The organism is Buttiauxella warmboldiae (assembly GCF_003818135.1).
Taxonomy (GTDB): Bacteria; Pseudomonadota; Gammaproteobacteria; order Enterobacterales; family Enterobacteriaceae; genus Buttiauxella; species Buttiauxella warmboldiae.
On sequence record NZ_RPOH01000036.1, the window covers coordinates 1 to 57,671 of the forward strand.

Here is a 57,671-nt window from a genome sequence, read left to right on the forward strand (position 1 = left end):
CCCATGACTTTTGCAAAACGAACATGGACCATCAATAAAAAACAAGGAAAATCAATTTATTGATTTTCGGCTGATAACAACAAAGAAGGAAAAACCACGCTTTTTCCTTCTTTGTCAGCAATATCAGGGCAGCTTTACGCTGCCCTGCGAGGTTATAGCGGGTCTACCTTGAGACAGGAAACCGCATGCTTGAAGCTACCCTCCAGCACCGGGCGGGTTTTCGCACATTCTGGCCCGGCAATCGGGCAACGCGTGCGGAATACGCAGCCTGACGGCGGGTTGATCGGCGATGGCAACTCCCCTTCAAGAAGTTGTATGGTTTTATTTCTTTCCAGATCCGGGTCAGGGATCGGCACCGCTGACATCAATGCTTTCGTGTAAGGATGCAGCGGATTGTGATACACCTCGTCATAGGTGCCCAACTCCACCGCATGGCCCAGATACATCACCAGCACACGGTCAGAAATGTGTTTTACCACCGCCAAATCGTGCGCGATGAAGATCAGGGAAAGCCCCATTTCACGTTGCAGTTTTTGCAGCAGGTTAACCACCTGAGCCTGAATGGACACGTCCAGCGCCGATACCGGTTCGTCACAGATAATCAGTTTTGGTTCAAGAATTAGCGCGCGGGCAATCCCGATACGCTGACACTGGCCGCCTGAGAATTCGTGCGGGTAGCGGTTGATAAGGTTTGGCAGCAAGCCCACTTTCATCATCATCGCTTTTACACGATCACGAACTTCCTGGCGCGGCATTTTCGGGTGATAAGTACGCAGCGGCTCGGCGATAATATCACCGATATTCATACGCGGGTTTAGTGACGCCAGCGGGTCCTGAAAAATCATCTGGATGTCGCTACGCACATCACGCCACTCGTCCTGATTCATCCCCAGCAAATCTTTACCCAGCCAGGCAACGCGGCCTTCGGTCGCTTTAACCAGGCCGATAATGGCCCGGGCAAAAGTTGATTTTCCGCAGCCGGATTCCCCAACTACCCCCAGCGTTTCGCCTTCGTATAAACGCAGCGTTACGCCATCAACCGCTTTCAGGGTTTTCGACGGTTGCCAGAACCACTGTTTGCCATCTTTGATATCAAAATGCACTTTGAGATCGGCGATTTCTAAGAGCACTTTTTTCTCTTCGGTTACTGCGTTCATACTAATTCCTCCACTGGCTTAAAGCAGGCGCGCAAGCGACCTTCACCAAAACGCTCCAGCGGTGGCGCAGTATTACAGATTTCCATTGCGTGTGGACAACGTGGCTGGAACGGGCAGCCTTTCGGCAAACGCAGCAGGTTTGGCGGGTTACCAGGGATGGTCAATAAAGACTCACCTTCAGCGTCCAGACGCGGTACCGCATTCAGCAGGCCGATAGAATATGGGTGCACTGGGTTATAGAACACATCCCGCGCCTGGCCGTATTCCATAGTACGACCGGCATACATCACCAGCACTTTGTCGCAGATCCCGGCAACCACGCCGAGATCGTGGGTGATCATGATAATCGCGGTGTTAAATTCACGTTTCAGCTCGTTTAACAGCGTCATGATTTGCGCCTGCACGGTCACATCCAGCGCGGTTGTGGGTTCATCAGCAATCAGCAGTTTTGGCCGACACAGCAGCGCCATCGCAATCATCACGCGCTGGCGCATCCCGCCGGAAAACTCATGCGGGAACATCCGCATGCGCTTACGCGCTTCCGGCATTTTCACCGCGTCGAGCATGCGAACGGACTCTTCAAATGCTTCTGCCTTACCCAATTTTTTGTGCAGCATCAGCACTTCCATCAGTTGCTCGCCGACGCGCATGTACGGATTCAGCGAGGTCATTGGGTCCTGGAAGATCATCGAAATCTGTTCTGCGCGCAGGCGGTTAAGCTGGCTTTCTGGCAGATTCAGAATCTCTTTGCCATTAAATTTCGCTGAGCCGCCAATGCGACCATTCGCCGCCAGCAAACCCATCAAAGCAAAAGCCGTTTGCGATTTACCGGAACCAGACTCGCCCACAATGCCCAGAGTTTCACCGGCACGCAGGCTGAAATTCAGATCGTTTACCGCAGTAACGTCACCGTCTGGCGTTGCGAAGGTGACGCGCAAATCTTTTACGTCTAACAACGCAGAAGTCGCGTTCAGTGGAGTCACCACCGCAGGATTTTCAATTGTGCTCATCGCGGCACTCCTTAACGATCTTTCGGGTCGAGGGCATCACGCAGGCCATCGCCGATAAAATTAAAACAGAACAGAGTAATAACCAGGAAGCCTGCCGGGAACATCAGCAGCCACGGTGAAACCTCCATGGAGTTTGCCCCATCGCTCAGCAATGCGCCCCAGCTGCTCAACGGCTCTTGCGTACCCAGACCGAGGAAGCTCAGGAAGGATTCGAACAGGATCATGCTCGGCACCAGCAGCGAGGCGTAAACCACCACCACGCCCAGCACGTTTGGCACGATGTGATGCACCACGATATTGGCGGTAGAAACCCCACCGACCTGGGCTGCTTCAATAAACTCTTTACGTTTCAGGCTCAGCGTCTGACCGCGCACGATACGCGCCATATCCAGCCAGGAAACCATGCCGATGGCGACAAAGATCAGCAGGATGTTTTGCCCAAAGAAGGTCACCAGCAAAATCACGAAGAACATAAACGGGAAGGAGTTCAGGATTTCCAGTAAACGCATCATCACGGAGTCGGTTTTACCGCCCAGATAACCCGCCATCGAACCGTATAACGTCCCGACGATCACGGCGACCAGCGCCGCCGCCACGCCCACCATCAGCGAGATACGCCCACCGATTGCGACGCGCACCAGCAGATCGCGTCCTGAGGAGTCAGTACCAAAATAGTGACCAGAGGTCATATCCGGTGCGGCCGACATCATTCCCCAGTCGGTATCAAAATAACTAAACTGCGACAGCATCGGCGCAAAAGTCACGAACAGTGCGATAAATGCCAGCACAATCAGACTCGCAACCGCTGCACGGTTATGCATAAAGCGGCGGCGAGCATCCTGCCAAAGGCTACGGCCTTCTACTTCTAGTTTTTCACTGAAGTTTTCCAGCGCCTCGCTGTTTTTATTACTCAACATCATGGCGTACTCCAGTATCAGTAACGGATTTTCGGATCGATAACGGCGTACAGCACATCAACAATCGCGTTAAACAGAATCGTCAGCGCGCCGACCAGAATGGTCAGGCTCAGCACCAAAGAGTAATCGCGGTTCAGCGCGCCATTAACGAACAGCTGGCCAATACCTGGTAATCCGTAAATGGTTTCAATAACCATTGAACCCGTAATGATACCGACGAAAGCCGGGCCTAAATAAGACAGAACCGGTAACAGTGCAGGTTTCAAGGCGTGGCGCAAAATAATGCGGCGCATTGGCAACCCTTTGGCGCGCGCGGTACGGATAAAGTTGGAGTGCAGGACTTCAATCATCGAGCCGCGAGTAATACGCGCAATACTGGCAATATAGGCCAATGACAAAGCCACCATCGGCAAAATCATGTACTGCGGCGCGCCACCGTTCCACCCGCCTCCGGGCAGCCATTTAAGCGTGATGGCAAATATCAGCACCAGTAACGGGGCGACGACGAAACTGGGGATCACTACCCCGGTCATGGCGACCCCCATGACGGCGTAATCCCATTTGGTATTCTGATTCAGGGCAGCGATAACCCCTGCGAATACGCCTAAGACCACCGCGAAAATAAATGCGGCCGCGCCTAATTTGGCCGAAACAGGGAAGCTGGAAGCCACCAGGTCGTTAACGGAATAATCTTTATATTTAAATGAAGGGCCAAAATCACCGTGCGCCAGCTGTTTCAGATAGCTGAAATACTGGGTGGCGATCGGATCGTTTAAATGATATTTGGCTTCGATGTTTGCCATCACTTCTGGCGGCAAAGCGCGCTCCCCGGTGAAAGGACTGCCCGGCGCAAGACGCATCATAAAGAAGGAGATAGTTATTAGAATAAAGAGTGTCGGAATCGCTTCCAGACAACGACGTAGAATAAATTTCAACATTGCCCGTACCTTCTGGCGTGTGCCTTTAAGTAGTGATGAATAAGACACGCTGGGGCAGATTTGTTAACCAACAAACCTGCCCCACGAATTGCCATTAATGTTTGATGATGTACATATCTTTGGTGTGGATATTATCCATCGGATCTTTACCGGTGTAGCCACCCACCCAAGGTTTCACCAAACGGGCATTCACATAGTAATAAACGGGCACGATCGCCGAGTCTTTATCCAGCTGCTGCTCCGCTTTGTCATACAGCGCAGTACGTTGCGCTTCGTTAGTCACCTTCAGCGTGTCGGCAATAATCTTGTCAAACGCTTCGCTCTTATAGTGCGCGGTGTTGTTCGAGCTGTCAGACAACATGGTGTTCAGGAAAGAAGTCGGTTCGTTGTAATCTGCACACCAGCCGGCACGCGCGACGTCGAAGGTTCCCTGATGGCGAGTATCGAGGAAGGTTTTCCACTCCTGGTTTTCCAGCTTCACCGTCACGCCGAGGTTTTTCTGCCAGATAGAAGAAACGGCGATAGCCAGCTTCTTATGCAGATCGGAGGTGTTGTACAGCAGGTTGAAGGTCAGCGGCTTATCTTTGCTAAAGCCCGCTTCGGCCAGCAATTTTTTCGCTTCTTCATTACGTTTTTCTTGTGTCCAGCCAAACCATTCTGGCTGGGTCAGTTTTGCACCGTCAGTGTAAGGAGGGGTATAGCCATAAGCAGGCAGGTCGCCCTGGTTTTTCACTTTATTGACGATGATGTCACGATCCAGCCCCAGTTTCAGCGCGGTACGGACGCGAGGATCGTTGAAAGGTGGTTTTTGGTTATTGATTTCGTAGTAGTAAGTACACAGATAGGGATCGACGTGAACTTCCTGCGGAATTTCTTTTTTCAGTTTCTGGAACAGTTCAATCGGCATGTTGTTGTAGGTCATGTCGATTTCGCCGCTGCGGTAGCGGTTCACATCCGTCACTTCAGAAGAGATGGGCAGATAGGTGACTTCATTAATAACCGTTTTGCCGTTATTCCAGTAGTTCGTATTACGCTCCAGAACGATACGTTCGTTAACTACCCAGGTTTTTAATTTGAATGCGCCGTTAGAGACGATATTGGCTGGCTGAGTCCATTTATCCGCGAATTTTTCAATCACGGCTTTGGGGACTGGAGACATGGAAGAGTGAACCAGCAGCTTATAGAAATAAGGAACCGGTTCGGTTAACGTCACTTCCAGAGTATGGTCGTCAATCGCTTTTACCCCCAGTTCTTCAGGCTTCTTCTTACCATTAATGATGTCATCGATATTAGCGATGTGGCCGTATTGCAAATAGCTTTCATAAGGCGAGGCGGTATTAGGATCGGCCAGACGCTGCCAGCTGTAGACGAAATCTTGTGCGGTAACCGGATCGCCGTTGGACCATTTGGCATCTTTACGCAGATGGAAGGTCCAGACTTTAAAGTCTTTGTTTTCCCATTTTTCGGCAACGCCTGCGGCCGGATGACCGGCTAAATCAGTCACCAACAGACCTTCAAACAGATCGCGGTTAATGTTGGACTCAGGAACGCCTTCGATTTTATGCGGGTCCAGGGACTGAACTTCAGAACCGTTGTTACGCACCAGGGTTTGCTTTTCCGCGAGCTGAACACCTGCCGGAACTTCGGCCGCCGTGGCCATATTTCCTGCGATTAGCGCGGTCAAAATGCTTGCTGCGATCAGACTTTTTTTTGTGATGTTGGACATTGTGTTGATACTCCACTCATTATAATTACCGACCCGAAAGCCAGCCTCTTCCCCTCCTGGGGGCCCTTAACAGCGCAAGAGCGTTATGCGCTGCCAGGTTGTTTTTTGCGTTATTTACTATCACCGACTTTATGAAGGGGCGCTCTTATTGGCGCCTGCCGCGTCGATGGTTAATCAACCTGCCCTGTTTTCAGGTTGATATTAATTAGTCGTCTGTAAATGAAACATTTTTCAGTTAATTGTGTTGTCCGGAAAGTATCAAAACCCCGTTACTCCCGCCAATACAATTTGCAAATTTGTTAACCATTTCTCTTTTATCAAACTATCAGCTGGCTGGGAGCGCGACAGCAACAGTATGGGTAATTGAGGTAACCTTTTAAAAATAAAAGTAATAATAATTTTTTTCGTGGTGGTTTGCGCTGCGGTTAACGCACACAGCCTTCATTTCACATAAAATTAACAATTGACTGTTTTTTAGCACATTCATCTACTCTAGCGCTTGATTAACTAATAACATCTCAATAAAGGCGCGGCAAGTACCATTGTGTAGTGTGAAAGAAATAACGATGCAAGGGGGAATTTCATCGACAAAGAAAGAAAATGCATCCTGCTAATGCCCGGTTTGCAAAGCATTTTCTTATGCGTGATTTAAAAAAACCATGTGGGAACCTGTTTAACAGGTTAGCTTTGGTGGGAAGTTAACAACAAAAAAGCAGAATCGTTATTCTGCTTTTTCACCGTTCATATTCAGCACAATTAACTTAACAGCCCGGGGAAAATACTTTTCATGCCGGTGACGATAAACTCAATCCCTAAAGCCATCAACAGCAGGCCCATGATACGGGTAATGACGTTAATCCCCGTCTGCCCCAGCAGGCGCACTAGCCACGGCGCCAGGCGGAAAACCAGCCAGCAGCAGAACGCAAACAGCGCGATTGCCACCGTAAAACCGATTAAATAATTCCAGCTATGATAACGCGTGCCCCAGACGATAGTAGAGCTAATGGCGCCGGGGCCCGCCATTAATGGTAGCGCCAGCGGCACAACGCCCACGCTTTCACGGATTGCGCTTTCCGATTTTTCTTGTTTGTTCTGTTTATCTTCCCCCAGTTTACCGCTGATCATCGACATGGCGATGGTGACCACCAGAATACCGCCGGCAATCCGGAAGGAGTCGATTGAGATACCGAAGAGTTGAAGAATGCCGTCACCGAGGAATAAAGAAGTCCATAAAATGATCGCCACTGACAGATTTGCGGTAAGGTTGGTTTTATTGCGCGCGACCGCAGTTTGGTAGCTGGTCATGCTGATAAAGACAGGAATGATCCCCACCGGGTTTACCAGGGCGAACAGGCCAATAAAAAACTTAAAATAGGTCGGCAAATCGAACAAGGATTGAGCCACTCAAATCTCCGCAAATAAACGTAGCAAAGGCCGCCGTAATGTAATGGAAAACTGATGCTGGCGCCATGCCCTTTCGTAGCACAGATAACTACTTTTATAAGCAATTGCGATACCAATCGATATTGTTACTCGCTTGTTGAAAGTATGGTAATTTGTTTCATCTTTGCTGTGACTAAAACTTTAAAGAGTTAATGCTTGCCTGAATCCATCATGCTGAATGGTGTCAGCCTTAAAATTATGTGATACAAATCACGAAAAACCTACTCAGAAGTGAGTACTCTTGCCTGCATCTGAAGGACGAAGTGCAGACCATGAACCGGTTTTTAGATAAGGCTTTTTTAGTAAATCAGTAAGATGCTTTGGGAAGTTTTTGGCTAGTCGCGGCCCGTCTGTTACGCAAGCTGTTGCCCGCTGACTATACTTTCGTCTCGCGCAGCTCATTTACTAAAAAAGTTTAACATTATCAGGAGAGCATTATGGCTGTAACTAATGTCGCTGAACTTAACGCACTTGTAGAGCGCGTCAAGAAAGCCCAGCGTGAATATGCCAACTTTACTCAAGAGCAAGTTGATAAAATCTTCCGTGCCGCCGCTCTGGCAGCTGCCGATGCTCGAATCCCTCTCGCGAAACTGGCCGTTGCCGAATCAGGCATGGGTATTGTTGAAGATAAAGTGATCAAAAACCACTTTGCTTCAGAATATATCTACAACGCCTATAAAGATGAAAAGACCTGCGGTGTTCTGGACGAAGACCAGACCTTCGGGACTATCACTATCGCTGAGCCAATCGGTATCATCTGCGGTATCGTGCCAACGACTAACCCAACTTCCACGGCTATCTTTAAGTCTCTGATCAGCCTGAAGACGCGTAACGCGATTATCTTCTCTCCACACCCGCGTGCTAAAGATGCGACTAACAAAGCCGCAGACATCGTTCTGCAAGCTGCAATCGCTGCTGGCGCACCAAAAGATCTGATCGGTTGGATTGACCAGCCTTCTGTCGAACTGTCTAACGCGCTGATGCACCACCCGGATATCAACATGATTCTGGCGACTGGTGGTCCAGGCATGGTTAAAGCTGCATACAGCTCCGGTAAACCAGCAATCGGCGTAGGCGCAGGTAACACTCCAGTTGTTGTTGACGAAACTGCCGACATCAAACGCGTTGTGGCTTCGATCCTGATGTCTAAAACCTTCGATAACGGCGTAATCTGTGCTTCCGAGCAGTCAGTCATCGTTGTTGACTCTGCATACGATGCAGTGCGTGCACGTTTTGCATCCCACGGCGGCTACATGCTGCAGGGCAAAGAGCTGGAAGCTGTTCAGAACATCATCCTGAAAAACGGCGCGCTGAATGCGGCAATCGTGGGTCAGCCAGCGACCAAAATTGCTGAACTGGCAGGCTTCACCGTTCCGGCTGACACCAAGATTCTGATTGGTGAAGTGAGCGTTGTTGACGAATCTGAGCCATTTGCGCACGAAAAACTGTCCCCTACTCTGGCGATGTACCGCGCGACGAGCTTTGAGGATGCGGTGCTGAAAGCGGAAAAACTGGTTGAGATGGGCGGCATCGGCCACACTTCTTGCCTGTATACCGACCAGGACAACCAGCCAGAGCGCGTTAAGCACTTCGGCGACAAAATGAAAACCGCACGTATTCTGATCAACACCCCGGCTTCTCAGGGTGGTATCGGTGACCTGTACAACTTTAAACTCGCGCCTTCCCTGACTCTGGGTTGTGGTTCATGGGGTGGTAACTCCATCTCTGAGAACGTGGGTCCTAAGCACCTGATCAACAAGAAAACCGTTGCTAAGCGAGCTGAGAACATGTTGTGGCATAAACTTCCGAAATCTATCTACTTCCGCCGTGGCTCACTGCCAATCGCGCTGGACGAAGTGATTACTGATGGTCACAAACGTGCGATGATCGTGACTGACCGCTTCCTGTTCAACAACGGCTATGCAGACCAGATCACTTCGGTGCTGAAAGCGGCGGGCGTTGAGACTGAAGTCTTCTTCGAAGTCGAAGCCGACCCAACGCTGTCCGTGGTACGTAAAGGCGCAGAGCTGGCTAACTCCTTCAAACCAGACGTGATCATCGCGCTGGGCGGCGGCTCCCCGATGGATGCGGCTAAAATCATGTGGGTGATGTACGAGCACCCGGAAACCCACTTCGAAGAGCTGGCGCTGCGCTTTATGGACATCCGTAAGCGTATCTACAAGTTCCCGAAAATGGGTGTAAAAGCGAAAATGATCGCGGTAACCACTACTTCCGGTACCGGTTCAGAAGTGACGCCGTTTGCGGTGGTAACTGATGATGCAACAGGTCAGAAATACCCGCTGGCTGACTACGCTCTGACTCCGGATATGGCGATTGTTGATGCCAACCTGGTGATGGATATGCCTAAGTCCCTGTGTGCATTTGGTGGTCTGGATGCCGTGACTCACGCGCTGGAAGCTTACGTATCCGTGCTGGCAAGCGAGTTCTCTGACGGTCAGGCTCTGCAGGCGCTGAAACTGCTGAAAGAAAACCTGCCGGCCTCTTACAACGAAGGCGCTAAAAACCCAGTGGCTCGTGAGCGTGTACACAACGCTGCGACCATCGCGGGTATCGCGTTTGCCAACGCCTTCCTGGGCGTGTGCCACTCAATGGCTCACAAACTGGGTTCACAGTTCCACATTCCTCACGGTCTGGCGAACGCCCTGTTGATTTCCAACGTTATCCGCTACAACGCCAATGACAACCCAACCAAGCAGACTGCTTTCAGCCAGTATGACCGTCCACAGGCGCGTCGTCGTTATGCTGAAATCGCAGACCATCTGGGTCTGAGCGCACCGGGCGACCGTACTGCTGCGAAGATTGAGAAACTGCTGGCATGGCTGGATTCTATCAAGGCTGAACTGGGTATTCCTAAGTCCATCCGCGAAGCTGGCGTGCAGGAAGCTGACTTCCTGGCTCACGTTGATAAGCTGTCTGAAGATGCATTCGATGACCAGTGTACCGGTGCTAACCCGCGTTACCCGCTGATCTCCGAACTGAAGCAAATTCTGATGGATACCTACTACGGTCGTGAGTTCTCTGAAGGTAGCGAAGCAGTAGCTAAAGAAGCGGCCCCAGCCGTTAAAGCTGACAAGAAAGCGAAGAAAACCGCTTAATTATCAAGCCTGATAAAAAACCCGCTCCGGCGGGTTTTTTTGTCTCTGTCATTGTGAAAAAGCGATATGAAGCCTGTGGCGACGAGAAGAGGGAAAACCAGACCTTCCCTCTTCCGATGATTTTTATGCGCCCTGAATGCCCTGCAGAGAGCCTTTTTGTAACGCTTCCTTGTAATGCTTACGGCAAACTGACACATAGCGCTCGTTACCGCCAATCACCACCTGCTCTCCCTGATTATACGGGCGACCCTCATGGTCGAGACGCAATACCATGCTCGCTTTGCGGCCGCAGAAACAGATGGTTTTTAATTCCACCAGCTTATCGGACCATGCCAGTAAATATTGGCTACCGCCGAACAACTCGCCCTGAAAATCGGTCCGCAAGCCGTAGCATAATACCGGAATATCTAATTCATCCACCACGTCTGATAACGCCAGCACCTGCTCACGGGTCAGAAACTGGCATTCGTCCACCAGAACACAATGTACGGCATTACGCTGATGCTCATCGCGTATTTCACTGAATAATGGCGTGGCGTCATTGTAGAGCCTGGCAGGCGACGACAACCCAATACGTGAACTCACCTTTCCGGAGCCAAATCGATTGTCAATTTCTGCGGTATACACCAGCGTGCGCATTCCGCGCTCCTGATAGTTGTACGAAGATTGCAGCAATGCAGTAGATTTACCCGCGTTCATTGCGGAATAGTAAAAGTAGAGTTGTGCCATTGGTCAGCTAGCCTGAGTAAAAATGTAAATATTATTAACACCGATTATACCATAAGCCGTTACGGAGTTAGCGTTACCTTATGGCTTCAGGAAGAATTATCGGATGGTTGCTTTGTTATATAAATCAGCCGACAAATCGGCGGTAAATCTCAGCGCTTTGCAGCCCATCAGGCTGCCCTTAACCTGCAGAGTTTTCAGCGTTTTCAAAGCTATTTAGCGCCAGCTTTTGAATTGCTATTAATAATAATCTATTAAGAATATCCACGGCGACAGGCAATAACGCCAGAGGTTGATATTTCACCATTGCTGCGCTTATCTCTCAATTTACTCCTACAACACCCTGAAACTCTCAGGGGTGTTGTAGGAAAAGTGAGATTTCGGCGTTTTTTTCATCCTGGCGGGCCGCCAAAATTTAAGTTAATACGCATTTATAAATCGACAAAATATTATGGAATTTTGACTTCCTTACATTCATCCCTATTGCAGAACTTAATTTAAGCCTCTATTATTAGCCCAACAAGCCAACCATCAATATAAGATTGAGATTACTACAATGAGCGAAGCACTTAAAATTCTGAACAATATCCGTACTCTTCGTGCACAGGCCAGAGAATGTACCCTGGAAACGCTGGAAGAAATGCTGGAAAAATTAGAAGTGGTTGTTAACGAACGCCGTGAAGAAGATAATGCTGCTGCGGCAGAAATTGAAGAGCGCACGCGTAAACTGCAACAATACCGTGAAATGCTGATTGCTGACGGTATCGATCCTAACGAATTACTCAATAGCATGGCCGCGGTTAAAACTGCAGGCAAAGCAAAACGCGCTGCGCGCCCGGCTAAATATCAGTACATCGATGAAAACGGCGAAAGCAAAACCTGGACTGGCCAGGGCCGTACTCCAGCCGTGATCAAAAAAGCAATGGAAGAGCAAGGTAAAAAACTGGAAGACTTCCTGATTGCCTGATTGTTGCTTTGAGTGCTGCTTATTAAATCCCGCTGCGGCGGGATTTTTGTTTGGCGTGCATGATTAACCTGAAAGTCATCCCCAAAATAGCAGCCACAAAAAAGGAAGCCAGGCTTCCTTTTAGATTGCTGACAAAGAAGGAAAAAGCGTGGTGTTTCCTTCTTTATGGCGAATAGATATCAGCTGACTTTATAGAACGCTTTATACCAGTCGACAAAGCGCTGCACGCCATCGCGCACGGAAGTCTGCGGCCTGAAGCCAATCACCTCGTACAGCGCCTGCGTATCCGCACTGGTTTCCAGCACGTCGCCCGGCTGCATTGGCAGCATATTCTTGTGCGCAACTTTACCCAAAGAGGTTTCCAGCGCCGTAATATAATCCATCAGCGTAACCGGACTGCTATTGCCAATATTATATACCCGGTAAGGTGCAGAACTGGTCGCAGGCGAACCTTGTTCTACTGTCCACCCGGCATCGTCCTGTGGAATGACATCCTGCAAGCGGACAATCGCTTCGGCAATATCATCGATATAAGTAAAATCACGACGCATTTGGCCGTGGTTGTAAACATCAATACTCTTCCCTGCGACAATTGACCGGGTAAATTTAAATAATGCCATATCCGGGCGCCCCCATGGACCATAAACGGTGAAGAAACGCAGGCCCGTGGTCGGTAATTTATATAAATGCGAGTAGGTGTGCGACATCAACTCGTTGGCTTTTTTAGTGGCCGCATATAAGGAAATCGGATGGTCGACACTGTCTTCAGTGGCGAAGGGCAGTTTACGGTTCAGGCCGTATACCGAACTGGATGAGGCATATAACAGATGCCCGACTTTATTATGGCGGCACCCTTCCAGAACATTTAAATGCCCGACCAGATTTGAGTCGGCATAAGCATGGGGGTTATCGATGGAATAACGTACACCCGCTTGCGCTGCCAGATGAATTACGCGATCGAACTGCTCAGCGGCAAATAATGCAGCCATCCCATGACGATCGGCAAGGTCGATTTTATCGAAGCGAAATGAAGCATAGGGAGTCAGGAGCGCGAGACGAGCCTGCTTGAGATTGACATCATAATAGTCGTTCAGGTTATCGATACCGATAACCTGGTGACCGGCTGCCAGCAGACGTTCGCTAACGTGGAATCCAATAAAGCCTGCTGCGCCGGTAACCAGAAATTTCATACTAACCTCATTTATTACGCAATATTAATGGACGCTCCGCGGCCAATGGCATAATAAACAAAACCGCGTTTGCTGAGTCTCTCCGGATCATACAGGTTACGGCCATCAAAGATAACTGGTTGCTTGAGTGATTTCTTGATAGCGTCGAAATCCGGGGCCCGGAAACTCTGCCACTCCGTACAAATAACCAGTGCGTCTGCGTCTTGCAAGGCCGCTTCTTTCGTCCCCATCAGCTTCAGGTCGGAACGATGTCCGTAAATGCGCTGGGTTTCGTCCATGGCTTCCGGGTCGTACGCCTGCACCTGAGCGCCACGTTCCCACAGCGCTTCCATCAGCACACGGCTGGAGGCCTCACGCATATCGTCAGTATTAGGTTTGAAAGACAGCCCCCACAGCGCGAAGGTTTTACCTTGCAGATCTTCACCAAAGTGACGAGAAATAAACTCAGGTAGTTTTAGCTTCTGGTCGTGGTTCACCTCTTCTACCGCCTGCAGAATACGCGGCGTGTAGCCAATCTGCTGGGCGGTGCGAATCAGCGCCTGCACGTCTTTCGGGAAGCAGGAACCGCCATAGCCGCAGCCGGGATAGATAAAGCTGTAGCCAATGCGCGAGTCTGAACCAATACCCATACGCACTTTTTCAATATCCGCTCCCAGCCGCTCAGCCAGGTTAGAAATCTCATTCATAAAGCTGATTTTGGTCGCCAGCATGCAGTTCGCGGCATACTTGGTCAGCTCGGCGCTGCGGATATCCATCAGGATCATGCGGTCGTGGTTGCGGTTGAACGGTTCATACAGTTCACGCAGTAAATCAACCACGTCTTCATTATCAGTACCGACCACGATGCGTTCCGGGCGCATACAGTCGGAAACCGCGGCGCCTTCTTTCAGAAACTCCGGGTTAGATACCACGTCAAAAGAAACCTCAACGCCGCGAGCCTTCAGCGTGTCTTCCATTACGCTACGCACTTTATCGGCGGTGCCAACCGGAACCGTTGATTTATCGAGCACCACTTTATGAGAAGTCATGTGCTGCGCGATGGTTCGTGCCACCGCGGTAACATATTTCAGGTCAGCGGAACCATCTTCATCCGGTGGCGTCCCCACGGCAATAAATTGCATTTCACCATGATGGACGCCCATTTCAGCATCGGTGCTGAAATGCAGGCGGCCCTCTTCATAATTTTTCTTCACCAGCGGCGTTAAGCCCGGCTCAAAAATAGGGATCACGCCGTTTTTCAGATTCTCGACTTTCTGCGCATCGACATCGATGCACATCACATCGTGTCCGACTTCCGCAAGCACGGCCGCCTGGACAAGCCCCACATAGCCGATACCAAATACAGTAACTTTCATCTGTCTATCCTGCGTTGAAATGCATTACTTTTTCGCGCCAACCGTCTCTTCAAGCCATGCTTTAAACTCTGCACCCAGAGTGTTGTGACGAATACCGTATTCCACAAACGCCTGCATATAGCCGAGTTTGTTACCGCAGTCGTGGCTCACGCCTTTCATGTGATAGGCTTCCACCGTCTGTTTTTCCATCAGCATCGCGATGGAATCGGTCAGCTGAATTTCATCGCCCGCGCCCGGAGGCGTTTTCGACAGCAGCGGCCAGATATCTGCGGTCAGGACATAACGGCCGACAACCGCCAGGTTGGAAGGGGCGACGTTGGCTTTCGGCTTCTCAACGATGCCAACCATCGGCACGCTGTCGCCCGCGTTCAGCTCAACGCCTTTGCAGTCAACCACACCGTAAGCCGTCACGTCTTCTACCGGTTCAACCATAATCTGGCTGTGGCCTGTGGCGTCAAAACGCTTGATCATTTCGGCCAGGTTGTCCTGAGACAAATCAGACTCGAACTCATCGAGAATAACGTCCGGCAGAATAACCGCCACTGGCTCGTCACCCACCACCGGATGGGCGCACAGCACCGCATGGCCCAGGCCTTTTGCCAGCCCCTGACGGACCTGCATGATGGTGACATGCGGAGGGCAGATAGCCTGAACTTCTTCCAGCAGCTGGCGCTTAACGCGTTTTTCCAGCATCGCTTCCAGTTCAAAACTGGTATCGAAATGGTTTTCGATGGAGTTTTTCGAAGAGTGCGTTACCAGCACAATTTCAGTAATGCCTGCGGCAATACATTCATTAACCACATACTGGATTAACGGCTTATCAACCAAAGGCAGCATCTCTTTTGGAATAGCCTTGGTAGCCGGTAACATACGCGTGCCCAATCCCGCGACGGGGATTACTGCTTTTCTTACTTTAGAATTAATGGCAGCCATTGAAAAATCTCCTGGACTGTTCAAGTTTTCACTTGCAAGTCAATTAAAAAACGCCTCGAGTATATCAGCTTAAAAATGGAATCTACGGCTGTTTACCCGTTGCGCTGGTAATTTAAGATAAATACGAATGCGTTAGTTGCGATATTACCACTCGGCAACACAGGGGAGAAAACCTAAATGTTTTCAAGCATCCAGATGCTCATTCCGCAGTCAACATCAGGCGTAATCGCCCGCCAGTACCCCACACCTGGCACTGCCAGGAGTCACAGCGCTGGCTAATTTGATTGAGATAGGTATTGCCCAGCGTGCCTAATGGCACCCCATTGCTGACCTGAATTTGATGCTCGCCGGTATTTAAGGTGGCATTGAGCCCTGCCGACACCAGAATGAGATTTTTAAGCTCGCTATGATAATAGCCCACCATCAGCGGAAATTGGCCGCTGAGATTAGCCTGGCGTAATAGCTGATTGACCTGCCTGAGCAAATTTCCCAGCTCAGGCAAACGCTGGTGCTGCCGGGAAAGCTGTTCCTGCAGCAGGCCATTAAATAGCGCGCGTAATAATAAGGCGGCCAATACGCCATTATCTCCGGCACGGGTAACGTCAAGGCAATAAAACGCCAGATCATTTTCCGATAGCGGTGCAATATCCAGCACCAGCCCTGGCTGATTGAGCGTAATTAACTGACGGTAATTAATGCGACAGTGCGACATCACCTGTTGCACCGGAGGCTGCAGCTCCTGCAGTAATTTTGCCGCGGCCTGTGGGTCGCTGGCTAACGCATCCCAGTCCTGAAACAAACGCTCTTCTTCTTCCACCCGCGAATTAAACATATTGGGATAGAGGCAGGCAAAAACGGTTTCACGCAGGCGGTTAAGGTCTTTAATCGGTTTAAGCAGCACATCCTGCACGCCAAAGCGCAGCGCTTTGGCAATATCTGACATATTTTCGGTAGCGGAAATAACCAGAATTGGCGTCTGAATACCTTCATTGCGCAGCTGTTCCACCAGCATCAGCCCGTTCATACGCGGCATCGCCAGGTCGCAAATCAACAGGTCGGGAGCAAAATCGTCCATTTTTTCCAGCGCATCGATGCCATCTGCCGCAACGGCAATCCTCGCCCCTAAAGAAGAGAGATAATTATCCAGTAAGGCGCGGAAAACGGGCTCGTCCTCAACGATGAGGATCTGTTTTCCAACGAGTGGCTGTGTCATGTGCGCTCTCCTGACTGGCAATAGATCAATAGTGGCATGGTATGACAATCACCGCCTGTCAGAATTGCCTTAAGATGCGTGTTTTTACCGTACTCATTCATGGGTACGCACCAGCGGCAGCAGTTCATCCATCTTTTTTTCGACCGCCAGACTGCCCGCGCTTATCGCCTCAGCGGCCCGGTGGAAATCAAGCGTGGAAATTTGCGGGCAAAAAGGCTGCAGCAGAATATCCGGGGGGTCACCCGCCATCCGGTTGCGTTTTAAACGGTTTTCCAGCACCTGGATAGAGGTGGTCATGATTTCCATGGCCGTGGGGGTGGTATTGGCGCGTCGAAGGGTGATTTTACCGAGCTGCTCGCGTAAACGGCCACGCCAGCTATCAGGCTGCACCTGATGTTCCGCCAAAGGCGAGGTCATATTGACGGAGAGTAAATCTTGCTGCATCAGATGGGCGTCATGCTGCAGATCGACGGCGATAACAATATCGGCACCCAGCGCGCGCGTCAGCGAAACCGGCACCGGGTTCACCACCGCACCATCAACCAGCCAGTAGCCGTTATAGCCAACGGGGGACAATAACCCAGGCATACTGCAAGAAGCGCGTACCGCCTGGTGCAGATCGCCATCGGTAAACCACAGCTCGCGCCCGGTGCTTAAATTGGTCGCAACCGAGCCGAAACGCAGCGCGCAGTCTTCAATGTTCTCTTCGGTAATAATTTTACGAACGTTATTGAAAACTCTTTCACCCCGTAACAGGCCGCCACGCCGCCAGGAGAGATCCATCAGGCGCAGAACGTCCCAATAGCCGAATGAACGCACCCAGCGTTCCATCATCGGCAGGCGATTGCTGGCATACGCCGCGCCCACCAGCGCCCCCACCGAGCAACCCGCTACGATATCAATCTGAATACCGGCCCGCTTTAACGCATTAATGACACCAATATGCGCCCATCCTTTTGCTGCACCCGACCCTAACGCCAGACCGATCTTTACCTGTCTCATTGCGCCTCGGTCTTTCTTCCCCGGTTTATCACCTCGTGACGAAGTCGCCACCGCTCAGTTAACATAGCTACCCCGCGTATTAACGCCGATATTTTTTGGAACCAAGGAGATGCTGTGTCGCAACTTTGCCCTTGCGGTAGCGGTCTGGAGTATAGCTTATGTTGCCAGCCATACCTACGCGCAGACGCCCATGCGCCAACCCCGTCACAGCTTATGCGCTCGCGTTACAGCGCCTACGTGATGCAAGACGCAGATTATCTTGTCGCAACCTGGCATCCGCAAACGCGCAGCCCGTCGCTGAAAGCGGATATTTTGGCCAGTTTTGGCTCCACATGCTGGTCAGGCCTGACGGTGTATGAAGCCGCTGCCGGAAACCATGAAAACGAAGGTTTCGTCAGTTTCGTCGCGCGCTTTGCGGAACAAGGCGCGGAAAGTGCCATCGTGGAGCGTTCTCGTTTTTTAAAGGAAAACGGTCAGTGGTACTATGTGGACGGAACGCGCCCACAGTTTGGTCGTAATGACCCCTGTCCCTGCGCTTCCGGCAAAAAATATAAAAAGTGTTGTGGGCGATAGCGCTCCGTGGCACAACTCAGTCAGCAAACTCACGCACAACAGGACTCACCAAGTGACGCAAGCATTACAGCGAAAAGTACTACGCACTATCTGCCCCGATGCCAAAGGGCTTATCGCCAAAATCACCAACATCTGTTACAAGCACGAACTTAACATCGTGCAGAACAACGAGTTTGTCGACCATCGCACCGGACGCTTTTTTATGCGCACCGAGCTTGAAGGTATCTTCAACGACACCACGCTGCTGGCGGATTTAGACGGCGCGCTGCCGCAAGGCTCGGTTCGTGAACTGATCCCCGCGGGCCGTCGTCGCGTGGTGATTCTGGTCACCAAGGAAGCGCACTGCCTGGGCGATCTATTAATGAAGGCCAACTACGGCGGTCTGGACGTCGAAATCGCCGCGGTAATCGGTAACCATGAAACCCTGCGCACGCTGGTTGAACGGTTTGATATTCCGTTTGAGCTGGTCAGCCATGAAGGGCTGACGCGTGAAGATCATGACAAACAGATGGCTGACGCAATTGCAGCGCATAAGCCTGACTACGTGGTGCTGGCTAAATATATGCGCGTGCTGACCCCTGAGTTCGTTTCACGCTTCCCAAACCAGATTATCAACATCCACCACTCGTTCCTGCCGGCGTTTATCGGCGCGCGCCCTTATCATCAGGCGTACGAACGCGGCGTGAAGATCGTTGGTGCCACCGCGCACTATGTGAATGACAATCTGGATGAAGGCCCAATCATCATGCAGGATGTTATTCATGTCGATCACACCTATAGCGCAGAAGATATGATGCGTGCCGGACGTGACGTTGAGAAGAACGTGCTGAGCCGCGCCCTCTACCAGGTGCTGGCGCAACGGGTGTTTGTTTACGGCAACCGCACTATCATTTTGTAGCCGCTAACCAATGAGTTGTTTAGCTTTACAACGTTACGGGTAAAAAAACGGCAAACGATTCATTTTCTTACAGTGAACGCTTTACAGTGGCGCTTCATTTGATATGATGCGCCCCGCTTCCTGATGAAGGAAGCAACAGGGCCAGTAATAGCACTACCCCGTGGTGGGGTTCCCGAGCGGCCAAAGGGAGCAGACTGTAAATCTGCCGTCATCGACTTCGAAGGTTCGAATCCTTCCCCCACCACCATTAATTAACTCGCTCTCTTCATCAAACGAGCACATTTCTTCCAGACTCCTCACGGGGAAGGACGAGAAGCTTCGATTAAGGTTCGAGTCGAACGTAGTGAGACAACGTTGCTTCAGCAACGGTCATCCTTCCCACTCCGTTCTTGAAGCCAACTCCAGATTGGTTTTCAAGCCGACAAGTACCACACCCCTGGCGGGGTTCCCGAGCGGCCAAAGGGAGCAGACTGTAAATCTGCCGTCATCGACTTCGAAGGTTCGAATCCTTCCCCCGCCACCATCTTCCAGTTATGCCTAAAACTTCCAATTTCGCACAGTATTCCAGATCCCCGTTGGGGAAGGACGAGAAGCTTCGATTAAGGTTCGACTCACGGCAGTGAGAACGCGCAATGCGCGGTTATCCTTCCCCCGCCACCATCTTCCAGTTATGCCTAAAACTTCCAATTTCGCACAGTATTCCAGATCCCCGTTGGGGAGATGCAGGGATGAGGGAGCAAAAAACAGACAAAAAAATACCCGGTCGAAACCAGGTATTTTCAAATCATGCAGGCAACGCTTAACGACGAGCGCGAACTATCTGATACTTACGCGTCAGATACTCCACCGGTGCGCTCCATACGTGCACCAGACGGGTGAACGGGAACAGCAGGAACAGCGTCATACCCAGCGCCAGGTGCACGCGGAAGATAAACGCCACGCCATCCAGATGCTCAGAGGCACCGCCGTGGAACGTCACCACCGCCTGCGCCCAGCCCACCAGCTTCATCATCTCGCTGCCGTCCATATGCTGGGCGGAGAACGGAATGGTCAGCAGACCCAGCGCACACTGGATCATCAGCAAGCTGAGGATCAGGATGTCAGCCGCGCTTGATGTCGCACGAATGCGTGGGTTAAACAGGCGGCGTTTAAGCAGCAGCAAACCGCCCACCAGCGTCATAACTCCACTGGCACCGCCGGCAATCATCGCCATCTTCTGCTTCACATCAATGGGCAGGAACGACTCGTACATCCAGTGCGGCGTTAGCATGCCGAGGAAGTGCCCGGCAAAAATACCTAAAATTCCGATATGGAACAGGTTGGAGGCCAGATTCATCCCTTTGCGGTCGAGCATCTGGCTGGAACCCGCTTTCCAGGTGTACTGACCGTAGTCGTAACGCAGCCAGCTACCCAGCAGGAACACCGTCCCGCAAATGTACGGATATATGTCGTAGAAGAACACATTGAGAAAATGCATGATTACTGTCCTCCGATATTCAGATACTGCGGAGCGACAGCCCCGGCAAAACGACGCTGATGGTTGCCAATTTCAGACTCCCCGCACCCGGCGTCTGCAACAAATTTCACCTGCTCTTCTTCCCAGACCGCATCCAGCGCCTGCGGAGTGTCATCACGTGCTTCACCGGCAATTTGCTGGCTAACGCTTTCCACCGCCACATCGCTTTGCGACAGACCCAGCAGCACGTCAAACAGCGCCGCATAATCACTTTCACGCTGCTTCAGGCGGGCGGCCAGCAGCGCCAGAATCGGCGCCACATCCTGCAAGCCGCCACGCGCTTCGGCCTCAGCACGCTGCGAGAGATATTCCAGATACAGCGGCAGATGGTCCGGCAGCTCGCGGCTGTCGATTTCCATTCCGGCCTGCTGATACTGGTTCATCAGGTTGACCATCGCCTGCCCGCGGTCACGGGATTCGCCGTGAACGTGTTCAAACAGCAATAATGACGTCGCGCGTCCCCGGTCAAACAGCTCGCTGTAGCTCGCCTGCGCATCCAGCAGGTCACGGCTGCACAATGCAGTAATGAAACCGTTAAGCTGAGCCGCCTGCTGCAAATTCAGCGCGCAGCCTTCAGCCAGCGCCTCGCGAAGTTCCTGCTGATGCTGCCACAGGGCAGCATCCGGGTACTCGAGCAAACGGGAAATCACCAGAAGTTCAATCATGATTTTGGCTCCGTTTTGCTGGACACATCAATCGCGTCAATGCGTTTGCTGTTGAACAGATTGAATTTGGAATCCGAACCGTGGCAACCGTCGCCGAAGCTAAAACCGCAGCCTTTGCTTTCAGGGAATGCATCTGCAGCCAGTTCACGGTGACTGCTGGGGATCACGAAGCGATCTTCGTAGTTCGCAATGGCCAGATAGCGATACATTTCCTGCGCCTGCGCTTCGGTCAAGCCCACTTCTTCCAGCGCGCTGATATCGTGAACGCCTTCCACGGTTTCCGCACGTTTGTAGTGGCGCATCGCCATCATGCGTTTCAGAGCGCGCAGTACCGGGGCGGTATCACCCGCCGTCAGCAGGTTCGCCAGATATTCCACCGGAATACGCAGGCTTTCCACATCAGGCAGAATACCGGTGTGCGGCAGTTCGCCCGCATCAGCCGCAGACTGAATTGGCGATAACGGCGGTACGTACCACACCATCGGCAGCGTGCGGTATTCCGGATGCAGCGGCAGCGCCAGCTTCCAGTCCATCGCCATTTTATAAACCGGCGACTGCTGCGCGGCGTCAATCACGCTCTGTGGAATGCCATCTTTCAGCGCTTGCTCAATCACCGCCGGGTCATTCGGGTTGAGGAAAATGCTCAACTGACGCTCGTAGAGATCTTTTTCGTTCTCGGTGCTGGCTGCGGATTCAATCGCATCCGCGTCATACAACAACACGCCGAGGTAACGAATACGACCTACGCAAGTCTCGGAACAGACAGTTGGCTGGCCTGCTTCGATACGCGGGTAACAGAAAATGCACTTCTCTGATTTGCCGCTCTTCCAGTTGAAGTAGATTTTCTTGTACGGGCAGCCGGTGATGCACATCCGCCAGCCGCGGCATTTATCCTGATCGATAAGCACGATACCGTCTTCTTCGCGCTTGTAGATAGCACCGCTCGGGCAGGTCGCCGCACACGCCGGGTTCAGGCAGTGTTCGCACAGCCGCGGCAGATAAGCCATAAAGGTGTTTTCGAACTGGCCATACATCGCTTTCTGCATGTTCTGGAAGTTCTGATCTTTGGCGCGCTTATCAAATTCGCCGCCGAGGATCTCTTCCCAGTTCGGGCCCGCTTCGATTTTGTTCATCCGCTGCCCGGTAATCAGCGAGCGCGGGCGCGCAATCGGCTGATGTTTCCCTTCCGGCGCGTTGTGCAGATGCTGGTAGTCATAATCAAACGGCTCGTAGTAATCGTCGATGCCCGGCAGATGCGGGTTAGCGAAGATTTTACCCAGCAACATCGCACGGTTGCCCATGCGCGGCTGCAGTTTGCCGTTGATTTTACGGATCCAGCCGCCCTTCCATTTCTCCTGGTTTTCCCAGTCGTTCGGGTAGCCAATCCCCGGTTTGGTTTCGACGTTATTGAACCACGCGTACTCCATCCCTTCGCGGCTGGTCCAGACGTTTTTACAGGTCACAGAACAGGTGTGACAGCCGATGCATTTATCAAGATTCAGCACCATGCCGACTTGTGAACGAATTTTCATTTTACGCTCTCCTGTTTCTGGTCGTTGCCTTCACCGTCTAACCAGTTAATGTCTTTCATCTTGCGCACCACCACGAACTCATCACGGTTAGAACCCACGGTGCCGTAGTAGTTAAAGCCATAGGCCAGCTGCGCATAGCCACCAATCATGTGCGTCGGTTTCGGGCTAATTCGGGTGACCGAGTTATGGATCCCGCCGCGTTGCCCGGTAATTTCAGAACCCGGCAGATTCACGATGCGTTCCTGAGCGTGATACATCATCGTCATGCCTTCCGGCACACGCTGGCTCACTACCGCACGCGCCGTCAGCGCGCCGTTTTTGTTGAACACTTCAATCCAGTCGTTATCTTCAATGCCCAGATCTTTGGCGTCGATTTCACTCATCCAGACAATCGGCCCGCCGCGTGACAGCGTCAGCATCAGCAGGTTGTCGCTGTAGGTGGAGTGAATGCCCCATTTCTGGTGCGGCGTCAGGAAGTTCAACGCTTTCTCTGGGTTACCGTTGGATTTTTTACCCATCACGCCTTTCACCGAGCGGGTATCAATCGGTGGACGGTACACCAGCAGGCTTTCGCCAAAATCGCGCATCCACTGGTGATCCTGATACAGCTGCTGGCGGCCAGACAGCGTGCGCCATGGGATCAGCTCGTGAACGTTGGTGTAACCGGCGCTGTAAGAAACGTGTTCATCTTCAAGGCCAGACCAGGTCGGGCTGGAGATGATTTTGCGTGGTTGCGCCTGGATATCGCGGAAGCGAATCTTTTCGTCTTCTTTATTCAGCGCCAGGTGCGTGTGGTCACGACCAGTAAATTCGCTGAGTGCCGCCCAGGCTTTTACTGCCACCTGGCCGTTGGTTTCCGGTGCCAGCGTCAGGATCATTTCTGCGGCATCGATCGCCGTGTTGATCATCGGCTGGCCTTTCGCCGGGCCTTCGGTTTTGGTGTAGTTAAGCTTGCGCAGCAGATCCATCTCAGACTGCGTGTTCCACGCAATTCCTTTGCCGCCGTTGCCGATGGTTTCCAGCAATGGACCGATAGAGGTAAAACGCTCGTAGGTTGCCGGATAATCACGCTCAACCGTCACCAGATGCGGTGCGGTTTTACCCGGGATCAGGTCGCATTCGCCTTTTTTCCAGTCCATTACGCCAAACGGCTGCGCCAGTTCTGCGGCCGAGTCGTGCTGAATCGGCAGCGTCACCACATCGGTTTCTTTGCCTAAATGGCCGACACATACCTCGGAGAATTTCTTCGCGATGGCCTTATAGATTTCCCAGTCGCTTTTCGAATCCCATGCGGGGTCAACGGCTGCAGAAAGCGGGTGAATAAACGGATGCATATCCGAGGTATTCATGTCGTCTTTCTCATACCAGGTTGCGGTTGGCAGCACGATATCGGAGTACAAACAGGTGCTCGACAGGCGGAAGTCCAGCGTCACCACTAAATCCAGTTTGCCATCCAGACCGTTGTCCACCCACTCGACTTCTTCCGGCATCACGCCGCCTTCTTTGCCCAAATCTTTACCCTGAATACCGTTCTCGGTACCCAGCAGGTATTTGAGCATGTACTCATGGCCCTTGCCGGAGGAACCCAGCAGGTTTGAGCGCCAGACGAACAGGTTGCGCGGATGGTTGTTGCCCGCATCCGGCTGTTCTGCCGCAAAGCGAATGTCGCCGTTTTTCAACTGCTGCGCGGTGAAGTCAGCCGGGCTCATGCCTGCCGCTTTTGCCTGCTTCGCAATGTGCAGCGGGTTGGTGTTGAGCTGTGGAGCCGACGGCAGCCAGCCCATGCGTTCAGCACGCACGTTGAAGTCAATCAGGTGGCCGCTGTAACGGGATTTATCCGCCAGCGGCGACAGCAGCTCTTCAGCAGTTAACGACTCATAGCGCCACTGGCTGGAGTGGTTATAGAAGAACGAGGTGCTGTTCATGTGGCGCGGCGGGCGCTGCCAGTCAAGGGCGAAGGCAAGCGGAGTCCAGCCGGTTTGCGGGCGCAGTTTTTCCTGGCCCACATAGTGTGCCCAGCCGCCGCCGCTTTGGCCGACGCAACCGCAGAAGATCAGCATGTTGATCAGGCCACGGTAGTTCATGTCCATGTGGAACCAATGGTTCATACCGGCACCGACGATGATCATCGAGCGGCCATGGGTTTTGTCAGCGTTGTCGGCAAATTCGCGGGCAATGCGGATGATGTTCTGGCGGGAAACGCCGGTGATTTGCTCGGCCCACGCCGGGGTATAAGCTTTCACATCGTCATAGCTGGAAGCGCAGTTTTCGTCGCCCAGGCCGCGATCCAGACCGTAGTTCGCCAGCGTCAGGTCATAAACGGTAGTGACCAACGCGGTAGAACCATCCGCCAGCTGAATACGCTTAACCGGCAGTTTATGCATCAGCACGTTATCAAGCTTAACGTTGTTGAAGTGCTCGGTGCTTTCGCCGCCGAAGTATGGGAAACCAACGTCTGCTACTTCGTCATGGCTGCCGAGCAGGCTCAGGCGCAGTTCAGCCTCTTCACCGCTGGTGCCGTCACGCTGTTCGAGATTCCACTTGCCTTTCTCGCCCCAGCGATAACCGATGGAGCCGTTCGGTGCCAGCAGCTCACCGTTCTGGCCGTCGATAGCCACCGTTTTCCACTGCGGGTTATTTTCCTGCCCCAGGCCATCCACCAGGTCAGATGCGCGCAGCATGCGGCCCGCGGCATAGAAACCGTCACGCTCTTCAAGCATCACCAGCATTGGCATGTCGGTGTAGCGGCGCACGTAATCGGTGAAGTATTGGCTTGGGTTATCAAGGTGGAACTCACGCAGCATGACGTGGCCCATCGCCAACGCCATCGCCGCATCGGTACCCTGTTTCGGTGCCAGCCACTGGTCGCACAGTTTGGCGATTTCCGCGTAGTCCGGCGTTACCGCTACGGTTTTGGTGCCTTTGTAGCGCACTTCGGTAAAGAAGTGGGCGTCCGGAGTACGGGTCTGTGGAACGTTCGAGCCCCAGGCCATAATGTAGCTGGAGTTATACCAGTCGGCAGATTCCGGAACGTCCGTCTGTTCGCCCCAGGTCATTGGCGACGCAGGCGGCAAATCGCAATACCAGTCGTAGAAGCTCAGGCAGGTACCGCCAATCAGCGACAGATAACGGGCGCCGGAAGCGTAAGAAACCATCGACATTGCCGGGATTGGCGAGAAGCCGGCGATACGGTCAGGGCCGAAATTTTTTGCGGTAAAGACGTTAGCCGCCGCGATCAGTTCGTTCACTTCCTGCCAGCTTGAGCGCACAAAGCCACCGCGGCCGCGGGCTTGTTTATAGCTCTTTGCTTTTTCCGGGTCATTGACGATCGAGGCCCAGGCGTTTACCGGATCTTCATGGAGCGTTTTTGCTTCACGCCAGAGTTTGATCAGGCGCTTGCGCATCAAAGGATATTTCAGGCGGTTGGCGCTATAGAGATACCAGGAGTAGCTCGCACCTCGCGGGCAGCCGCGCGGTTCATGGTTTGGCATATCAGGACGGGTGCGCGGATAGTCGGTTTGCTGGGTTTCCCAGGTGACCAGACCGCTTTTAACATAGATCTTCCAGCTACAGGAGCCCGTGCAGTTTACACCGTGTGTGGAACGGACCACTTTATCGTGCTGCCACCGCTGGCGATAACCTTCTTCCCAATCACGATTGGTATCGAGCAGTTGGCCATGTCCATCGGCAAAAGTTTCGCCCTTCTGTTTGAAGTAGCGAAACCGGTCAAGAAATTTGCTCATCGGGGTTCTCCTGATGTGGAGCCTGGAGGCTCTATCTTATGAATACAACATTGCTAACGAGCAGCACGGTAACCCGCTCAAAAGCGGGGAGAATTGATAACGATCAACTCCATTTGCGGACATTTTGCGCCGCAGCGGTTGATATACCACCAAAGTAGCAATCAAGGATATCCAGTTAATTCATTGAAAATAAAGCAATTAACATCATTTATCTGGTAGCAAGGGAGTAGTGATATCAGCGCCAGGGTATTAAGGGGTACATCCGCTGGATATCAGGTTGGTCTGGCAAAAAAAAGCGCGACCGAAGTCGCGCAAGGGATAACCAAAAGGTCAAAACGGTTATTTGGCTGATTTACGGCCATAGACGGCCCAGGTAATCACCACACAAACAATATAAAACACGAGGAAGACTTTCATCGCGCCCGCCGGCGAGCCGGTTAACGTCAGAGAGGTGCCGAACGCTTTCGGGATAAAGAAGCCGCCAATTGCGCCAATGGCCGAAATAAAGCCCAGCGCCGCTGCGGTATCGGTTGCCGCTTCGCGCAATGCGCGCTCCTCGCTGCCGCCCTGCGCTTTCACGCGGTCCATCGTCAGTTTGCGGAAGATAACGGAGATCATCTGGAAGGTCGAACCACTTCCCAGACCGGCCGTCAGGAACAGCATCAGAAACACGCCGAAGAAGGCAATAAAGTTACCGCCCACGCCGTTATGAGGCAGCGTGGTAAACAGCAGCGCGCTGAAAATGGCCATAAAGATAAAGTTCAACAGGGAGACCCGGGTGCCGCCGAAACGGTCCGAAATCGCCCCACCCGCAGAGCGTGCCAATGCGCCAAACAGCGGGCCGAAGAAGGCGAAATGCAGAATATCAACCTGCGGGAACTGGGTTTTGGCCAGCATCGCGAAACCGGCAGAAAAACCGATAAACGAGCCGAAGGTTGCCAGGTACAGCACACCCATAATCCACAGGTGAGCGCGTTTCAGCACCGGCAACTGCTCTTTCAGGGAGGCTTTTGAGGTCGCAAGATCGTTCATGCCAAACCAGGCCGCAAGGGTAAAGATGGCCAGCAACGGCACCCACACCCACGCGGCGTTTTCGAGGAACAGCATGGTGCCGTCCGCTTGCTCAACGCCTGTGCCGCCAAATACCGCAAACATGGAGAGTGAAATCACCAGCGGTGCAATCAGCTGCATCACGCTCACTCCAAGGTTCCCCAGGCCGCCGTTAATCCCCAGCGCCCCGCCCTGTTTTGCTTTCGGGAAGAAGAAGCTGATGTTCGCCATACTGGAGGCAAAGTTTGCCCCGGCAAAACCGCAAAGCAACGCAATGGTAATAAATACGCTAAATGGCGTAGTCGGGTTCTGCACCGCAAGGCCTAGCCATACGCAGGGGATAATTAATATCCCGGTGCTGAAAGCCGTCCAGCGGCGGCCACCGAATACCGGCACCATAAAGGAGTAAGGTACGCGCAGCAGCGCGCCGGAAACGGACGGCAGCGCGGTCAGCATAAAGAGCTGGTCGGTGGTGAAGTTAAAACCCACTTTATTCAGATTCACCGCCACGGCGCTGAACAACATCCATACACAGAATGCTAATAACAGGCAGGGAACGGAAATCCATAAGTTGCGGCTGGCAACTCCGTGGCCCTTAGTTTGCCAGAATGCCGGTTCTTCTGGCCGCCATTCGGTGATAAGCGATGCCGTTTTCTGGCTACAATCGGGTGAGCGCGACATAAACACCTCAAAAAGAGTGAGAGTAATTGCCGCCACCTTAGGGGCTTGTCGGGAATAAAAATTGATGTGAATCAAGGGACAACCCATCTGAACGCTGAGCAAAAATTGACCGTCATTCTTTATAGGTAAAGATAAAAAAGCTAAATAGTGTGGTTTTTCACAAACCTGACCACAACTGCCAGCGGCCTAACCCGGCAGCATGTCCCTTATGGCAATTAATGGGTAATACTTAATGGGTATGGGTATACTCCGGGTGATGTCTGAGAATAACCGTAACTAGCTTTCCCACACCCGGAGTCTACCTGTCGATGCTAAAACGCCTGCTTTCCCCCCTCACTCTGTTCAACCAACTGGCGCTGATTGTGCTGTTGTTGGCGGTGCTGGGCGTCGCAGGAATGAGCCTTGCGGGCTGGCTGGCACAGGGTATTCAGGGCAATGCCCATGCGATTAATAAAGCCGGGTCGATGCGAATGCAGAGCTATCGCCTGCTTGCCGCTATCCCGCTCACGGCAAAGGACCAGGCGCTGTTCACTGAAATGGAACAGACCACCTGGAGTGCCGATCTACAGGAAGCCGCGCGGCAGGATGGTCAGCAGGCAAAACTCGCCGCGCTGCAACGTTACTGGCGCGAAGCGTTAGAACCGGCGCTGCGTAAGGCGCAGAACGCCGAACAGGTGAAGCCCCACGTCGCTGATTTTGTCGCGCATATCGACCAGCTAGTCACCATTTTTGATCACACTACCGAAATGCGCCTGCACCGTATTATCCAACTGCAGTTGGGGATGGCGGCGTTAATCGGCCTGCTGATTATTTTTACCGTTATCTGGTTACGCAAAAGGCTGCTGCGGCCATGGCAGAAATTACTGGCGATGGCGCAGGCTATCGGCCAGCGCGACTTCACCCACCGCGTCACCCTGCGTGGCAGTGATGAAATGGCGACGCTCGGTAGCGCGCTGAACGGTATGTCGGCAGAGCTGGCTGAAAGCTACGCCAGCCTTGAGCAACGGGTGCGAGAGAAAACCGCCGGGCTGGAGCAAAAAAACCAGATCCTGTCGTTTCTCTATCAGGCCAACCGTCGCCTGCACTCCCAGGCTCCGCTGTGCCAGCGCCTGTCGCCGGTACTGAGCGAATTACAACGCCTGACGCCGCTGCGCAATATTGAACTGCGGGTCTATGAATATGAAGACGAAGAGAATTACGCAGAGTATACCTACCAGCCCGACAGCAGTTGCGAAGCCAGCGGCTGTCATCTTTGCCCACGTGAGCCGCTGTTCCAGCCCGGTGAAACCACCGCACAAAAATGGCGCTTAATTGACAATCAGGTTCAGTATGGGCTGGTGCTGGCCCAGCTACCTTTCGGAAAAAACCTGACGCACGACCAGCAGCAGCTGATCCTAACCTTAATGGAACAGCTGACCGCCACGCTTGCGCTGGAGCGCCAGCATGAGCGCCAGCAGCAGCTGGTCGTGATGGAGGAACGTTCGGCGATTGCCCGTGAGCTACACGACTCTATCGCCCAGTCGCTCTCCTGTCTGAAAATGCAGGTCAGCTGTATGCAAATGCAGGGGGCTTCCCTGCCCGCTGAAATGCAGACGTTACTCGGGCAGATGCGCAACGAGCTGAATACCTCATGGCGACAGCTGCGGGAGTTACTGACGACCTTCCGCCTGCAATTAACCGAACCGGGTTTGCGCCCGGCGCTGGAAGCCAGCTGCCGTGAATTTAGTGAAAAGCTGGGTTTCGCGGTGAATCTTGATTATCAGGTGCCGCCGCGCCTCGTGCCCTCCCATCAGGCGATTCATCTGGTGCAAATCACCCGCGAAGCGCTTAATAACAGCCTGAAACATGCCAACGCCAGCGCCTGTGGCGTCAGCGTTATCTATCACGACAAGCAAATGACCTTAACCATCTGGGATAACGGTCAGGGTATTGCCGACCACGGCGAGCGCCGTAACCACTATGGGCTGATCATTATGCGCGACCGTGCACAAAGCCTGAAAGGCGACTGCCAGGTGCGTGCACGCCCGGGCGGCGGTACTCAGGTCATCGTAAATTTTATCCCCGAAATAGCCACAGGAGCCAATCATGAGTAACCCGGAAGCCTCGACCATACTGCTTATCGACGATCATCCCATGCTGCGTACTGGCGTGAAACAACTCATCAGTATGGCGCCGGAACTGGCGGTTGTTGGTGAAGCGGGTAATGGCGAGCAAGGGGTGTTGCTGGCTGAGGATCTCGATCCGGACCTGATTCTGCTGGATTTAAATATGCCGGGCATGAACGGGCTGGAAACCCTGGACTGCCTGCGTGAAAAACCGCTATCCGGGCGGATCGTGGTGTTCAGCGTTTCCAACCATGAAGAGGATGTCGTCACCGCGCTCAAAAGAGGCGCCGATGGCTATCTTCTGAAAGATATGGAGCCGGAAGAGTTGCTCAAAGCGCTACAGCAAGCCGCTACCGGGGAAATGGTTCTCAGCGAGGCGTTAACGCCGGTGCTGGCGGCAAGCCTGCGCGCTAACCGCGCGACCTCTGACCGCGACGTCAATCTGTTAACGCCGCGCGAGCGCGATATTCTCAAACTGATTGCTCAGGGTTTGCCAAACAAGATGATCGCCCGTCGTCTGGATATCACCGAAAGCACCGTGAAGGTGCACGTTAAGCATCTGCTGAAGAAGATGAAGCTCAAATCCCGCGTCGAAGCCGCCGTGTGGGTGCATCAGGACCGGATATTTTAAGGTAACTCGGGGATCAGCTGGTAGCGCGGATCGGCAAGTGGGCTCACCACGATCGGCTCCGCCAGCTGCAGGGTAATCCAGTTTGAGGTCACCTTTTGGCCTTTATCATCCTCAATCACCACTGACAAACGGTACTCGTTTGGCCCTTCAGAACGCCAGGCTGGCATAATCATACTCCAGCCGCTGGTGTCGCGATTATCCGCAGGCGGCGTCAGGCTAAGCGCTTGCGTATCGCCCTGCCAGCTGACGTTTTTAATGCCATGGCTGGCGCGAATTTGCAGCTTAAGCGCCACGGTTTCGCCCGGCTGTAACTCCCAGGGCGGCGTGGCCAGAAAGACGGATAGCGTTCTGCGCTGGCGATACTCCAGCACCGGCAGTGAATCGCGCTCTACGTTGTCATAACGGCTGCCGCGCAGTGAGCTGGTGGTCGCCACTTCAGCCGCGGAGAGCTGTTTTTCCACCGGCACACCAAAACGGTAATTCACCTTCAGGCCGAGATTATCCTGCGCAACGCCGCTCTCACCCTGCTTATGTTGCGCGGTCAGCGTCAGCAGCGGAATGGGGGTATAGCTTAACCCCATGGTCACCGCCACGGGGTTGCGGTAGCCGGTGCCGCTATCAAACAGATCGACTCGTTGGCCGAAATATTGCTCAAGGCTGAGGCTGGTATTGATATGGCGATAAAACGGCAGCCAGGCCTGAGCGGTAACATCATAACCGCGCGCCAGACGCTGCTCGAGCGTTTCACCGCCGGTGCGTTGCCACCCGGTTAACGGCTGATAGTAGTTTGCGGAAAGGCGCAGATACTCGCCCCAGGCTTCGGCCCCAAAACCGGCGCGTTGCAGATTGCTGGCGAGCTGGTTGTCATAAAAGGCGTTATAGCCCAGCAGCCAGCTGCCTGCCCCCCATCGCTGCCCGGCGCCAAGATTGCCAATCGTCCCCGCGTCCTGCCGGGTAAAGCCAACCTGGCTCCAGGTCAGATAACGGTGGTTATCCTGCCATGGGGTAAACAGAGAGGCGCTGCTGCCGCTCCAGTCACCGTGCTCATCCACCAGCAGGTTAATCCGGGCGTTCCCCCACGGCGACAACAGCGATTCAGCTTCGCTGGTGACTTTGTCGGCCAGCGCATCCCGCAGACGTGTAAAAGCAAACAGGCGCGCCTGCTCGCCGGTATCCAGCTCGTCATCGATCATGCTGGCTTCAGCGAATTTTTTAGCCATGGCGGCGATTTCACGCGCGGCGGCATCGGTTTCCGGAGCCAGCCCCATATCGGGCAATTGCACCGCTGCGCGCGCAAATGGATCTTCAGCTTGCTCGATAAAGGTCTGCCGGGTAGCGGCAGCCCCTCCAGCGCTGAAGAGTGCGTAAGCCAGGGTGAAAAATGAAACAACTTTTCTAAACATCGGGAAATAATAGCATCATGCCAGCGCAGATCCTTGTTAAAACTGCTCACACCGCTTAGCTGAGGCTTATTTGAGCAAGGTTTTCAGCTCCGGGATGCAGGAGCCGCAGCAGGTTCCGCAGCGTAGTTTTTCGCCCAACATCGCCACCGACCGGCACCCGCTGGCGATCGCCGCCAGGATAGTTTTCTCCCCGACGCCAAAACAGCTGCACACCGTCGCGCCAGCCTCCTCCTGTGCCGTCGGAGCTTTGCCCGCCAGCAGGAGATAGCGCTCCGCAGATGAGGTCGGCGCTTGCTGAAATGCAGCCAGCACCGCAACGCTATTAATTTCAGGCCAGCTTTTGGCTGCGTAACACGCCAGCTGTAATTCCCCCTTATGCCATGCGAGAAAATGGTTAAATTCGCCGTCCCCGCAGGCCGTTTGCAATTGCCAGCCACGCCCGCTAACTAGCGTTTCTACCCATGCCTGAACGTTGCTGTCAGCGGCACACAGGAAATGCTGAACGCCGGATGAACTCTGCCGCCACCACTGTATTTCCGGGGCAAAATCAATTTCCGCGCGGGCAAATATTTCCCCTTGCCACGCAGGCTGCCAGCGCTGGATACGCACCGCAGTTTGCTTGCTTTCCGGCTGCCCCGAATGCGGGTCGCACACCCCGGCCACCAGGGCGTTAATCAGCCCACGGCGGGCAAACTGCTGGCTCCAGTGCATCGGCACAAAGACGCTGCCCGGCCGCTGGTTATCACTCACCAGCACACGCGCTACCATCCCTCCCTGCCGCGAAGCCACTCTGACCAGCCCTTTATTGGTGACACCGTAACGTATTGCGTCACGCGGATGGATCTCAAGAAACGGCATAGTGATATGTTGCAGCAGGCGCGGCACGCGCCCGGTGCGCGTCATGGTGTGCCACTGGTCGCGAATGCGCCCGGTGTTGAGTATTAAGGGGTACACATGGTCAGCCACGGCCTGCGGTAAGCAAGGCTCAACCGGCACCAGCTGAAATTTTCCGTCAGGGCGCCAGCTTCTGAAGAGTGAAGGTTCTTCTGCCGCTATCGGCCAGCATACGGGTTCCAGCGCGTCGTACTGCTCCCGGCTGAGATTTGCCAACACGCTGATATCAAAGGCGCGCGTGCCGTTATTTTGATAGCCGGAAAGCGCCGCGTGCTCACTGAAAATTTGCTGCGGATGTTGCCAGTTAAAAGCCTGGCGATAACCCAGCCGTTGGGCGATTTGCGCCACCATCCACCAGTCAGCCCGTGCTTCACCCGGCGCAGGCAAAAACGCACGCTGGCGCGAAATTCGCCGTTCAGAGTTGGTCACCGTGCCGTTTTTTTCGCCCCAGGCGAGCGCCGGAAATTTCACCGTAGCGTATCGCAAAGTATCGGTTTCACGCGCCACATCCGATACGATAACCAGCGGACAATTCGCCAGAGCCTGCGCCACTCGGGAACTATCCGGCAGTGACACCAGTGGATTAGTGCCCATAATCCACACCGCTTTTACCTCTCCGCGCCCTACTGCTTCAAACAGTTCAACCGCCATCAATCCTGGCGTTTCGGCGATGCGTTCGCTTCCCCAGAAGCGCCCAAGCCTTGCGATATCTGCCGCGTCAAAACTCATATGGCAGGCCAGCTGGTTAGCAAGCCCTCCAACTTCGCGACCGCCCATGGCATTTGGCTGTCCGGTCAGCGAAAACGGGCCGCAGCCGGGCCGGCCAATTTTGCCACTCGCCAGATGCACGTTGATAATTGCGTTGCATTTATCGCTGCCGCTCGCCGACTGGTTGATGCCCATGGTGTAAAGCGTCATGGCGCGATTGGCCTGCGCGAACCATTGCCAGAAGGTTTGCACATCTACACTGTCCAGTTGGCAAAAGTCGGCGGTTTTTTCCAGCGTCCAGTTTGCGGCTATTTCCAGCGCGGCGGTTTGTCCGTCAAAAGTGTTATCGACTTGAGACGACGACAAAATATTCAATAAGCCGACAAACAATGCGGCGTCGCTTCCGGGGCGCAATGCCAGATGCAAGTCGGCAATCTCGCAGGTTGCGGTGCGCCGGGGGTCAATCACCACCACTTTCATCTGCGGGCGCTGCTGTTTAGCCTGCACCAGGCGCTGATACAGCACCGGATGCGCCCATGCCGCATTTGAACCCGCCAGCACCACCAGGTCAGTTTGCTCGAGATCTTCATAGCTGCACGGCACAAAATCCGCGCCAAACGCCCGTTTGTAACCCACCACCGCCGAGGACATACACAGCCGCGAATTGGTATCGATATTCCCCGCGCCGATAAAGCCCTTCATCAGCTTATTGGCGGCGTAATAGTCTTCGGTCAGTAACTGCCCGGAGGCGTAAAACGCCACCGCTTTGGGGCCAAACTGGTCAATAATGGCTTGCAGGCGCGCAGCCGTTTCATCTAATGCCAGGTTCCATTCCACACGTTCGCCGTTGATTTCGGGATGCAGTAAACGGCCTTCGAGGCCGAGCGTTTCGCCTAGTGCCGCGCCTTTTACGCACAATCGCCCAAAGTTTGCCGGGTGCCGTTTGTCGCCGCTTATCTCGACGCTTCCGCTGTCAGTTGTATGGGCTTCCACTCCACAACCGACGCCGCAGTAAGGGCACGTTGAACGCACAATGTTTGTCATGAAGCCTCCGCACGCACGATCAGCGCCTGGCTTCCCACCCACACGCTGCCCTGTTCTACTTTCACCGGCCAGGCGCGCACAGCGGGTTCCCCATTCTGCGTGCGCCCGTCGCGCAGGCGAATACGGTGTTTGTAAAGTGGCGAAATGACAATCGGCTCACCGGCAGCGTCACCGACAATACCCCGTGACAGCACATTGGCATCGCTGCCCGGTTCGAGGTTATCGAGCGCGTAAATCGCATCGCCAAAGCGAAACAGCGCAATTTGCAGCTCGCCCAGGCGGGCACCGATTCCCGCCTGCGGTGGAATGTCGCTGACGTTGCACACCTCAAGCCACGGTTTGGCGGGCGTGGTGGCAGGCAGATGCACAACGTCGCTGACGGGCTGTAACTGCCCGCGCAGGTTCTGACGCTGCACCGCTTCGTCCGGTTGTTCGCTGTTCACATAAGAGCGGAACAGGGCGAGACGATCCGGGCTGTTGAGCGTGGTTTGCCATTCGCACTGGTAACTATCCACCACGCTTGCCATCTCTTTTTCCAGCTCGTCAGCCAGGCCGAGGCTGTCGTGCAAAATCACGTCACGAAGATATTCAATGCCGCCTTCGAGGTTGTCCATCCAGGTGCTGGTGCGCTGCAAACTGTCGGCGGTGCGGAGGTAAAACATCAGCAAACGGTCGATGGTGCGGATCAGCGCTTCCCGGTCAAGATCGCTGGCGAACAAATCCGCGTGACGCGGCTTCATGCCGCCATTACCGCACACATACAGGTTCCAGCCTTTATCGGTGGCAATCACGCCGATATCTTTGCTTTGCGCTTCTGCGCATTCGCGGGTGCAGCCGGAGACCGCCATTTTGATTTTATGCGGCGTGCGCAGCCCCTTGTAGCGGTTCTCCAGCTCAATCGCTAACCCCGTTGAGTCCTGCACGCCGTAACGGCACCAGGTTGAACCGACGCAGGATTTCACGGTGCGTAGTGATTTACCGTAGGCGTGGCCGGTTTCAAACCCTGCCGCCACTAATTCAGCCCAAATCGCCGGGAGTTCTTCAAGGCGCGCGCCAAAGAGATCGATGCGCTGGCCGCCGGTGATTTTACTGTACAGCCGGTAGCGTTTTGCCACCTGACCGATGGCAATCAGGCCGTCCGGCGTGATTTCCCCTGCGGGAACCCGCGGCACAATCGAGTAAGTGCCGTCTTTCTGGATGTTGGCGAAGTAACGATCGTTAGTGTCCTGCAGCGGAAGATGCGCGGGTTTAAGCAAGTATTCATTCCAGCACGAGGCCAGCACCGACGCCGCCAGCGGCTTGCAGATTTCGCAGCCGTCGCCGTGCCCGTAGCGGCTAATCAGCTGTTCAAAGCTACGGATATGGTTAACGCGCACCAGATGGTAAATTTCCTGGCGCGAGTACCGGAAGTGTTCGCAGATGTCCTTTTTCACCTCCACGCCCTGCTCTTGCAGTTGGTATTCCATCACCTGTTTCACCAGCGCCGAACAGCCGCCGCAGCCCGTCGCCGCTTTGGTGCAGGCTTTGATTGCGCCCATGTCCCCCGCGCCGTTGCTTACCGCCGCGCAAATATCCGCTTTGCTGACGTTATGGCAAGAGCAAATCTGTGCGGTTTCCGGTAATGCCGCGACGCCCAGCCCTTTTGGTGCGCCGCCTTCCATTGCTGGCAGAATCAGGCTTTCCGGCCGTGCGGGGAGCGCCATGCCGTTGAGCATCATTTGCAGCAGCGTGGCATATTCCTGGCTGTCGCCCACCAGCACGCCGCCGAGCAGGGTTTTGTTATCGGCTGAAACGACGATCTTTTTGTAGATTTGCTGCGGGCCGTTAGTCCATTGGTAACTCTGGCAGCCGGGCGTACGCCCGTGAGCATCGCCAAACGAGGCCACTTCCACGCCGAGCAATTTTAGTTTAGTGCTCATATCCGCGCCGAGGAATGCGGATTCAGCGCCCGCAAGCGTTGCCGCCGCGACACGTGCCATTTGGTAACCGGGAGCCACGAGGCCAAAGATTTTTCCTTCCCACAAAGCGCATTCACCGATGGCATAAATCGCGCTGTCGCTGGTCTGGCAGCTGTCGTTAATCACAATTCCGCCGCGTTCGCCCAGCGCCAGTTCGCACTGGCGAGCCAGCGTGTCCTGCGGACGGATGCCAGCGGAAAAAACAATAAGATCGCTGTTCAGCGTTGCGCCATCGGCAAAATTAAGCTGCAAACCTTCGGCATCGGTAATCGCGGTGGTCGATTTGCCGGTGTGCACCTGTACGCCGATATCGCTGATTTTCGCACGCAGCATCGCCGCACCGTCATTATCAAGCTGTACGGCCATCAGGTTCGGCGCAAACTCCACCACATGCGTTTCAAGGCCCAGCTGTTTAAGGGCGTTCGCCGCTTCCAGCCCCAGCAAACCGCCGCCGATCACCACGCCGCGTTTTGCGTTACGCGCACGTTCCGCAATCGCATCCAGATCGTCGAGGGTGCGATAGACAAAACAGCCGGGTAAGTCGTTGCCGGGAACCGGCGGCACAAACGGGTAAGAGCCTGTCGCCAGCACTAACTTGTCAAAGTAAGTTTCCCGACCGTCGCTGTCGCGAACCACGCGCTGCTGGCGGTCAATCTCAACGATTTGGCTGTGACAACGCAGCTCAATGCCGTGTTGGTTAAAAAAATCACCTTCAACCAGCGAAAGCGATTCCGCGCTGCGCCCGGCAAAATATTCCGAAAGATGCACGCGATCGTAGGCTGGATGGCGCTCTGCACCGAACACCACAATCTGATAGCTGTGATGCAGCTGTTGCGCCACGCACTGCTCCAGAAAGTGGTGCCCGACCATGCCGTGGCCAATGACTACCAGGGTTGCTTTTGTCATGTCGTCATTTCCGGCAGCCAGCGGCTGCTCATCAGAGTGGTAAACATCGAACAGCACGTCAGGCGTAACGGGTGCCGCGCTGAGTAAAATATCGGTGAGCGCGTTAGCAGGTGAGATATCACCCAGCAGCAATGCGCCAACCAGTCTGCCGCCGCGTAGATGCAGGCAGCGATAATGTTGAGTGAGGGGATCAAAAGCGGTGAGGATGCGCGTATCGGGCTGCGCGCGAATGTCGCCTGCCGAAAACAGCGGAATACCGCTGACTTTCAGGCGCGTGCCGCGATCCTGATACTGAAAATCAGCGGCGACTTCACCACACAAGCGAGCGGCCAGGATGTCGGCCTGTTGCAGGCAAGGCGCCACCAGCCCCCAGGTTTGCCCGTCGATTTCGCAGCATTCGCCTAACGCGCTGACGTGCGGCGTGGTGCTGCGCAGCTGTGCATCAACGGTGATACCGCGCTGGCAGGAAATGCCGGCCTGCTGTGCAAGCGTAATATTGGGTTTTACACCAGTGGCAATAATCACCCGCCCGGCTGGTAAAACCTCGCCGTTACTCAGCGTCACGCTTTTCGCGGTAATGCGGTCAATACCACAATTTAACCGGCAGTGAATTCCCCGCCGGGTGAGATGTTCCTCAAGCAGCGCCCCCGCCTGCGGGTTAAGCTGAATGTCCATTAGCCACGGCTGGCGATGGATTAAAGTGACGGAAATGCCGCGCGCGCAAAGTGCCGCTGCCGCTTCCACGCCCAGTAAACCACCGCCCAGCACCACGGCGTTCCCCTCACCGCTCAGAATCGCATCAACGTCTGCCAGGGTGCGGAAACCCTGGACGTGCGGCAACTGATGCCCGTCAATCGGCGGGATAAACGGGCGCGAGCCGGTGGCGAAAACCAGTTCGTCATAGTCGAGCATGCGTTTATCTGAGCGCACCGTCTGGCGCTGCGTGTCCACATCCAGCACCGCTTCGCCCGTTAGCAGCTCAATACCGCGATCGGGATACCAGGCCGCATCGTGCAACCGCGTCGCAAGCGCGGGCTTTTCCCCCGCCAGCACCGGCGAAAGCAATATGCGGTTGTAGCTGAGCTGCGGTTCTTCGCCAAAAATGGTGATGGCAAAACGCCCCGGCGCTCGGGCCACAATTTGCTCCACCAGGCGGATTGCCGCCATGCCGTTGCCGATAACAATCAGACGTCGCATCATCAGCGGCTCCTCAGGCAGCCTTCGGCTGCTTTTCGTAGAGGAAACGCAGCACCTGCTGGCGCAGATGGTGGTAGCGACCCTCTTCCGCCAGTTCCACTCGGTTGCGTGGGCGCGGCAAATCAACCTGTAACGTCTCCCCCACCGTGGCCGCCGGGCCGTTGGTCATCATCAGCACGCGGTCCGAAAGCAGCACCGCTTCGTCAACGTCATGGGTAATCAGCACAATGGTGGTGTGCAGCTCTTGCTGAATGTGCATCACCGCATCCTGCAAATGGGCGCGGGTCAGGGCATCGAGCGCGCCGAACGGCTCGTCCATCAGCAGCACTTTGGGCTTCATCGCCAGCGCACGGGCAATGCCGACGCGCTGTTTCATGCCGCCGGAAATTTCTCCGGGACGCTTGTTAACGGCGTGGCCCATTTGCACACGCTCGAGGTTGTGAACAATCCATTCGCGACGCTCGGCGCGGTTCATGGTATGGCGAAACACCTGATCCACCGCCAGCGCCACGTTTTCGAAGCAGGTCATCCACGGCAGCAGCGAGTGGTTCTGAAACACCACGGCGCGCTCAGGCCCGGGGCCTGCGATTTCGCGGTTGTCGCAAAGCAGGCCGCCTTCGGATGGCAAAGTAATGCCCGCTATCAGATTGAGCAGCGTCGATTTGCCACAGCCCGAGTGACCAATCAGGCTGATGGTTTCCCCGGCGCAGATATCAAAGCTGACGTTGCTCAGCGCCAGGAATTCGCCGCTGGCGGTGGAAAAGCGCTGGCTGACATTTTGCACCTGAATAATTTTCTTCATCATGGTCCCCTTATTTTTCCCAGCTGAAGCGACGCGCCAGCAGCATCAAAGCCTGTTCAAGCAGCAGCCCGACGACGCCGATAATCACAATCGCGATCAGAATGTTTTCCACGTTGAGGTTGTTCCACTCGTTCCAGATCCAGAAGCCAATACCCAACCCGCCGGTGAGCATTTCGGCGGCAACAATCACCAGCCAGGCAATGCCGATGGATAAACGCACGCCGGTAAGCACCGCGGGCAGAACCGCCGGGAATAAAATCTTGCGCATCACCGTCCATTCGGAAAGCTTCAGCACCCGCGCTACGTTGAGATAATCATCGGGGATGCGTTTCACCCCTTCGGCGGTGTTAATCACCATCGGCCAGATAGAGCAGATAAAAATGGTCCAGCTCGAAGCGGGTTCCGCTTTCTGGAACAACAGCAGGCCGATGGGCAGCCAGGCGAGCGGGCTGACCGGACGCAATAACGAGATAATCGGGTTGAACATGCGGGCTAAGAAGGTGAAACGGCCAATCAGGAAACCCGCCGGAATACCGACAATCGCGGCGAGGCCAAATCCAACCGCCACGCGCTGGAGCGAGGCCAGCACGTTCCAGCCGATGCCCTGGTCATTTGGCCCAGCGTTGTAAAACGGGTCAGAAAACAGCGTAATGGCAGATTCCAACGTGCTAAGCGGCGTCGGGAAACCTTTGCTATTGAGCGCTGCGATTTGCCAGGTAACCACCAGCAGCCCCATCCCCAGAACGGCAGGCACCAGACGCTGAAAAAAGCTCAGGCAATATTTACGCCATTGCGGTTTACGCTGGCGAACGGTGACGGGAGGCAGAACAATCACCTCCCCGACCGGGGCGTTAAGCACGGCGGCGGTTGGTTTCTGTACGGGCTGATTCATATCCTTCCCCTTAGCGTTTATTAATGGCGAAACTTGCGGCGTAGGCAGCAGGGTCGCTGCCGTTCCAGGTGCTGCCATCCATCAGGGTGCTGCTGCGCATTGGGCTGTCAGGTACGGAAATGTTGCCCACGGCGGCTGCGGCTTGCTGATAGATGTCGATGCGGTTGATGCGTTTGGCGACGGCGAGGTAATCCGGGTCGCTATCCAGCAGTCCCCAGCGACGGTGTTGAGTCAGGAACCACATGCCGTCGGAAAGCCACGGGAAGGTGACTTCGCCCTCACGAAAGAAGTGCATGGCGTGGTCGTCCTGCCATTTTTTGCCGATGCCGTTATCGTATTGCCCGAGCATGCGCCCGGTCAGAAAATCGGCTTTGGTATTCAGATATGCCCGCCCGGCAAGCACACTGGCGGTTTCGCGGCGGTTTTCGTCGCTGGCATCAATCCAGCGCGACGCCTCAAGAATGGCCGCCACTAAAGCGCGCGCGGTGTTGGGGTTTTCTTCGACCCAGCTACGGCGGGTGCCGAGAATTTTTTCCGGGTGATCCGGCCAGATGGACTGTGAGGTTGCAGCGGTAAAGCCGATGCCGTCGCTAATGGCGCGTTGGTTCCACGGCTCGCCGACGCAAAAACCGTGCATATTGCCGATGCGCATGTTCATCACCATTTGCGGCGGTGGAACCACCACGGTGCGCACATCGGTAAACGGGTTGATTCCCGCCTGCGCCAGCCAGTAATAGAGCCACATGGCGTGGGTACCGGTCGGAAATGTATGCGCGAAGGTAAAACTGCCGGGCTCTTTGCTTGCCACTAACTTCTTCAGGCTTTCACCGTCGGTTACGCCCTGCTTTGCCAGATCGCTGGAGAGAGAAATCGCCTGGCCGTTGTTGTTGAGCGTCATCAGATTCGCCATTGACTGCTGCTTGCCGGCAATGCCCATTTCCAGGCCGTAGACCAGGCCGTATAAAACATGGGCGGCATCAAGTTCGCCGGAAACCATTTTGTCGCGTACCGCAGCCCAGCTCGCCTCTTTGCTCGGCACAATCGAGATACCGTATTTTTTATCGAAACCTTTGGCAGCAGCCATGACGACTGAGGCGCAATCGGTCAGCGGGATAAAACCGATTTTTACCGTGTGTTGTTCAGGCTTATCGCTGCCCGCCGCCCAAACGGAATTCATCATGCCCGGCAGCAAATACGCGCCGCCGAGTGCGGCACCCGCCTGTAGAAAGCGACGGCGCGAAAGGGTTATGGTTTTGTTGCTCATCGGCTTCTTCCTGATAAAAGAGTAAAAAAAAAGCGCCCAACAATGTGGGTCAGCACATTGAAGGACGCCTTTGTCCTGCCTGGCCGGCACCGCCATTGGCACCAGTCAGGTCAAAATAATCTTCAGGTTATCATTGCAACTTGCGTGCCAGGTCAGAAAGGGCCAAATTCGCGGCTATTGGCCGCCAACAGGCTGTGATGCGCACCACAAAAACGCAGCAAATGCCCGCTCTTTGTGCAGCTACTCCTTATTAGGTAACTGCCAGATATCCGCTACCGCCACCGTTGCCCGGGCGATCTCGACCATGCGTTTGTTCTGGTTCATCGCCATTTTGCGCAGCGCTTGCCACGCCTGTTCTTCGCTGTAGCCCTGATGGTGGATCAGCAAGGCTTTCGCCTGTTCAATAACCTTGCGCTCGGCTAACGTCGTTTGCAGCGAAGCCAGCTGTTGCGCCATAGATTCGAGCTGTTGTGCCTGCTGACGCACCAGCGGCAAAAGATGCCGGTCAAAACAACGCTCCCCATCATGGCTGCCATGCCCCGCGACCCAGTGTTCAATTTCACTCTCGCCGGGCGGGGCCAGCTGTAAAACCTGCCCGAGAGCCTGCTGCGCCTGAGCCATTACGGCGTCGATAAGCGCATCTTCTATTTTTTTAAGCGCGTCAAGACGAACCGTTAATAGCGCAAACCAGCGCAGGGCGCGCTGCGGTTCGTCCGTATCATGCATCACGCGAGTGCAGGCGATGCGGCGCAGCCGTTCGGTTTCACGGCACGGTTCGCCGCTGGCCTGAAATTGCTGGCGCAGCTGCGTATGGGTCATGGTGAAAAAGGCGTCAAAGCAGCGCTGCTGGCTGTCGATTCTGTCGACCAGCTGCTGGCGCAGGGCATCGCTAAATTCACCCAATGTGAAACCGATCGCCCCAATCGCCCGCTCCTGCCCAACCAGCTCTTTGCCCTGCATAAAGCTGAACAACGCCGCCAGGGCGCGGGCCACGCCTGCGTCATCGACCACATTGCTGGTTTCAGGCACAATGCTCAGCAGATGACGCAGCGTGACGCTGTACTGCTCCATCGCCTGCAGCGGCTGAATCTGCCGTTGCGCAATTTGCATGCGCAACGCAGGCAAGCGTTCGAGGTAATGCAGCGCGCACGCGAGGCTGACAAACAGCGCGCTGCCTGGCAGGTAATCCGGGGTTGCTATTGCGCGGCGCAAATGTGCCAGTTCGCGGTCCACTTCTGCGTGACAACGCTCGCGCTCATTGCCAAACAGCCGCCCCGACGAGCACAGCCAGATGTTGGAAGCCCCGCGCTCGCGTTGTAGCATATGGGCGAGCCTGGCGATACAACCGGTGAGTTCACCGATTTGCAGAATATCCTGCAGCTGCTCGCGCTCACGGTTGCGGGCGGCCATTAAAAAGTCACGAGCACTGGGATTCACGGCAAGGGTAGCCTTCATATCACGCTCCTGAACGGCAAGTGTGGCTCTCTTCATCCAGTAATTAAGCAAAAGTCGTGCCGTCGGGCGCAAAGGAGAATAAATGCAAAAGATTGTGATGATTGCCAGTGGGGCTGCTTACGGCAGTGAATCCCTGTTTAACAGCCTGCGTCTGGCGATTGCGTTATGTGACCAGCAGCCGCAGCCGGCACTCAAATTGTTCCTGATGTCGGATGCGGTCGTGGCCGGGTTGCGCGGTCAGAAGCCTGCGGAAGGTTATAATCTTCAGCAAATGCTGGAAATTTTGACCGCCCAGAATGTTCCGGTAAAACTGTGCAAAACCTGCGCCGACGGACGCGGGATTAGCGCCTTGCCTTTAGTTGAGGGGGTGGAGATTGGCACCCTGCTGGAGCTGGCCGAGTGGACGCTGAGCGCCGATAAGGTTTTAACCTTCTGAGAGCAGATTTAATATCGTCTGAGCATTGAAACAGTTAGCTCCCTGCCTGGAGGCAATATTCCGGCTCTTAGCCATAAGAGCCGGAATAATATTTTATGCAAAACTGGTTTGTAAATCGTCTTCATCGCCCTTCGGCTGCAGCCAGTCTCTGACTTTATGGACCAGCTCATCCAGACAGTCATCGTGCATTCCGCGCTTGATCAGCTCTTGTTCAAGTGAAAACAGATACTGCGCATTGGTGCCCAGCGGGCCACTGGCGGCGGCAATGAGCGGGGCGATAATTTCAGCGCGGGTGTCTGCTTCATACAGCGGATGGCGCGGGTCCATAATAAACACCAGCGCGTTGACCACACGACCATCGTCCAGCCCGAGCCTGCACCAGGTGGGCAGATAGCAGCCGGTGATCATCTCACGCTTCCACACCAGCGTAAGCTCATCTTCAAGAATGGCCTCGGGCAGACGATAAGCAAGCCCCGTCGTGCGCCCGCCCTCTTTGAGCGCCAGCATTCGTCCCGGCTGGCAGGCGGTTCCGCGCCCCGCCGTTAAACGCAGGCAAAAAGCGCGGTGCCAGCCGACCAGCGTGCCTGCCGCCGACTCTTCATATTCAAACGCCGGGTTCCACATCAGGGAGCCATAGCCAAAAATCCATACCGGGCTGCTGTCGGGACGGCAGGCAAGCGTCGCGGCAAGAGAGGCCGATCGCTGCTCAGGGGTCCATAACAGCGATTCCTCAATGGAACCAAAAGCTGTCTTACAATCCGCTTTCATTAAGAAATCACGCGTTAACACCATACACCTCCGCCACTGCAAACTTCCCTGTGACTACCTCAGATGCGCCTTCCGGGCTTTTTCGTTACCGCTCACAGATAGAGCAGCACATCCGGGAACATAAGCAATTAGCGGGGCGCTGGCAAGTTTGATGTCGATCGCAAAACAGCAAAAATGTCATCTTAGCTTGTCATACTGGAGCGAACTGTGGCGTTTACAGATGAATATCAATAAATTATGTGAGGTTTACTTTTTTTTGTGCCATTTCTCGTCGTCACCTTTTTGATAACCATGTTTCACCGCCGCCCAGGCGACTTTATGGGCGGTTTCTTCACGGCTGGCATCATCGCGCCGATCTTCCGGGTGCTGGTACTCATCCCAGGCGCTGTTAAAGGCCTCTTTATAGATATCCTGGGCATGGGCCGGAAGAACGTTTTGTACGCTTTCCGGGAGGTCGCTGCGGCTTTTATAGGGCATCATAGGATCCTCATCAGGGAAAACTAAAGTTTGAAACACTCCCCCCAATCCTGCCAGCGAATAATTGTTTTTGATTATTTATAAACTCTATCAACCTGTTTTTAATGGTTTAAAATCAGTAAAGATGAACTTTCACTCATCAGAAATACTATTACTGTATAAGCGGTAAAACTGAGTAAAGTTTCTCAATAAATCGCCGTTCTTTGCTATTTTAGCGGGGTTTTAATGTCCGACTATAATAACTAAATAGCTTAATACCAGTGCAAATGGAGACCTACTTTGACAAAAACACAACATGAGGCGGTGAAAACCCGTCATAAGGAGAGTTCGCTCATTTTCCCGCTATTAGCGCTGGTGGTACTGGTGATGTGGGGAGGAAGCCAGTCTTTTCCAGCGGTTATTGGCATCAATATTCTGGCCCTGGTGGGTATTTTAAGTAGCGCCTTTAGCGTGGTTCGCCATGCCGACGTGCTCGCACACCGTTTAGGCGAACCTTACGGCTCCCTGATCCTGAGTCTTTCCGTCGTGATTCTTGAAGTGAGCCTAATCTCCGCATTAATGGCCACTGGCGATGCCGCGCCGACGCTAATGCGCGACACGCTCTATTCCATCATTATGATTGTGACGGGGGGGCTGGTCGGTTTCTCTCTTCTGCTGGGGGGAAACAAATTCGCCACGCAATATATGAATCTGTTCGGCATCAAACAGTATCTGATTGCCCTGTTCCCGCTGGCCGTTATTGTGCTGGTGTTACCCACCGCGCTGCCGGAAGGCAACTTCAGCACCGGGCAGGCGCTGATGGCGGCGGCAATATCGGCAGCGATGTATGGCGTGTTCTTATTGATCCAGACGAAAACGCACCAGAGCCTGTTTGTGTATGAACACGAAGACGAGTCTGACGACGACGATCCGCATCATGGCAAACCATCCGCCCACAGCAGCACCTGGCATGCCATCTGGCTGATTGTGCATCTGATTGCGGTGATTGCCGTCACCAAGATGAACGCCGGGCCCCTGGAGTCATTGCTCAATACCCTGAATGCGCCTGCGCAGTTTACCGGTTTCCTGGTGGCGTTACTGATCCTCTCCCCGGAAGGGTTAGGCGCCCTGAAAGCCGTGCTGAGCAACCAGGTTCAGCGCGCAATGAATCTGTTCTTTGGCTCCGTACTGGCAACCATTTCGTTGACCGTGCCCGCCGTAACGCTGATTGCCATGCTGACGGGTAACGATTTGACCTTCGGCTTAGGGAAGCCTGAACTGGTGGTGATGCTCACCTCGCTGGTGCTGTGCCAGATTTCATTCTCCACCGGGCGCACCAACGTGCTCAATGGTACCGCGCACCTTGCGTTGTTTGCCGCCTATCTGATGACAATATTTGCCTGACGATCCAGGTGATAAAAAAGGCCCTTATCGCAAGATAAGGGCCTTTTTTTACTAGCTTAATCAGTAAATTACTTACTGGTATCCAGCGCTTCGAAATTCTTCACCAGATCGTCAATGGCTTTAATTTGCTTGAGGAACGGCTCAAGCTTCGCCAGCGGCAGGGCCGATGGACCATCGCAACGCGCTTTATCCGGGTCCGGGTGCGCTTCAATAAACAGACCGGCAAGACCGGTAGCCATACCCGCACGCGCCAGCTCCGCAACCTGAGCGCGGCGGCCGCCAGAGGCCGCACCAAACGGGTCGCGACACTGTAGCGCGTGGGTGACATCGAAGATAACCGGCGCACCGTTAGAGACCTGCTTCATCACGCTGAAGCCCAGCATGTCGACCACCAGATTGTCGTAGCCAAAGTTCGCGCCACGATCGCACAGAATAATCTGGTCGTTACCGCCTTCATGGAACTTATCAACGATGTTACCCATTTGCCCTGGGCTGACGAACTGGGGTTTCTTCACATTGATGACCGCACCGGTTTTCGCCATCGCTTCAACCAGGTCGGTCTGGCGCGCGAGGAACGCGGGCAGCTGAATCACATCAACCACATCGGCAACCGGCTGTGCCTGGCTTGCTTCATGAACGTCAGTGATGATTTTCACGCCGAAGGTTTGCTTCAGCTCCTGGAAAATCTTCATCCCTTCTTCGAGACCGGGGCCACGATAGGAGTTGATGGATGAACGGTTGGCTTTATCGAAAGACGCTTTAAAAACGTATGGGATACCCAGTTTCTGAGTCACGGTGACGTAATGCTCACAAATACGCATCGCCAGATCGCGTGATTCCAGCACGTTCATGCCGCCAAACAGCACAAACGGCAGATCGTTTGCGACTTTGATATCACCAATGCTAACCACTTTCTGTTTCATATTTTTGCCTTGTCAGAGGTAGCAGAACTACCCATTGAGTTATTCTTTCAAGTTGTTCAGTAAAATCAGTTCTAGTGCAGAGTGACCTGTTTTTGCGCAATCGCATTAATTTGCGCTTTGATCATCTCGCTTATCGGATCTTCCGGACACTGCTCAACAAAATAGCTGAGGTCGGTGAGCGCCACGTGTTCGCAATCGAGCTGCGCATAAATCAGCCCGCGATCGCGAATTTCATACGGGTCTTCCGGGTTAAACTGGAGCAACACCTGGCTGGCTCGCAGTGCCGCCTCCATCTGGCGTTCTTCCATCAGTGCAGATTTCAGGGTGTCGAGTAGCTTGCGCACCACCTCTGCATTATCTGCTTCATCTAAATCTTCATCGAACAGTTCGGCCGTTGGCCCGACGTTGCCTTTCAGCCACACTTCAAGCGTGTGCTCATTAAGCGTGTCGCCGTTGAACGGGTTGATAAGCCACATTTCGCCGTCCATCCAGTCGCCGCGTAAAATCAGCTGCGTCGGGAAGATCACCGGCGTTAAGGGGATATCAAGGCGCTCGGCAACCCACAGCAGAATGGCGCCCAGCGATACGGCGCTGCCCTGACGTTTGGTCAGCACTTTATCAAGCCATAGTGCATCGGACAGGCGGTAAACGCCGCTGGCGTCTTTAAACCCCCAGCTGCCGTAAAACAGTTCAATTAACTTTTCAAGCTGCACATCCTGGTGTAGACCTTCGCAGATCTCTTCACGGGCGAGGCTCGCCAGGTTTTCCAGCTGTGCACGCACTTCTTGCGCCGGGAAATCATCACGGATCAACTGCGAGACTAAAATCATGCCCTCGCACAACGGCGCCTGATTGAATTCGAAATCGGCTAACGACCTCATGACTTACCCCAGTAATGGTATTTTGGTGGTGGCGAGTTTAATGATGATGTAAAGCACCACCAGCGCCAGCAGGAAGGCAAACCACCGTATCTGCTGACTGCGCGGGCGTCGGCCCAACACGATAAACCCTAAAACGATATAGATGATAACGCCAAATAGCTTTTCAGTCAGCCATGCGCCCTGCGGCGTAAAGGGATAGAAATGCGTCAGCATCACTAGCGCAACGCCGCTGGCCAGCAACAGGGTGTCGTTGACGTGCGGCACAATGCGCACCCAGCGCCTGTGTGACATGGCCGAATCACGGTATTGCCACCAGTAGCGTAAAATAAACAGGCTCACGGAAATGAAGACCGTCAGAATATGCAAATGCTTGAGCGCGAAGTACGTTGCCATTTTGCTCGGTTCCTTATCTTCAGAAATAGCGTCCTGCTGTCAGACGGTCATTGCCGCCGTAATCCTGACAGCTGTGTATCTCGGTATATCCGGCATCCCTGAACAATTCACGAACCCCGGCGGCCTGAAGCCAACCGTGTTCCAGCAATAACCAGCCCCCCGGTTCAAGAAAGCCACGCGAGTCTTGCACCAGCGTACGTAAATCAGCTAAGCCGTGGTTATCGGCCACCAGCGCGCTGCGTGGTTCAAAGCGAACATCCCCCTGTAAAAGATGCGGGTCTTGTTCATCAATATAGGGTGGATTGCTGACAATCACGGCAAAACGCTGGGTATTGAGCGCACTAAACCAGTTGCTTTGCAAGATTTTCACATTGGAAATGCCGAGACGCTGAGCGTTATCACGCGCTAATTCTACCGCTTCCGGGATCAAATCAAGCGCCGTGATATCACAATCCGGGCGTTCGCTGGCAATCGCCAGAGCAATCGCCCCGGTGCCGGTGCCTAAATCGAGCACGGAACAGGCGGTTTCAGGCATTCTGGCGAGGGCCTGCTCGACGAGACACTCCGTATCCGGGCGCGGGATAAGCGTCACCGGCGAGACACGTAGCGGCAGCGACCAGAACTCACGTTCCCCCACCAGATGCGCGACAGGTTCACCCGCTACCCGGCGCGCCAGCAAAACAGCCAGCTGCTGCTGCTGTTCTGGCGTTAATTCAGTTTCGCCGAATGCCAGAATGAAGGTTCGTGCTTTCCCCGTCACAAAGCCCAGCAAAATCTCCGCATCGCGGCGCGGGCTTTCACCCGCCTCAAGCCTTACGATGGCCTGTTTTAACCAGCGTTGAAAATCCATTAATCCTGCTCAGACAGCGCCGCTAGCTGGTCTGCCTGGAACTCCTGCACAATAGGTTCGATAAGCCCGTCGAGTTTGCCTTCCATCACTTCATCAAGACGATAGAGCGTCACGTTGATGCGGTGATCGGTCACGCGGCCTTGCGGGAAGTTATAAGTACGGTTGCGGTCTGAACGGTCGCCGCTGCCAAGCAGGTTGCGGCGCGTTGAGGCTTCTTCCTGCTGACGTTTTGCCATTTCAGCAGCACGGATACGCGAACCCAGTACCGCAAGCGCTTTGGCTTTGTTCTTGTGCTGCGAGCGTTCGTCCTGGCACTCCACCACGATACCGGTCGGCAAGTGGGTAATACGGATGGCGGAGTCGGTGGTGTTAACGTGCTGGCCGCCGGCACCCGAGGAGCGGAAAGTGTCAATACGCAAATCGCCCGGGTTAATATCCGGCAGTTCCGCTTCAGGAATTTCTGGCATCACTGCGACGGTACAGGCCGAAGTATGAATGCGCCCCTGGGATTCGGTCGCCGGCACGCGCTGCACGCGATGGCCGCCGGACTCAAATTTCAGGCGGCCATACACGCCGTCGCCGCTGATTTTTGCGATCACTTCTTTAAAGCCGCCGTGCTCGCCTTCGTTGGCGCTGAGGATTTCCACTTTCCAGCGGCGCGATTCCGCATAACGGCTGTACATACGGAACAGATCGCCGGCAAAAATCGCTGCTTCATCACCGCCGGTCCCGGCGCGGACTTCAACAAACGCATTGCGCTCGTCATCAGGATCTTTGGGCAGCAGCAGCACTTGCAGTTGCTGTTCTAACTCTTCGCTGTCGCTTTTTGCCTGGTTCAGCTCTTCCTGCGCCATCTCGCGCATTTCCGGATCATCAAGCATGCTCTGCGCGGTTTCAATATCTTCCTGAATCTGGCGCCATTGCAGGAAGCAACGGGAAACGTCGCTGAGCTGTGCGTATTCACGCGATAACGCGCGGAAACGATCCTGGTCGGCAATTGTGGCAGCATCACCAAGCAGAGCCTGAACTTCTTCATGGCGCTCTTGCAGGGCTTCTAGTTTGGCAACGATAGAAGACTTCATGGGCGGTGTTTCACCTTGTAATAAGAGTTTATTTGCTACTCCAGCCCGAGGCTGTTGCGCAGAATCTGCAGGCGTTCGTCATCCCCGTCACGGGCAGCCTGCTGGAGAGATTTGGTTGGTGCGTGGATCAGGCGATTGGTTAACTTCCATGCCAGATCCTGAAGAACGGTTTCGGCATCGCCACCCTGCTGGAGGGCGCTCAGCGCTTTCGCCGCCAGGTCGTCGCGCACCTGTTCAGCCTGGCTGCGGTATTCACGAATGGTTTCGGTGGCGCTTTGCGCGCGCAGCCACGCCATAAATTCACTGCATTCTTGTGCAACGATAGTTTCCGCTTCAACCGCGGCGGCTTTGCGCTGCGCCAGGTTGCTTTGGATAATCGCCTGCAGATCGTCGACGCTATATAAATAAGCATTCGCCAGCTTGCCCACTTCCGGTTCAACATCACGCGGAACGGCAATATCCACCAGCAGCAGAGGTTGGTTACGGCGAGCTTTAAGGGCACGCTCCACCATGCCTTTGCCGATAATCGGCAGCGGGCTGGCGGTGGAGCTGATAATAATGTCGGCTTCCTGCAAGCGTGAGTCGATGTCGCTAAGGCTTATCACCTCAGCGCCGACTTCATCCGCCAGCACCTGAGCACGTTCACGCGTGCGGTTGGCAATCATCATGTTCTTTACGTTGTGTTCACGTAAATGACGCGCCGCCAGCTCAATAGTTTCGCCCGCACCGACCAGCAGCACCGTTACGGTCGATAAGGATTCAAAGATTTGTCGCGCCAGCGTACAGGCCGCAAATGCTACCGAGACGGCGCTGGCACCGATTTCAGTTTCGGTTCTGACACGCTTGGCAACAGAGAAGGACTTCTGGAACATGCGTTCCAGCTCGCTTGAGTGCGTGTGCCCTTTCTGTGCGTCAGCAAAGGCTTTTTTAACCTGGCCTAAGATTTGTGGCTCGCCGAGGACCAGGGAATCAAGACCGCTTGCAACGCGCATTAAATGCGTTACCGCTTCGTTATCATGATGCCAGTACAGGCTGTTGCGTACTTCGTCTTCGTTAAGATTGTGGTAATTGCACAGCCAGCGCACCAGCTGCTCGTGCAGATTTTCCTGTTCTTCAACGCTCAGATACAGCTCCGTGCGGTTGCACGTCGACAGTACCACCCCGCCCTGCACCATCGGCTGTTCGAGCAGGCTGTTCAATGCCTGGTCGAGCGTATCCGGCGAAAACGTAACACGTTCTCGCAACGAGACTGGAGCTGTTTTGTGGTTGATGCCAAGCGCTAACAGGGTCATTGAGCGGTCTGAGTAACACCGATGTTGATAAGGATTAACTCGGCGCATCATACAGGATGCGGGCAGTCAATAAAAGAGAGTCACCCCTTGTGGGGTATCGGTACAATTATTGATTTAAGATAACTTGACCGTAGACGCCCAGACCTGCCACCGCTAGCATAAACAGTTAACAACGAAAATAATCGAGAAGGATCTGCCGCCGCTATGTTTATGCCGAAAGCCCGTCTGCTGCGCCTTGCGCCCCTGGCAAGCCTTGTTCTGGTTGCCTGTTCTGTTCATCAACCGAGCGGTCCGGCGAAAAGTCCTGACTCTGCGCAGTGGTTGCAACATCAGCAACAAGTGCAAAAAATCACCCAATATCAGACGCGCGGCGCTTTTGCCTATCTTTCCGATAGCCAGAAGGTCTATGCGCGTTATAACTGGCAGCAAACCGCGCCAGAGAGCTACCGTCTATTGCTGACCAATCCATTAGGCAGCACCGAACTGGAGCTGAATGCACAACCGGGCGTGGTACAGTTGACCGACCGCGACGGCAAAAAGTACGTGGCTGATGATGCCGAAGAGATGATGGGTAAATTGACCGGGATGCCGATCCCACTGAATAGCCTGCGTCAGTGGATCCTCGGCCTGCCGGGTGAGGCCACGGATTACAAACTTGACGACCAGTATCGCCTGAAGGAAATTAACTACACCCAGGACGGTAAAAGCTGGAAAGTGGTTTACAGTGATTATAATGACAAGGTGCAACCGGCGCTGCCGTCAAACATGGAATTACGTGAAGGCTCACAGCGCATCAAACTCAAAATGGATAGCTGGACGGTTAAATAATGAAGAAACGTTGGCCATCACCGGCAAAACTGAATCTTTTTTTGTATATCACCGGGCGTCGTGACGACGGCTACCATAATTTACAAACTTTATTTCAGTTCCTTGATTACGGCGACACGATAACCATCGAGCCGCGAAACGATGGCCAGATTCATCTGGCAACCCCGATTGAAGGCGTGCCGGATGAAGAAAATTTAATCGTCCGCGCCGCACGTTTATTGCAAGATACCGCGCTGCTGATGGGCTCCTTGCCGCAGGGTGCCGGGGCTGATATTAGCGTGGAAAAAAAATTACCGATGGGGGGAGGCTTAGGCGGAGGCTCGTCCAACGCAGCAACCGTATTAGTGGCGCTCAACCATATCTGGAACACCGGCCTGACAGAGGATCAGCTCGCAGCGATTGGTGTGACATTGGGTGCGGATGTTCCGGTATTCGTGCGCGGTTTTGCCGCCTTCGCCGAAGGGGTAGGCGAAAAGCTCACCCCGGTTTCCCCAGCGGAGAAATGGTACCTGGTCGCGCATCCAGGCGTCAATATTCCGACCCCGATCATTTTCCAGGATCCAGAGCTACCGCGAAATACCCCGATCAGATCAATTGATACGTTATTAAACAGTGAATTTGCTAACGATTGTGAGGTTATCGCAAGAAAACGTTTTCGTAAGGTTGATGCGCTGCTTTCCTGGCTGTTAGAATACGCGCCGTCGCGCCTGACCGGCACCGGCGCTTGTGTGTTTGCTGAATTTGACACCGAGAACGCTGCCCGCCAAGTGCTTAAGCAAGCCCCGGAATGGCTGCATGGGTTTGTTGCGCGAGGCGTTAATGTCTCCCCGCTGCATCAGGCCATATCCGGGAAAGCTGAGTATTGGTGACAACGTCACCTTGTTTCAGACGTTGCATCAAGCTCTTTATACACCGCCTGGATGGCGCTGCCCCGCCCGCATAAGCTGCGGTAGTTCCATCCGCCACTGGACGCATGCCTGAGGTTTTTCTCGTGCCTGATATGAAGCTTTTTGCTGGTAACGCCACCCCGGAACTAGCACAACGTATTGCCAACCGTCTGTACACCTCCCTTGGTGACGCCGCCGTCGGTCGTTTTAGCGACGGCGAAGTAAGCGTACAAATCAACGAAAATGTACGCGGTGGTGATATTTTCATCATCCAGTCCACCTGTGCACCAACTAACGACAACCTGATGGAACTGGTTGTTATGGTCGACGCCCTGCGCCGTGCTTCTGCAGGCCGTATTACCGCTGTTATCCCTTACTTTGGTTATGCCCGTCAGGATCGCCGCGTGCGCTCTGCCCGTGTGCCAATCACCGCAAAAGTGGTTGCTGACTTCCTTTCAAGTGTTGGGGTTGACCGTGTTCTTACCGTGGACTTGCACGCAGAACAGATCCAAGGCTTCTTCGATGTCCCTGTAGATAACGTATTCGGCAGCCCAATCCTGCTGGAAGATATGTTGCAAATCGGTCTGGAAAACCCAATCGTGGTTTCGCCAGATATCGGTGGCGTAGTGCGCGCTCGCGCGATCGCAAAACTGCTCAACGATACCGACATGGCTATCATCGACAAACGTCGTCCTCGCGCTAACGTTTCCCAGGTTATGCATATCATCGGTGATGTTTCTGGCCGTGATTGCGTACTGGTGGACGATATGATCGATACCGGCGGCACTTTGTGCAAAGCAGCAGAAGCGCTGAAAGAGCGTGGGGCTAAGCGTGTCTTCGCTTACGCCACTCACCCGATTTTCTCCGGCAATGCGGTTCACAACCTGCGTAACTCCGTGATCGACGAAGTTATCGTTTGTGACACCATCCCACTGTCTGATGAAATCAAAGCGCTGCCTAACGTCCGCACCCTGACGCTGTCCGGGATGCTGGCTGAGGCCATTCGCCGTATCAGCAACGAAGAATCAATCTCTGCGATGTTCGAGCACTAATCGAACTCGCTTAAAAAAACCGCCGCGGCGGGTTTTTTCTTTTGTAGTCATAACTCATTGAACAAATGCCTCCTTCACCTGCCATAAATGACAGATGATGCGCTCACGGATGGAAACAAAGTGAAAACCGTATCTTCTTCTGTATTACCTTTCCGCGCTCTGGTAGATGCCTGCTGGCGTGAGAAATACACCGTTTCCCGTTTTAGCCGCGACATTATCGCGGGCATTACCGTTGGGATCATTGCCATTCCACTGGCAATGGCGCTGGCTATTGGCAGCGGCGTAGCCCCTCAGTACGGCCTTTATACTTCCGCGATTGCCGGGATTGTTATCGCTTTAAGCGGAGGTTCACGCTTTAGCGTTTCCGGGCCAACGGCGGCTTTCGTGGTTATTCTCTACCCGGTGGCTCAGCAGTTTGGCCTTGCGGGATTATTGATTGCGACGCTGATGTCAGGCGTATTTCTTATTTTGTTTGGTCTGGCGCGTTTTGGCCGCCTGATTGAATACATTCCCGTTTCCGTGACGCTCGGTTTTACCTCCGGAATTGGGATTACCATCGCCACCATGCAGGTGAAAGATTTCTTCGGCCTGACGCTCGCCCGCGTTCCCGAGCATTATCTGAATAAAGTTGCGGCACTGGCGCTGGCGCTGCCGACCATCAATATGGGTGATGCTGCAATTGGCGTTGCCACTCTTGCCGTGCTGATCCTCTGGCCGCGCCTGGGCATTCGTTTGCCGGGGCATTTACCGGCGCTGTTAGCGGGCTGCGGGATGATGGCTGCGGTTCATGCCATGGGATTTGACGTGGCGACTATCGGCTCACGTTTTCACTATGTGCTGGCCGATGGCACACAGGGCAATGGCATCCCGCAGCTATTGCCGCAATTAATGCTGCCGTGGAATATCCCTGCATCTAATTTCACGCTCGGTTGGGATTCGCTCAGCGCCCTGCTTCCGGCAGCATTTTCGATGGCAATGCTTGGCGCAATCGAATCGCTGCTGTGCGCGGTGGTGTTAGACGGCATGACCAGCACCAAACATAATGCCAACAGCGAGCTTATCGGCCAGGGCTTAGGCAATATTATTGCGCCATTCTTTGGCGGTATTACTGCAACGGCTGCCATTGCACGCTCGGCGGCCAACGTGCGCGCCGGAGCGACTTCGCCAATTGCCGCTGTGATTCACGCGCTGCTGGTAATTATGGCATTGCTGGTGCTGGCACCGTTGCTTTCATGGCTGCCGCTTTCTGCCATGGCCGCGCTGCTGCTGATGGTTGCCTGGAACATGAGTGAAGCGCATAAAGTAGTGAACCTGCTGCGCCACGCGCCGAAAGACGACATCATCGTGATGCTTATCTGCATGTCGCTGACGGTGCTGTTTGATATGGTGATTGCCATAAGCGTGGGGATTGTTCTGGCATCCCTGCTGTTTATGCGCCGTATCGCGCGCATGACCCGTCTTGCCCCGGTAAATGTGCCTACGCCTGAAGGTGTGCTGGCGCTACGCGTGACCGGCCCGCTGTTTTTTGCCGCCGCCGAAGGGCTATTTAACGATCTCTCCCAACGTATTGCGCAAAATCACCTGATTATTTTACAGTGGGATGCCGTACCGGTGCTGGATGCCGGTGGCCTGGAGGCGTTTCAACGGTTCGTGGAGAAACTACCGGAGGGCTGTGAGCTGCGGGTCACCAACCTGGAATTCCAGCCGCTAAAAACTCTGGCCAGAGCAGCAGTGAAGCCCATTGCAGGCCGCCTGGCTTTCTTCCCGGATATTCAGTCCGCACTGGCCGAGTAACCGTTTGCCAATAAATATTCTCCGGCATAGCCGGAGAATATTTATTTTTGCCGGTTTAGCTATGGCGATGGCTATCATCACGACGGCAGCGTTTATCAAAGTGGCGTACCCACCAGTAACGGTCGCAGACTTGCTCATGCCCACCAACGCGCGCGCCCGCCAGCCAGAGCACCGCCCCGACGAAGATGCTCAACACGGCTCCGTGGGCGAAATATTGCGGGAAGTTGAACTGCGGGAGCTGGTTTAAAATAGAATACCCCACTCCGCCCACCATAACGACAAGCCCCAAGCCCATGAAAATGTTGCCGAGTAATGAAGCGTTTTTACGTTTCATGCGTTACCTCCGGTGTTCCTGGGTCGGCGGGGGAAATCCCCACTCCTTGTGTGTAAAGTATAGACAACGCCGTTTCGGATGATATGCGTGGGCGATCACAATTACGTATGAAAGCACGACAGAAATTTACAAATAACTCGCTGAATGACATGCAATTCTAATGGTTTAGCCGCTGAACTATTCAACATTTAAAGGGGGAATGCATTGCTTCTTTGTCATCTCGCCGGACGCGCAGTAAACTACGCGGCTCTGGTCTGTTTTCAGGATATTAAACGTGAGCATTAAATTAATTGTTGGCCTGGCAAACCCGGGGGCGGAATATGCGGCAACCCGCCACAACGCAGGCGCCTGGTATGTGGATTTGCTGGCACAGCGCCATAATCAATCGCTGAAAGAAGAAAGCAAATTCTTCGGCTATACCGCCCGCATCAACCTTGCCGGAGAAGATGTTCGCCTGCTGGTGCCAACCACGTTTATGAATCTCAGTGGCAAAGCCGTGGGAGCAATGGCGACATTTTTCCGCATCGCAGCGGATGAAATTCTGGTCGCGCATGATGAACTGGACCTGCCGCCTGGGGTGGCAAAATTCAAACTCGGCGGCGGCCACGGCGGGCATAATGGCCTGAAAGATATCATCAGCAAATTGGGCAATAACCCCAACTTTCACCGCTTACGCGTCGG

General features: G+C 54.1%; 46 protein-coding genes and 2 tRNA genes (1 of these 48 running past the window's edge). 15 read left to right on the forward strand and 33 right to left on the reverse strand.

Features of this window, described 5'->3' with window-relative positions; genetic code table 11:
• Window positions 1-152: 152 nt before the first annotated feature.
• From oppF to EHN07_RS10155, 6 genes are all read right to left on the reverse strand, one after another.
• Window positions 153-1,157 carry a murein tripeptide/oligopeptide ABC transporter ATP-binding protein OppF gene (gene oppF / locus EHN07_RS10130; protein WP_064554010.1) on the reverse strand — a complete coding sequence of 335 codons (1,005 nt, stop codon included), beginning with the start codon at window positions 1,155-1,157 and terminating at the stop codon, window positions 153-155.
• Complete coding sequence (gene oppD / locus EHN07_RS10135; protein WP_124024031.1) at window positions 1,154-2,167, reverse strand: ABC transporter ATP-binding protein; 1,014 nt, start codon at window positions 2,165-2,167, stop codon at window positions 1,154-1,156. The genes oppF and oppD overlap by 4 nt, the downstream gene beginning before the upstream one ends.
• An 11-nt stretch (window positions 2,168-2,178) precedes the next feature.
• Window positions 2,179-3,087 carry an oligopeptide ABC transporter permease OppC gene (gene oppC / locus EHN07_RS10140; RefSeq protein WP_124024032.1) on the reverse strand — a complete coding sequence of 303 codons (909 nt, stop codon included), beginning with the start codon at window positions 3,085-3,087 and terminating at the stop codon, window positions 2,179-2,181.
• 14 nt (window positions 3,088-3,101) lie between these two features.
• Complete coding sequence (gene oppB, locus EHN07_RS10145) at window positions 3,102-4,022, reverse strand: oligopeptide ABC transporter permease OppB (RefSeq protein WP_124024033.1); 921 nt, start codon at window positions 4,020-4,022, stop codon at window positions 3,102-3,104.
• Window positions 4,023-4,116: 94 nt separating this feature from the next.
• Window positions 4,117-5,748: an oligopeptide ABC transporter substrate-binding protein OppA gene (gene oppA / locus EHN07_RS10150; RefSeq protein ID WP_124024034.1), complete on the reverse strand. Its 1,632-nt coding sequence runs from the start codon at window positions 5,746-5,748 to the stop codon at window positions 4,117-4,119.
• Between the two features lie 756 nt (window positions 5,749-6,504).
• Window positions 6,505-7,152, reverse strand: a complete 648-nt coding sequence (locus EHN07_RS10155; RefSeq protein WP_124024035.1) for a YchE family NAAT transporter — start codon at window positions 7,150-7,152, stop codon at window positions 6,505-6,507.
• Between the two features lie 476 nt (window positions 7,153-7,628).
• On the opposite strand from EHN07_RS10155, the gene adhE reads away from it, so the two are divergent.
• On the forward strand, window positions 7,629-10,307 hold the full coding sequence (gene adhE, locus EHN07_RS10160; protein WP_124024036.1) for a bifunctional acetaldehyde-CoA/alcohol dehydrogenase: 2,679 nt from the start codon (window positions 7,629-7,631) through the stop codon (window positions 10,305-10,307).
• Window positions 10,308-10,430: 123 nt separating this feature from the next.
• Here adhE and tdk read toward each other — a convergent pair whose 3' ends face one another.
• A complete protein-coding gene (tdk, locus tag EHN07_RS10165) occupies window positions 10,431-11,036 on the reverse strand; it encodes a thymidine kinase (protein WP_124024037.1) in 606 nt (201 codons plus the stop codon).
• Between the two features lie 553 nt (window positions 11,037-11,589).
• Between tdk and hns the strand changes: the two genes are divergently transcribed.
• Window positions 11,590-12,000 (forward strand): histone-like nucleoid-structuring protein H-NS, encoded by a 411-nt coding sequence (gene hns / locus EHN07_RS10170; protein WP_034455843.1) that lies wholly within the window; start codon window positions 11,590-11,592, stop codon window positions 11,998-12,000.
• A gap of 179 nt (window positions 12,001-12,179) precedes the next feature.
• Here hns and EHN07_RS10175 read toward each other — a convergent pair whose 3' ends face one another.
• From EHN07_RS10175 to rssA, 5 genes are all read right to left on the reverse strand, one after another.
• Window positions 12,180-13,190 (reverse strand): NAD-dependent epimerase, encoded by a 1,011-nt coding sequence (locus EHN07_RS10175; protein WP_124024038.1) that lies wholly within the window; start codon window positions 13,188-13,190, stop codon window positions 12,180-12,182.
• 14 nt (window positions 13,191-13,204) lie between these two features.
• Window positions 13,205-14,545, reverse strand: a complete 1,341-nt coding sequence (locus EHN07_RS10180; protein ID WP_124024039.1) for a UDP-glucose dehydrogenase family protein — start codon at window positions 14,543-14,545, stop codon at window positions 13,205-13,207.
• A 24-nt stretch (window positions 14,546-14,569) separates the two neighbouring features.
• Complete coding sequence (gene galU / locus EHN07_RS10185) at window positions 14,570-15,478, reverse strand: UTP--glucose-1-phosphate uridylyltransferase GalU (protein WP_124024040.1); 909 nt, start codon at window positions 15,476-15,478, stop codon at window positions 14,570-14,572.
• 199 nt (window positions 15,479-15,677) lie between these two features.
• Window positions 15,678-16,691 carry a two-component system response regulator RssB gene (gene rssB / locus EHN07_RS10190; RefSeq protein WP_124024041.1) on the reverse strand — a complete coding sequence of 338 codons (1,014 nt, stop codon included), beginning with the start codon at window positions 16,689-16,691 and terminating at the stop codon, window positions 15,678-15,680.
• Window positions 16,692-16,784: 93 nt separating this feature from the next.
• Entirely contained in the window at window positions 16,785-17,693 is a 909-nt protein-coding gene (rssA, locus tag EHN07_RS10195) for a patatin-like phospholipase RssA (RefSeq protein WP_124024042.1), read from the reverse strand.
• 114 nt (window positions 17,694-17,807) lie between these two features.
• On the opposite strand from rssA, the gene EHN07_RS10200 reads away from it, so the two are divergent.
• The 4 genes from EHN07_RS10200 to EHN07_RS10215 all read left to right on the forward strand — a co-directional run bounded on the left by EHN07_RS10200 (window position 17,808) and on the right by EHN07_RS10215 (window position 19,687).
• On the forward strand, window positions 17,808-18,266 hold the full coding sequence (locus EHN07_RS10200; protein WP_124024043.1) for a YchJ family protein: 459 nt from the start codon (window positions 17,808-17,810) through the stop codon (window positions 18,264-18,266).
• A 52-nt stretch (window positions 18,267-18,318) separates the two neighbouring features.
• On the forward strand, window positions 18,319-19,164 hold the full coding sequence (gene purU / locus EHN07_RS10205; protein ID WP_124024044.1) for a formyltetrahydrofolate deformylase: 846 nt from the start codon (window positions 18,319-18,321) through the stop codon (window positions 19,162-19,164).
• 162 nt (window positions 19,165-19,326) lie between these two features.
• Window positions 19,327-19,411, forward strand: a tRNA-Tyr gene (locus tag EHN07_RS10210).
• Between the two features lie 191 nt (window positions 19,412-19,602).
• Window positions 19,603-19,687 (forward strand) — tRNA-Tyr (locus EHN07_RS10215).
• 276 nt (window positions 19,688-19,963) lie between these two features.
• Here the strand turns inward: EHN07_RS10215 and narI are convergent.
• The 5 genes from narI to EHN07_RS10240 form a co-directional block, all read right to left on the reverse strand.
• Window positions 19,964-20,641 (reverse strand): respiratory nitrate reductase subunit gamma, encoded by a 678-nt coding sequence (narI, locus tag EHN07_RS10220; RefSeq protein ID WP_124024045.1) that lies wholly within the window; start codon window positions 20,639-20,641, stop codon window positions 19,964-19,966.
• A 2-nt stretch (window positions 20,642-20,643) separates the two neighbouring features.
• Window positions 20,644-21,345, reverse strand: coding sequence for a nitrate reductase molybdenum cofactor assembly chaperone (gene narJ / locus EHN07_RS10225; RefSeq protein ID WP_124024046.1), 702 nt, complete (start codon window positions 21,343-21,345; stop codon window positions 20,644-20,646).
• On the reverse strand, window positions 21,342-22,877 hold the full coding sequence (gene narH / locus EHN07_RS10230; RefSeq protein WP_124024047.1) for a nitrate reductase subunit beta: 1,536 nt from the start codon (window positions 22,875-22,877) through the stop codon (window positions 21,342-21,344). The genes narJ and narH overlap by 4 nt, the downstream gene beginning before the upstream one ends.
• Window positions 22,874-26,620, reverse strand: coding sequence for a nitrate reductase subunit alpha (locus EHN07_RS10235; RefSeq protein ID WP_124024048.1), 3,747 nt, complete (start codon window positions 26,618-26,620; stop codon window positions 22,874-22,876). The genes narH and EHN07_RS10235 overlap by 4 nt, the downstream gene beginning before the upstream one ends.
• Window positions 26,621-26,959: 339 nt before the next feature.
• Entirely contained in the window at window positions 26,960-28,351 is a 1,392-nt protein-coding gene (locus tag EHN07_RS10240) for a NarK family nitrate/nitrite MFS transporter (protein ID WP_124024049.1), read from the reverse strand.
• A 308-nt stretch (window positions 28,352-28,659) separates the two neighbouring features.
• Here EHN07_RS10240 and narX point away from each other — a divergent pair, with 308 nt between their 5' ends.
• Together narX and narL are read left to right on the forward strand one after the other, a co-directional pair.
• Window positions 28,660-30,444 carry a nitrate/nitrite two-component system sensor histidine kinase NarX gene (narX, locus tag EHN07_RS10245; RefSeq protein WP_124024050.1) on the forward strand — a complete coding sequence of 595 codons (1,785 nt, stop codon included), beginning with the start codon at window positions 28,660-28,662 and terminating at the stop codon, window positions 30,442-30,444.
• Complete coding sequence (gene narL, locus EHN07_RS10250) at window positions 30,437-31,087, forward strand: two-component system response regulator NarL (RefSeq protein WP_124024051.1); 651 nt, start codon at window positions 30,437-30,439, stop codon at window positions 31,085-31,087. The genes narX and narL overlap by 8 nt, the downstream gene beginning before the upstream one ends.
• Here the strand turns inward: narL and EHN07_RS10255 are convergent.
• The 7 genes from EHN07_RS10255 to EHN07_RS10285 all read right to left on the reverse strand — a co-directional run bounded on the left by EHN07_RS10255 (window position 31,084) and on the right by EHN07_RS10285 (window position 43,610).
• On the reverse strand, window positions 31,084-32,490 hold the full coding sequence (locus EHN07_RS10255) for a YchO/YchP family invasin (RefSeq protein ID WP_124024052.1): 1,407 nt from the start codon (window positions 32,488-32,490) through the stop codon (window positions 31,084-31,086). The two genes, narL and EHN07_RS10255, sit on opposite strands and share 4 nt — an antisense overlap.
• A gap of 66 nt (window positions 32,491-32,556) precedes the next feature.
• Window positions 32,557-35,136 carry a nitrate reductase gene (locus EHN07_RS10260; protein ID WP_124024053.1) on the reverse strand — a complete coding sequence of 860 codons (2,580 nt, stop codon included), beginning with the start codon at window positions 35,134-35,136 and terminating at the stop codon, window positions 32,557-32,559.
• Complete coding sequence (gene nirB, locus EHN07_RS10265; RefSeq protein WP_124024054.1) at window positions 35,133-39,200, reverse strand: nitrite reductase large subunit NirB; 4,068 nt, start codon at window positions 39,198-39,200, stop codon at window positions 35,133-35,135. The genes EHN07_RS10260 and nirB overlap by 4 nt, the downstream gene beginning before the upstream one ends.
• A 10-nt stretch (window positions 39,201-39,210) precedes the next feature.
• Window positions 39,211-39,999, reverse strand: a complete 789-nt coding sequence (locus tag EHN07_RS10270; RefSeq protein ID WP_124024113.1) for an ABC transporter ATP-binding protein — start codon at window positions 39,997-39,999, stop codon at window positions 39,211-39,213.
• A 10-nt stretch (window positions 40,000-40,009) separates the two neighbouring features.
• On the reverse strand, window positions 40,010-40,891 hold the full coding sequence (gene ntrB, locus EHN07_RS10275) for a nitrate ABC transporter permease (RefSeq protein ID WP_124024055.1): 882 nt from the start codon (window positions 40,889-40,891) through the stop codon (window positions 40,010-40,012).
• A 10-nt stretch (window positions 40,892-40,901) separates the two neighbouring features.
• Window positions 40,902-42,155 carry a CmpA/NrtA family ABC transporter substrate-binding protein gene (locus EHN07_RS10280; protein ID WP_124024056.1) on the reverse strand — a complete coding sequence of 418 codons (1,254 nt, stop codon included), beginning with the start codon at window positions 42,153-42,155 and terminating at the stop codon, window positions 40,902-40,904.
• 240 nt (window positions 42,156-42,395) lie between these two features.
• Complete coding sequence (locus EHN07_RS10285; RefSeq protein ID WP_124024057.1) at window positions 42,396-43,610, reverse strand: nitrate regulatory protein; 1,215 nt, start codon at window positions 43,608-43,610, stop codon at window positions 42,396-42,398.
• Window positions 43,611-43,692: 82 nt separating this feature from the next.
• Between EHN07_RS10285 and EHN07_RS10290 the strand changes: the two genes are divergently transcribed.
• Window positions 43,693-44,046 (forward strand): DsrE/DsrF/TusD sulfur relay family protein, encoded by a 354-nt coding sequence (locus EHN07_RS10290; protein WP_124024058.1) that lies wholly within the window; start codon window positions 43,693-43,695, stop codon window positions 44,044-44,046.
• Window positions 44,047-44,139: 93 nt separating this feature from the next.
• On the opposite strand, the gene EHN07_RS10295 is transcribed toward EHN07_RS10290, so the two are convergent.
• Entirely contained in the window at window positions 44,140-44,835 is a 696-nt protein-coding gene (locus EHN07_RS10295) for a gamma-glutamylcyclotransferase (protein WP_124024114.1), read from the reverse strand.
• A gap of 225 nt (window positions 44,836-45,060) precedes the next feature.
• Entirely contained in the window at window positions 45,061-45,291 is a 231-nt protein-coding gene (gene chaB, locus EHN07_RS10300) for a putative cation transport regulator ChaB (RefSeq protein ID WP_124024115.1), read from the reverse strand.
• Between the two features lie 279 nt (window positions 45,292-45,570).
• On the opposite strand from chaB, the gene chaA reads away from it, so the two are divergent.
• Complete coding sequence (gene chaA, locus EHN07_RS10305) at window positions 45,571-46,674, forward strand: sodium-potassium/proton antiporter ChaA (protein ID WP_124024059.1); 1,104 nt, start codon at window positions 45,571-45,573, stop codon at window positions 46,672-46,674.
• A gap of 68 nt (window positions 46,675-46,742) precedes the next feature.
• On the opposite strand, the gene kdsA is transcribed toward chaA, so the two are convergent.
• The 6 genes from kdsA to hemA form a co-directional block, all read right to left on the reverse strand.
• A complete protein-coding gene (kdsA, locus tag EHN07_RS10310) occupies window positions 46,743-47,597 on the reverse strand; it encodes a 3-deoxy-8-phosphooctulonate synthase (protein ID WP_124024060.1) in 855 nt (284 codons plus the stop codon).
• Between the two features lie 71 nt (window positions 47,598-47,668).
• Window positions 47,669-48,478 carry an invasion regulator SirB1 gene (gene sirB1 / locus EHN07_RS10315; protein ID WP_124024061.1) on the reverse strand — a complete coding sequence of 270 codons (810 nt, stop codon included), beginning with the start codon at window positions 48,476-48,478 and terminating at the stop codon, window positions 47,669-47,671.
• 3 nt (window positions 48,479-48,481) lie between these two features.
• Complete coding sequence (locus tag EHN07_RS10320) at window positions 48,482-48,871, reverse strand: SirB2 family protein (protein ID WP_124024062.1); 390 nt, start codon at window positions 48,869-48,871, stop codon at window positions 48,482-48,484.
• A 19-nt stretch (window positions 48,872-48,890) separates the two neighbouring features.
• Entirely contained in the window at window positions 48,891-49,721 is an 831-nt protein-coding gene (gene prmC, locus EHN07_RS10325; protein ID WP_124024063.1) for a peptide chain release factor N(5)-glutamine methyltransferase, read from the reverse strand.
• Window positions 49,721-50,803: a peptide chain release factor 1 gene (prfA, locus tag EHN07_RS10330; RefSeq protein WP_124024064.1), complete on the reverse strand. Its 1,083-nt coding sequence runs from the start codon at window positions 50,801-50,803 to the stop codon at window positions 49,721-49,723. Before prfA ends, prmC begins: the two co-directional genes overlap by 1 nt.
• Window positions 50,804-50,838: 35 nt before the next feature.
• Window positions 50,839-52,095: a glutamyl-tRNA reductase gene (gene hemA / locus EHN07_RS10335; protein ID WP_124024065.1), complete on the reverse strand. Its 1,257-nt coding sequence runs from the start codon at window positions 52,093-52,095 to the stop codon at window positions 50,839-50,841.
• Between the two features lie 204 nt (window positions 52,096-52,299).
• On the opposite strand from hemA, the gene lolB reads away from it, so the two are divergent.
• The 4 genes from lolB to dauA all read left to right on the forward strand — a co-directional run bounded on the left by lolB (window position 52,300) and on the right by dauA (window position 56,656).
• Window positions 52,300-52,923: a lipoprotein insertase outer membrane protein LolB gene (gene lolB, locus EHN07_RS10340; RefSeq protein WP_124024066.1), complete on the forward strand. Its 624-nt coding sequence runs from the start codon at window positions 52,300-52,302 to the stop codon at window positions 52,921-52,923.
• Window positions 52,923-53,792 (forward strand): 4-(cytidine 5'-diphospho)-2-C-methyl-D-erythritol kinase, encoded by an 870-nt coding sequence (gene ispE, locus EHN07_RS10345; RefSeq protein WP_124024067.1) that lies wholly within the window; start codon window positions 52,923-52,925, stop codon window positions 53,790-53,792. The genes lolB and ispE overlap by 1 nt, the downstream gene beginning before the upstream one ends.
• A gap of 122 nt (window positions 53,793-53,914) precedes the next feature.
• The gene (gene prs, locus EHN07_RS10350) at window positions 53,915-54,862 is read left to right on the forward strand and encodes a ribose-phosphate diphosphokinase (RefSeq protein ID WP_008454180.1); all 948 of its coding nucleotides are present in this window, start codon (window positions 53,915-53,917) and stop codon (window positions 54,860-54,862) included.
• Window positions 54,863-54,982: 120 nt separating this feature from the next.
• Window positions 54,983-56,656: a C4-dicarboxylic acid transporter DauA gene (gene dauA, locus EHN07_RS10355; RefSeq protein ID WP_244202383.1), complete on the forward strand. Its 1,674-nt coding sequence runs from the start codon at window positions 54,983-54,985 to the stop codon at window positions 56,654-56,656.
• 55 nt (window positions 56,657-56,711) lie between these two features.
• Here the strand turns inward: dauA and ychH are convergent, their stop codons facing one another.
• Window positions 56,712-56,990 carry a stress-induced protein YchH gene (gene ychH, locus EHN07_RS10360; RefSeq protein ID WP_124024069.1) on the reverse strand — a complete coding sequence of 93 codons (279 nt, stop codon included), beginning with the start codon at window positions 56,988-56,990 and terminating at the stop codon, window positions 56,712-56,714.
• Window positions 56,991-57,264: 274 nt separating this feature from the next.
• Between ychH and pth the strand changes: the two genes are divergently transcribed.
• On the forward strand, window positions 57,265-57,671 hold the 5' portion of the coding sequence (gene pth, locus EHN07_RS10365; RefSeq protein ID WP_124024070.1) for an aminoacyl-tRNA hydrolase. The gene runs 178 nt beyond the window's last position; the window shows 407 of its 585 coding nt (coding positions 1-407); it begins with the start codon at window positions 57,265-57,267; its stop codon lies off the right edge, out of view.

Excerpts from the sequence above, each read along its gene's own strand:
- oppF (WP_064554010.1), bottom strand. The coding sequence starts at position 1,157 with ATGAACGCAGTAACCGAAGAGAAAAAAGTGCTCTTAGAAATCGCCGAT.
- oppD (WP_124024031.1), bottom strand. The coding sequence starts at position 2,167 with ATGAGCACAATTGAAAATCCTGCGGTGGTGACTCCACTGAACGCGACT.
- oppC (WP_124024032.1), bottom strand. The coding sequence starts at position 3,087 with ATGATGTTGAGTAATAAAAACAGCGAGGCGCTGGAAAACTTCAGTGAA.
- oppB (WP_124024033.1), bottom strand. The coding sequence starts at position 4,022 with ATGTTGAAATTTATTCTACGTCGTTGTCTGGAAGCGATTCCGACACTC.
- oppA (WP_124024034.1), bottom strand. The coding sequence starts at position 5,748 with ATGTCCAACATCACAAAAAAAAGTCTGATCGCAGCAAGCATTTTGACC.
- adhE (WP_124024036.1), top strand. The coding sequence starts at position 7,629 with ATGGCTGTAACTAATGTCGCTGAACTTAACGCACTTGTAGAGCGCGTC.
- tdk (WP_124024037.1), bottom strand. The coding sequence starts at position 11,036 with ATGGCACAACTCTACTTTTACTATTCCGCAATGAACGCGGGTAAATCT.
- hns (WP_034455843.1), top strand. The coding sequence starts at position 11,590 with ATGAGCGAAGCACTTAAAATTCTGAACAATATCCGTACTCTTCGTGCA.
- EHN07_RS10175 (WP_124024038.1), bottom strand. The coding sequence starts at position 13,190 with ATGAAATTTCTGGTTACCGGCGCAGCAGGCTTTATTGGATTCCACGTT.
- EHN07_RS10180 (WP_124024039.1), bottom strand. The coding sequence starts at position 14,545 with ATGAAAGTTACTGTATTTGGTATCGGCTATGTGGGGCTTGTCCAGGCG.
- galU (WP_124024040.1), bottom strand. The coding sequence starts at position 15,478 with ATGGCTGCCATTAATTCTAAAGTAAGAAAAGCAGTAATCCCCGTCGCG.
- rssB (WP_124024041.1), bottom strand. The coding sequence starts at position 16,691 with ATGACACAGCCACTCGTTGGAAAACAGATCCTCATCGTTGAGGACGAG.
- rssA (WP_124024042.1), bottom strand. The coding sequence starts at position 17,693 with ATGAGACAGGTAAAGATCGGTCTGGCGTTAGGGTCGGGTGCAGCAAAA.
- narI (WP_124024045.1), bottom strand. The coding sequence starts at position 20,641 with ATGCATTTTCTCAATGTGTTCTTCTACGACATATATCCGTACATTTGC.
- narJ (WP_124024046.1), bottom strand. The coding sequence starts at position 21,345 with ATGATTGAACTTCTGGTGATTTCCCGTTTGCTCGAGTACCCGGATGCT.
- narH (WP_124024047.1), bottom strand. The coding sequence starts at position 22,877 with ATGAAAATTCGTTCACAAGTCGGCATGGTGCTGAATCTTGATAAATGC.
- EHN07_RS10235 (WP_124024048.1), bottom strand. The coding sequence starts at position 26,620 with ATGAGCAAATTTCTTGACCGGTTTCGCTACTTCAAACAGAAGGGCGAA.
- EHN07_RS10240 (WP_124024049.1), bottom strand. The coding sequence starts at position 28,351 with ATGTCGCGCTCACCCGATTGTAGCCAGAAAACGGCATCGCTTATCACC.
- narX (WP_124024050.1), top strand. The coding sequence starts at position 28,660 with ATGCTAAAACGCCTGCTTTCCCCCCTCACTCTGTTCAACCAACTGGCG.
- narL (WP_124024051.1), top strand. The coding sequence starts at position 30,437 with ATGAGTAACCCGGAAGCCTCGACCATACTGCTTATCGACGATCATCCC.
- EHN07_RS10255 (WP_124024052.1), bottom strand. The coding sequence starts at position 32,490 with ATGTTTAGAAAAGTTGTTTCATTTTTCACCCTGGCTTACGCACTCTTC.
- EHN07_RS10260 (WP_124024053.1), bottom strand. The coding sequence starts at position 35,136 with ATGACAAACATTGTGCGTTCAACGTGCCCTTACTGCGGCGTCGGTTGT.
- nirB (WP_124024054.1), bottom strand. The coding sequence starts at position 39,200 with ATGATGCGACGTCTGATTGTTATCGGCAACGGCATGGCGGCAATCCGC.
- EHN07_RS10270 (WP_124024113.1), bottom strand. The coding sequence starts at position 39,999 with ATGAAGAAAATTATTCAGGTGCAAAATGTCAGCCAGCGCTTTTCCACC.
- ntrB (WP_124024055.1), bottom strand. The coding sequence starts at position 40,891 with ATGAATCAGCCCGTACAGAAACCAACCGCCGCCGTGCTTAACGCCCCG.
- EHN07_RS10280 (WP_124024056.1), bottom strand. The coding sequence starts at position 42,155 with ATGAGCAACAAAACCATAACCCTTTCGCGCCGTCGCTTTCTACAGGCG.
- EHN07_RS10285 (WP_124024057.1), bottom strand. The coding sequence starts at position 43,610 with ATGAAGGCTACCCTTGCCGTGAATCCCAGTGCTCGTGACTTTTTAATG.
- EHN07_RS10290 (WP_124024058.1), top strand. The coding sequence starts at position 43,693 with ATGCAAAAGATTGTGATGATTGCCAGTGGGGCTGCTTACGGCAGTGAA.
- chaB (WP_124024115.1), bottom strand. The coding sequence starts at position 45,291 with ATGCCCTATAAAAGCCGCAGCGACCTCCCGGAAAGCGTACAAAACGTT.
- kdsA (WP_124024060.1), bottom strand. The coding sequence starts at position 47,597 with ATGAAACAGAAAGTGGTTAGCATTGGTGATATCAAAGTCGCAAACGAT.
- sirB1 (WP_124024061.1), bottom strand. The coding sequence starts at position 48,478 with ATGAGGTCGTTAGCCGATTTCGAATTCAATCAGGCGCCGTTGTGCGAG.
- EHN07_RS10320 (WP_124024062.1), bottom strand. The coding sequence starts at position 48,871 with ATGGCAACGTACTTCGCGCTCAAGCATTTGCATATTCTGACGGTCTTC.
- prmC (WP_124024063.1), bottom strand. The coding sequence starts at position 49,721 with ATGGATTTTCAACGCTGGTTAAAACAGGCCATCGTAAGGCTTGAGGCG.
- prfA (WP_124024064.1), bottom strand. The coding sequence starts at position 50,803 with ATGAAGTCTTCTATCGTTGCCAAACTAGAAGCCCTGCAAGAGCGCCAT.
- hemA (WP_124024065.1), bottom strand. The coding sequence starts at position 52,095 with ATGACCCTGTTAGCGCTTGGCATCAACCACAAAACAGCTCCAGTCTCG.
- lolB (WP_124024066.1), top strand. The coding sequence starts at position 52,300 with ATGTTTATGCCGAAAGCCCGTCTGCTGCGCCTTGCGCCCCTGGCAAGC.
- ispE (WP_124024067.1), top strand. The coding sequence starts at position 52,923 with ATGAAGAAACGTTGGCCATCACCGGCAAAACTGAATCTTTTTTTGTAT.
- ychH (WP_124024069.1), bottom strand. The coding sequence starts at position 56,990 with ATGAAACGTAAAAACGCTTCATTACTCGGCAACATTTTCATGGGCTTG.